Consider the following 57,223-nt stretch of genomic DNA (forward strand, 5'->3'; position numbering starts at 1 on the left):
TGAACGTTCGATCCGGCGCACAATGCGCCGTCGTACAGTCCACATTGCCTCCCCAACAGGATGCTTCCAAGGATCGGCCCGGCTCATTACCACGGGGCGAGTACTGTCGATCCGGAAAATGCCTTGTCGTGCGGCTCTGCTAGCATCAGGCCATCAACTTCTTGCCAACGCGGCCGATATCTACCCCATGCAGGGGCTGGTCAGGACAGTGCCGCAACGACCAATGGGTATCCTGGGGAACCAACATGCAACGTATCAACAACCTGCCGATATGGGTCCGCCTGGTGGGGGCCATGTGGCTCATCCTGGTGCTGGCCTGGGGCGGCATGACCGTTTGGACAGTACAGGAGCAGCGAAAAACGGCGCTCCATCAGGCGGAGACCTTCGCGGAAACGATCCATGAGATCACCATGGCCGGCCTGACCACGCTGATGATCACCGGCACCATCAACCGCCGCGCCGAATTTCTGGATCAGATCATCGAACTCCAGAACGTCAGTGACCTACGCGTCCTGCGAGGAGACAATGTCTCCCGACAATATGGTCCCGGCACTGAACATGAAAGGCCTCAGGACGCCGTTGAGCGATCCGTGCTTGAAACCGGCGAACCCTACATGAGCCTGTCGGAGGACCGGTCCGCCCTGCGGGCCGTGATGCCCGTCTTCAACTCTCGCCAGTATCTGGGCAAGAACTGCACCCTGTGCCATGCCGTGGCCCCGGAGGGCGCGGTGCTGGGCGGTGTGAGCCTGCAAATCAGTCTTGCGGACGTGAATACCGCTTCGCGCCGGTTCGGCTTCAACTTTCTTGCCGTCGCCACCCTGATCAGCGTGCCGGTACTGCTGTTCCTGTTCCTGTTTACCCGCCGTTTTGTCACGAATCCCCTGAAGGAAATGACCCGTGGGCTCAAGGGCATCGCCGAGGGCGACGGTGACCTTTCCCACCGCCTGCCCATCCACGGCAAGGATGAGATCGGCCAGGCCTCTGTGGCCTTCAACGCCATGATGGATAACTTCCGCGACCTGATCAGCCGTGTGCTGCAGTCCACCAGCCAGTTGGCCAGGGCCGCCGGCGATCTGGCCTCGGTCACCGAACGCACCAATGACGGCGTCTCCCGCCAGCGTAGCGAGATCGACCAACTGGCCACCGCCATGAACGAGATGAACAGCACCGCTCATGAGGTGGCGCGCAACGCCCAGCAGAGTTCGGATTCCACCCGGCAGGCGGAAGAAGCCGCGCAGGAAGGCAAGCAGATTGTCTCCGGCACCATGAGGCGCATCGAACAGTTAGCCAAGGAGGTCCAGAAGGCGGCCGATGTCATCCGTGAACTGGACAACGGCAGTGAAGAGATCGGCAAGGTGCTGGACGTGATCCGGGGCATTGCCGAACAAACCAACCTGCTGGCCCTCAATGCCGCCATCGAGGCGGCCCGTGCCGGTGAGGCCGGTCGCGGCTTTGCCGTGGTGGCTGACGAGGTACGCTCCCTGGCCAACCGCACCCAGAGCTCGACCCAGGAAATTCAGGCCATGATCGAGCGCCTGCAGCAGGCCAGTCGCCGGGCGGTGACGGCCATGGACGAGAGCCGACAGTCAGCCCAGGCCAGCCGCGACAGTGCCGCACAGGCGGACACCTCACTGGACGCCATCACCCAGGCGGTCACCACCATCAGTGATGTGAATGCCCAGGTGGCCAGTGCGGCCGAGGAACAAAGCGCCGTGGCCGAGGAGATGAACCGCAATGTAACCAGCATCTCCGATGCAGCCGAGCAGAATGCCCAAGGCGCGGGAGAAACCACCCTCGCTTCCGAGCAGCTGGCACGACTGGCGGACGAGCTCCAGGAACTGGTCGGACGGTTCAAGGTCTGAAAACAGCACAGGGCGGACCCATGGGTCCGCCCTGCAGGCAGAGGGCTCAAGTCCGGCCCCACACAAAGTAAAGGGCCGTCACCACTCACACCGGGGCATCCTCCGAGATCTCCAGGATGGACGACACGATGTCATTCATCGTCACCAGTCCCACCAGGGTGTTGTCCCTGAGCACGACGATCCGGCGAATCCCCTGATTCACCATCAGCTTGGCCACATGCTTGACCTCCAGCACCTCCGGCACGCTGATCACCGGCTTGGAGCAGACGTCGTAGACATTGATCAGGTCGATGTCCCCCTCTTCCGCCACGATGGTACGCAGGATGGTGGTGTAGGTGATGATGCCGTAGGCATCGTGCTCATAGCGCTTATCCACCACCAAGGACTTGACCTTGTGCCTGCGCATCTCGCGCATGGCCTCGCGAACGGTGGCGAGAGAGGAAATCATCGCCACGTCCTTCACCATGATATCTTTGACCAGCATGAATTACCTCAGGCTCACAGCTCGTCCTTGAGACGATCTTCGAACTGTTCGATCTGGCGCATGTCGATGCCCGCAATATGCTCCAGAGGGACGGTGAATACTACGCCGTGGCTATGGGACTTCAAATCCAGCTCATCCCGCAGGGCCTTCATCACCGCCAGGGATAGCTTCTTTTCCAGCACCATCAGCAAGACCGACTGGCTGCCCTCGTAGGTCAGACCGAAGAAGGTCTTCTTCTCCTTGGCACCGATCCCCCGGGCATCCACGATGGTGACTCCACCGGCCCCCGCCTGCTTGGCGACATCGATGGCCTTCTCTTCCAGACTATCGGCCAGAATGGCCACCAGAACGGCAAACTTCATGACTGCGCTTCCCTCCACCGGGTGGTGAGTTCAACAGCGATAGCATAGAGCATCACGCTGATGATCGGAAATATGGACGCAAAGGCGATCAGGCCGAAGCCATCGATCAGGACGTTACGCCCCTCGATATGGGTGGCCAGACCAATCCCCAGCGCGGTCACCAGCGGCACCGTCACTTCCGAGGTGGTCACACCACCCAGATCATAGGCCAGCGCCACGATGTATTTTGGGGCCAACCAGGTCAGCAGGATGACCAGGGCATAGCCACCCATGATGTAATGGTGGATGGAATCCCCGGCGATGATCCGGTGCACCCCCACGGTAATCCCCACTGCCACACCGATGGCCACCAGGATGCGGATGGTATTGCCGTTGAGACGTCCCTTGCCCGCCTCCTCCGCCTTCTGACCGATGGCGATCAGGGCCGGCTCCGCCATGGTGGTGGCAAAACCGATGGTGAAGGCAAACAGGTAGATGAAAAAGATCCGATCCAGGGCAATGAGCTGCTCGGCCATGCTCTGACCGATGGGAAACAACCCCAGTTTGAGCCCCACCACGAAGGCGTAAAGCCCGAAGATCACCAGCACGAAACCACCGAAGACCTTATGAACGTGAGCAATGTGCTTGCGAATCACCAGGTACTGGAAGATCAGCACCACGGCGATGATGGGCAGCACGTCACGGAACATGACCAACAGATCCTTGAGCATGCCCAGCAGTACGCTGCCGGCCACCGGTGCCGCCACCTCGTCCAACGTAGCGGTATCCGCCATGGGCGCCACGGCCCCGTTGAGCAGATCAGGGTCGGCAAAGCTGAACACCAGAATGCCGTAGATCTGGACCACGATCATGGGCACCATCACCGCCAGGGCCACCAGGCCGAAACCGTGGGTCAGGGCATTGCGGCCACGCAGGGACACAGCCAGACCGATCCCCAGAGCCGCGATCAGAGGCACGGTGACGATGTTGGTGGTCACCCCACCGGAATCGTAGGCCAGGCCGACGATCTCTTCCGGCGCGAAGAAGGTCACGGCGACCACCAGCAGATAGCCGATGATCATGTACCAGTGCAGGCTGTGGCCCAAAACAATCCGTACCACGCCGAGGGCCACCACAAAGCCCACCGAGGTGGCCACCAGGACCCGGAGCGTGAAGGCCTGGATCCGTCCCTCGCTGATGAATTCAGCCTGGGAGGCCACGGCAATCAGGGCCGGCTCGGCGATCACGGCGGCAAAGCCCAGACAGAACCCGAACACCATGAGCCAGAGTAGCGAACCCTTCTTGGCAAACTCGTTGGAGAGATTCTTGCCGATGGGAAAGATGCCCATCTCCAGCCCCTGCAGGAACAGGGCCACCCCCACCACCACGATGAGCAGCCCCATGATCATGGAGCCGAGCCCCTCGGGGACCTGCTGCATGACCGCGAACTGGAAAAACCCCACCACCAGAATGATCGGCAACAGATTCCGGAAGGAATGGGTGAGTAGTCGGTAGAATTCCTTGAGCTGGTTCAAGAGCGCTTATACTGGTTGTGATGAGATCAGAGGACGCCTTGGCCGTCATTCTCCCAGGGGTGCCCCGGCATTAGCCGTCACTTGCGCAGGGGCGCTCTGGCCGTCACTCCCCCAGGGGTGCCCCGGCATTAGCCGTCACTTGCGCAGGGGTGCTCCGGCCGTCACTCCCGCGAAAGCGGGAGTCCAGGGTTTTCAGTCCGTAACTGGATTCCCGCTTTCGCGGGAATGACGTGTTAAGACCCGGGAATGACGCGTTAAGACCCGGCAACGACGTGCCAAGACCCGGCAATGACTTTTATTCAGGCTCGGGAAGGCTGTTAAGGCCTGGAAATATCTGGTTAAGACTCAGCAATAATCTGTTCGGAATGCCCCTAGCATACTGCAATCCGGACAATCTGTGATGCTATTAGAACACCGCCGCGCCACTCCGTTATCTCCTCATGCAATCGGGCATTTGCGGTATGCTTGCCCCCTGACCGGAGCATCCAGGATCAAACGGCGACCATGTCCCTTAATCTGCCCCACGAAATCATTCGCGAATCCGTCAAGCTAGCCCTGATCGAAGACATCGGTACCGGTGATCTCACGGCCGAATTGATCCCTGCCCGAACCCACTCCCGGGCATATGTCGTCTGTAAGGAACAGGCCATCGTCTGCGGGCAGGCCTGGTTCAACGAGACCTTCAGGCAACTGGACCCGGCAGTGGAGATCACCTGGCATTGCCGGGAAGGCGCGGCGGTGGAACCCGACACCCGGCTGTGCAGTCTGAGCGGACCGGCCCGGCCCATTCTCACGGGCGAACGCACGGCGCTGAATTTCCTGCAGACCCTGTCGGCCACGGCCACCCGGACCCGTCGCTATGTGGATGCCGTGGACGGAACCCCAGCCAATATCCTCGACACCCGCAAGACCTTGCCCGGCCTGCGCCTGGCACAGAAATACGCCGTCAGCTGCGGCGGCGGCATGAACCATCGCCTGGGCCTCTACGATGCCATTCTGATCAAGGAGAATCACATCATGGCCGCCGGCTCCATCGCCCGGGCCGTGACCCAGGCCCGCGCCCAGCCGGGTAACGTACAGGTGGAAGTGGAGACGGAAACCCTGGACGAGGTCCGTCAGGCTCTGGAGGCGGGCGCCGATGTAATCATGCTGGATGAGTTCAATCTGGAAGGCATGCGGGAAGCCGTGGCCCTGGTGGCCGGGCGCTGCAAGCTGGAAGCCTCCGGTGGCGTGGACCTCTCCAGGATTCGTGAAATCGCCAAGACCGGCGTGAATTTCATCTCCGTGGGTGCCCTGACCAAGCATATCCAGGCAGTGGATCTGTCCCTGCGGCTGGAGGCCTGATCTAGCCCACCCGGGCCTTGGCCATCTGCCAGAGGGCTTCCAGGGCCTCCAGGGATTCATCCTCCATGCGGCGGTCTTCCCGGGCCAGGATCTCTTCCATAAAGCGGAAACGGCGCTCGAACTTGGCATTGGTGCGCCGCAGGGCCGCCTCCGGATCCACTTTCAGGTGCCGGGCCAAATTGGACACGGCAAACAGGACATCCCCCAGCTCATCCTCCAGGCGGGCATGGGGCGCACCGGCACCCATCTCCGCCCTGACTTCGTCCAGTTCCTCATGGATCTTGTCCAGGATGGGGGCGGCATCGGCCCAGTCAAACCCCACCCGGGCGGCACGTTTCTGGATCTTGGCCGCCCGGACCAGGGCCGGGAGCGTCAGCGCGATGCCGTCCAGGATGCCCGGCACCGGCTCATTCCCGCTGCGGTCGCCCACCCCTGCCCCCTGACGGTCGGCCCGTTCCCGGGCCTTCTCCGTCTCCCAGGCCGCGTGCTGGGCGTCTTCCGAATCAAACCGGACACCGGCAAAGACATGGGGATGACGACGAATGAGCTTCTCCGCCAGGGTGCGGGCCACGTCGTCGAAATCGAAGCGCCCCTCCTCTTCCGCCATCCGGGCATGGAACACCACCTGCAGCAGCAGATCCCCCAGTTCCGAGCGCAGCTCATCAAAGTCGCGCCGAGCAACGGCATCGGCCACTTCATAGGCCTCTTCCAGGGTGTGGGGCACGATACTGTCGTAGGTCTGCTTCAGATCCCAGGCACAGCCACGCTCCGGATCCCGGAGCCGTGCCATGATCTTGAGGACTTCGTCCAATGCGGCGGAAGATGAGGGTTTCATGACTAGAAATTAAAACGGATGCCGAAATGGATGTTGTCATCCAGCTTGTAGTTTTTCTTGCTGTCCAGATCCGTCGCGATCCGGCGATAGCCGATGAAGCCGGCGGCTCCCGGGGTCACTTCCAGTTCATAGCGGAGGGCGATATCCCACAGATCATCCGCGTCGCCGAAGCTGGTGACGGGCGGGGCGTAATAAGCCTCCAGAGCGAAATACATGGGGGTGTTGGCCGGAATCGTATACCTCACCTCGCCCCCCAGACCCAAAGACTGGAATGTCTCATCCGGCTCATCAACAAATCCCAGATACAGCTTGCCGCCCACGCCGAAGGTCAGCGGCTGTTCTCCGGCGGGCACGCCCCGCACATTCATGCCGGTGGTCAGCATGTAATCACTGTCGTCATTGAAAAAGAGACCGAAAAACAGATCGGCGCCGCCGAATCCAATGGCGCTGGAGTCGGTGATGAAGTTGAACTGAGCCGTTTCCTTGCTCAGGTAGATGTCCAGGGTATGGGCCGAGGCCACGGGGGCCATCCCCATCAGACAGGCCGCCGCCAGCAGTTTTACGCGCATAGAGATGTTCCAGTGAGTGTTTTAAAAAGTCAGGACGGATCTGAAAATCTTCACGTCGATATCAGCCCTTGGGCTGTTCATCCCGGGTCTTGCTCAGCCCCGGGGGAGACATCAGTGTCTGGGTCTTGTGGTCGTAACGCCCCTTGAGTTCGTCCTTGATGGTACCCGACCACATGGGCACACCGATGAAATAACCGGCACGCCCGATCAGATGCGCCGCCACCGGCCCGGTGAGCACCAGGAACACGATGATGGCGGCGGCCTTGGCCGCCACCGTCACATCGCCGAAGAATTCCAATCCCACGGCGATCATCAAAAGTCCTCCGCCCAGGGCGCCGGCCTTGGTGGTGGCATGCAGCCGGATGGGCAGATCCGGCATGCGCAAAAGGCCCAGCGCCGCCACGAACATGAAGCCGACCCCGGCGAGCAGGAACAGGCTGATCAGGATCTCCACCAGAAGCTCAGTCATCATCGCGGCTGCCTCCCTTGGCAATCAGGCGGGCAAAGCCCACCGCGGCCAGAAACGCGGTCAAGGCCAGCACCATGGCCACGTCCAGGAAGGCCGTCACCCCGCTGGACAGGGTATAGACCGCGATGAAACCCACGGTCAGGGTCGCCAGCATCTCCAGGGCCACCACCCGATCCGGCAGGCTGGGACCCAGCACCAAACGGAAAAAAATCAGTACCAGGGAAATCCCCAGCACCACGTAGGCAATGAAAATGGAGAACTCAAGCATGGTTGCCCCCGCTGCAGATACTTGAACGCCTGTCACGCCCCGGGCGGCTCATCGCAGCACCTCCAGGGCCCGATATTCCATGTAGCGGATACTCTCGATGACCGCCTCTTCATTTTCCAGATACATCACATGGATATACAGCACCTTACGGTCACTGGACACGTCCAGGCTCAGGGTACCCGGGGTCAGGGAGATGAGATTGGCGACCACGGTGATCTCCGCATCCGTCTTTGCCTCCAGCGGAAACGCGATCACGCCCGGCTTCATGTAGTACGTCGGCGTGAGTACATCATAAGCCACCTTGAGATTGGAGAGGATCAATTCCTTGATGAAAAAGCCGATGAAGCGGATCGCCTTGGGGATCTTGCCGGTATAGGCGGCAAAACCGGGCTGATCCCGCAGGGCCGAGGCCAGGATCAGATAACCCAGCACCAGACCGATGAACAGGTTGGTACCCGTGAAGCTGCCGGTCAGGCCCATCCAGACCAGGGCCAGCAGGATATTCGAGGCCAACGGACCGATCATTATCGTTCCCCCAGGACTGCATCAATATACAGGCTCGGATTGAGCAGCTGATGGGCTGCCGCATCCGCGATCCGGTAGACGGGCTCCGCCCCCAGACCGATGAATACCGTCAGCGCCGCCATCCCGCCGATGGTCAGGTAGAGCACGCCGGAACCGGCGCTGCCGTGGGCCGGGCGGTCGGCATATTCCTCAGGCTGGGCCTTCCAGAACACCTCGGCCCAGATCTTGATCATGGAGTACAGGGTCAGCAGCCCGACCAACAGGGCTACACCCACGATCCACCAGGCCTCGGCCTCCACACCGGCGCGGATGAGGATGAACTTGGCGAAGAATCCGGACAATGGCGGTATCCCGGCCAGAGACAATGCCGGTATCAGGAACAGGATGGCCAGCATCGGATGGGAGCGATACATGCCGCCCAGCTCCTTGAGCTCGTAGGTCCCCTTGAGCCGGTACACCAGACCGCTGACCAGGAACAGATTCGCCTTCACGATGATGTGGTGCATGATGTAGAACACCCCGCCGACGATGGCCAGGGGCGTGAACAGCGCCAGTCCCATGATCATGTAACCGATCTGGCTGATGATGTGGAACGACAGGATGCGCCGGAACTCATACTGGGCCGCCGCCCCCAGCACCCCGGTGAGCATGGTCGCGGCGGCCACCCACAGCAGGATCTCGTGGGTGTAATCCACGTCCTGGGTGAACATGAGGGTGAACACCCGGAACAGGGCATAGACCCCCACCTTGGTCAGCAGGGCCGCGAACAGGGCCGAGACCGCCACCTGCGGCGTGTGATACGAGGCCGGCAGCCAGAAGAAGAAGGGGAAGGCACCGGCCTTGATGCCGAAGGACACCAGGAACAGCATGGCAATGACGGTGATGATGCCCGGATCTTCCGCGTAACTGAGTTTGTCGGCAATATCCGCCATGTTCAGGGTGCCCGTCAGGCCATAGAGCAGACCGATGGCGGACAGCAGCATGGCCGAGGAGACCAGGTTCAGGGTCACGTACTTGATGGCACCTTCCATCTGTGCCCGCTCTCCCCCCAGGATCAACAGAGCGAAGGAAGCCACCAGCATCACTTCGAACCACACGTAGAGGTTGAAGATATCGCCGGTGAGAAAGGCCCCGTTCACCCCCGCCAGCAGCAGATGCAGCAGCGGATAGTAGCCAAAGGCCTCATGGCGCCGGCTCATGGACGTCAGGGAGTAGACCGCCGTGGCAAAACCGCTGATGCCCGCCAGGACCACCATGATGGCGCCGAGCAGGTCCGACACCAGCACGATGCCGAAGGGGGCCTGCCAGTTGCCCATGTGCATCACCAGGATGCCGTCCTGCCAGGTGGCGGCCAGCAACCACAGGGCGGACAGCAGCATGAGCCCGGTCCCGGCCACGGTGGTCACGCGCTGGGCAAGACGCCAGCGCCAGAGGATCAGCGTCAGGGCGCCGAAGAACAGGGGAATGATGACCGGCAACGCGACTTCTAACCTCATGTGTCGGTATCCTTCATCTGGTCCATGTCGTCAGCCTTCACCACCTCGTAGGCACGGTGGATCAGCACCACCGCAAAGGCCAGCACCCCGAAACCGATCACGATGGCGGTCAGGATCAGGGCCTGGGCCAGGGGATCGGCCACCGCACCCGCCGGCTGCATGGCCCCTTCAGGCACCAGGGGCGGCGCGCCGCGCAACAGGCCGGCCTGGGTGAACAGCAGCAGGTTGGCGGCGTTGGACAGCAGCACCAGTCCGATCACCAGCTTGACGATGGAGCGGCGCAGCATCATGTAGATGGCGGCAGCGAACAGGCCACCGACCGTGAACGCCATCAGGGTTTCCATGGGCGATCTCCCGTGAAGCACCTGCCCGGCGCCGCACTCTTCAGTGCAGACCGCAGGCTCCGGCGTTCCAGACTCGTCTTGTGGGTCCGGCGTTTCGAGAACATGTGATTACCGCTTTGAATGCGTGAATGGTATGGAGCACCGGGACAGCGATCAGTCTTCCGCCTCGGCCAGGGACAGCAGGATCAGCAGTACCGCGCCGATCACCACCAGATATACCCCGACATCGAACAGCAACGGGGTCCCCACCTTGAGTTCACCCAGCACCGGCAGGGTCAGTTCAAGCCACTGGGAGGTAAAAAAAGGCTGCCCCACGAAGACGGCCGGCACCCCGGAGATCACCCCGAACAGCAGACCCCAGCCCAACAGATCCCTGGGTTCGAAGCGCAACACCCGCTTGGCGCTGCGGATATCCAGAGCGAACATGTACAGGGCAACGGCGGAGGCCGCCACCAACCCGGCAATGAAGCCGCCCCCCGGCTCGTTATGGCCGCGCAGCAGCAGGAACACGGAGAAGATCAGCAGCAGCGGCAGCAGAAAATGGGCCGCCGTGCGCAGGATCAGCGACTGCAGGGCGAATTGTGAGTTCATTTCCGGTCCTCCGCGCGGAACTTGATCATGGCGTAGACACCTACCGCGGCCAGGGCCAGCACCACGATCTCACCCAGGGTATCCAGCGCCCGGAAATCCACCAGAATGACGTTGACGATATTGCGGCCATAGCCGGAGGGCTGGCTTTCCTGAATGAAATACTCGGAAATGCTGTCCGCATACCGGGTGGTGCTGGCGGCCAACTTGAGCACGGCCATCATGGCCCCTACGGCCAGGGCAATGACGGCATCCCGGATCCTCAACACCATGGGTGTCAGACCCAGGAAACCCGGCAGGCGGAACAGGACCAGCACCAGCATGATGACGGTCAGCGTCTCCACCAGCACCTGGGTGATGCCCACGTCCGCGGCGCTGAACAGCACATAGATCAGGGCCACGCAGAAACCCACCGCGCCCAGGGAGACCACCGCGCCCAGGCGGGAGCGGGTGGTCACCGACACCAGGGCCGCCATCAGCAGCACCGCGACGATGAAGGCCTCGTGCACCAGGATGCCGGACAGGTCCAGATCAATGTGCACATGGGTACGGGTGAACAGGGTCACCATGACCAGGCCTACGGTAGAGATCAGGATGGTGAGCAGGTAGTAGCGCAGATAGCCGTTTTGCAGCACCCGGGTCTGCCACTCGGACAGCCACACCATGCCGGCCATGGCCTTCTCGTAGGCGGCCTCGGGGCCGTAGCGATCGACCACCGCCATGAACCCGGTGAACCGGCGGAACCGTTCCCAGTTGAGATAGAGCAGCAGGCCCAGCGCCAGACTCACCCCGCTCAGCAACAAGGGCAGGTTGAAACCGTGCCAAAGCGACAGGTAGGGCGATACCGGCGCACCATACACCGCCGCCGCCGCCCAGGCGATCAGGCCCTGGTCCACCAGCCCGGCGCCCAGTCCGAACAGCAGCCCCAGGGAGGCCAGAATCACGGGACCCGCCAGCAGGGCCGGCGGCGCCTCGTGGGCCGGTGTCTTGGGCGTGTCGACCCGGGGACCATACCAGGGCCGGATGCCGACGATGGCCGCCACCGCCACCACCATGACGGCGGAGACCACAGCAAAGACACTGAGCAGTCCCGCCAGAGCCGGTGCCTCCAGCACCGCCTCGAACAGCAACTCCTTGGCCACGAAACCAAACATGGGCAATACCCCCGCCAGGGACAGGGCCGCCAGACCGGCAAAGACCGTGGTCACCGGCAGCGCACGGCGCAACCCCCCGGTCTGCAGGAAATCCTTGCAGCCCGCCTCATGGTCCAGGATACCCGCCACCAAGAACAGCGCACCCTTGTAGAGGGAGTGGGCCAGCAGGAAGGCCATCGCCGCCAGCATGGCGGTCTCGGTACCCACACCGATGAGCATGGTGAGGGTGCCCAGGGCCATGACCGTGGAATAGGCCAGCACCTGCTTGACGCCGGTGGAACGCACCGACAGGAACACCCCGACGAACATGGTCACGGCCCCGAACAGGCCCAGCAACAGCATCCAGTCCTCGGTGCTCCCCAGGGACGGGTTCAGACGGGCCATCAGATACACCCCGGCCTTGACCATGGTGGCAGAGTGCAGGTAGGCGGAGACGGGGGTCGGCGCCGCCATGGCGTTGGGCAGCCAGAAATGGAAGGGATACTGGGCCGACTTGGTGAAGCACCCCAGCAGCACCAGCAGCAGGATGGCCAGGTACCAGTCGTGCTCGCGGAAGATGTCGCCGGAGGTGAGCAGCTCGTGCAGTTCATAGCTGCCCCCCACCAAGGCCATCATGATCAGGCCGGTGAGCAGGGCCAGCCCGCCGGCCACGGTGACGAACAGGCCCTGCAGAGCCGACTTGCGGGCCTTGGCGTCCTCATGGTTGTAGCCGATGAGCAGATAGGACGTGATGCTGGTGAGCTCCCAGAACACGAACAGGGAGATCAGGTTACTGGACAGCACCAGTCCCAGCATGGAGGCCATGAAGGCAAGGATCAGGACGTAGAAGCGCCCCAGGTCCCGATGGCCCTCCAGATAGCGGCCCGCGTAGGCCACCACGAAGAAACCGATCCCCGAGATCAGCAGGGCAAAGAGCAGGCTGAGGCCGTCGACGAGGAAGGTGAGCTGGATGCCGAGACTGGGAATCCAGTCGTATTCCAGAATGATCCGCCCGCCGTCGGTCTCGCCCAGGGCGGGCAGGAAAGAGGCAAAGTAGATGAATAGCACCGCCGGCAGAGCGGCCAGCGCCCAGCCACTGTGGCGACCCAGGCCCCGATGCACCCAGGGCGCAACCGCGGCAATCAGAAATCCGGACAGGACGGCAAGCAACATGGGTTGTTTGATGGGCGATTCAGCAAGGCCCGGCGCCGTCTTCGGCCCCGATATCCCCTGCCCCGCGTCAAGGATCGACCGCGGATGCCTCCCTCCTCCAAGTTGAACGTGGATGGATAGAACACCGCCCCCAAAATCGGGCAGGCGAAAGTCTTGCGGCACACGCGTCCGTGCATCCGCTCTCAGGCACGTTTTATGCTAACCAAATTTGCTTTTTATTTGCAAACCCCAGCCTGCCCCCCATTGTGGCAAGCCGGGGGAGGCACATCCGGGCTCAGTCGATCCAGCCACTCTGCCGGCGCCGCCAGCGAATGCGGGTCAGGATGATCCCCAACAGCAGGCTACCGACGGACACACCGGCCCCCACCAGGAACCAGTCCCGGCGCACATTCTCCTGCAAGGCCCGGTTCTGATCCTGGAGCGCGCCAACCCTGGACTGTTCCTGAGACAGCGCTTGCGCCAGGGCCTCGTTGCGGCGGGCGGTCTCCAGAGGTTCGGCCGCCACCTCGCGCAGGGTTTCCAGTTCCCGCTCCAACTCGGCCACCCGTCCGGCCAGACCATCGGCCCGCTGGGTTTCGCTATCCCGCTCAGCCGTCAGACTACGAATCCGGTCTCCCTGTTCCCCACGATTTTCGTCCAGCTGTTGTATGCGACGCTCGGCCTGGACCAAACGTTCCCTGGCATGGGGGCGATTCATGAGGAAACGGCTCTCGATCCAGCCCTCGGTCCCGTTGGCCGTACGGACCAGGGTATAGCCGTCGTCATCCACCTGCAGTACGGTCACCTCGGTGCCACTGGTGAGAAACTGCAAAATTCGATGCTGCAGCGTCTTGCCGGTGCGGATATGGGCACTGAGCTCGTCGGAGATATAGGCCGTGCCCTGGGCCTGGACCAGACCGGGCCAGGCGGTGGCCAGCAGCAGGATGACCAGGATCAGGGACGGCAGGGGTACCAGGGGGCGTTTCACGAAAGATGTCCTTTGCTTGTCGGTCATGGATCAGGCGCGCCTATTCTAAGCGGACCCCCGGCAAAACCGGGGACGGCAGGGCTGCTACTTGTGCCGAAGATCACAAAAACACGGCCGATCCGCCCCCCGCACAGGGTGACGGAAGAAGGCCACTCCCCTACTCTATCAGCCTTGCAGGCCTGCAGACTGAGCGCCTGTCCCGGGATTACGTCACAGCCAACCACCGGAAGCAAATCCCATGTCAGAGAAAGACCCGGCACACCTGAGTCCACAGGAAGCCCATGAGCTGCTCAAGAAAAACCCCAGAGCCCTGCTGATCGACATACGCTCCAGCATGGAGTTCCTGTTTGTCGGGCACCCGGTCGGGGCCGTGCACATCCCCTGGATGGATGAACCGGACTGGACCCTGAACCCAAGGTTCGTGCCCGAGGTGCGCAAGTTGCTGCTGGGCAGTGTCGGCACCGAGTCAACCCGCGAAACCTGCGCGCCGATCATCCTCATCTGCCGCAGCGGCAAGCGCTCCCTGGACGCAGGGCGGCTACTGACCAGGGAAGGTATCCCCAACGTGTACCACATCGGCGAAGGCTTTGAAGGGGAACTGGATGACCGGCACCACCGCTCCAGCCTGGGCGGCTGGCGTTTCCATGGGCTGCCCTGGGAGCAGTGCTGACCCGCTCTCGTTCCGTGCGGGGGTCCGGGACATCACGCTTTCGTGGATGCCCTGGACCGCTGCCATCGCCGCACGCGATGCTCCAGCCGCAGGGGCAGGAACAGGATCAGATCGTAAAGCCGAGGCAGGAACCGGGACAGCAGCCGCATCATGCGGGCGAGATGAAAGCTCAGGAATGCCAGTAACTGCAGCACCACCACAGCCCACCAGCCCACCAGCACCCCCATGGCCTGCATGAACAGCTGCAGCGGCAGTGCGGTCAGCGCCAGCAGCAGGGTCATCAGCCCGCCCAGGGATAGCAGTGTCAGCAGTGAAAGCCATTCCAGCGACACCGGCACCAGGTCCGGTTCTCCCTCCAGAAGCCGACCCAGCGCGTCCTCATGCACGATGAACAGCTCGCGGGATGCAGCCAGCGATCCGGACAGCCAGACCAGCAGCCCCAGCAGCAGGATCCCGCCCCACATCAGACGTCTTCTCCCCGCTGCGTCCCAACTGGCCACCATGGGTAGCAGGGAGGTCACCCCCCTGGACTCCAGAATCATGGCGCCGACCACCACCGGCATCAGCAGGAACAACAGGGTTGCCAGCGCCGACAGGCCGAACCCGTCGCCCTCCGGGGGATACCAGCCCAATATCTCCGTGACGGGCATGAGCAGCAGGTTGAAATTCATAAACCCCGTCAGCAGGAGCAGTCCAAGCAACAAGAGGCTCACCGCCAATTGACCCACCGATGCCAGGGTGAGGGCGGGCGGGGGCATGCTCCGGTCCTTGAGACGCTGATACTGGGACAGCGTCACGTCCAGGTGTCGCGCCTGGTCCCGCACCGCAACCACGCCTTTTTCCAGGTCGGACAGCCGGTCACCCAGGGCTCGCCACTCCGGTAACAGGCCGCGCAATATCTTCAGGCGCTCCCGGTTGCCGTGGCGATATTCATCCAGGGTATCCCGACCCGCGCGGGCCAGGGTATCGTGGATCTCCTGCAGCACGGTGTTCACACGAGGGTCGGTTTTCGCGGGGGCCTCGCCCAGGGCCTGGGCGGTCCGTATCCAGACGGGCTCTTCGGGAACCTGATCCCGGGTCTGCCGGTAATCCTCCTCCAGCCTTTCGATCTGCTCGGCAATACGCCGCTGCAGGATGGCATATCCGCCCAGATCCCGGTTCAAACGGTGATGGATACCCCGGCACTCCCGGTCCACCCTCAGGTGCAGGCGTTGCAGCGCCACACCGCGCAGATACGACTGATGACGATGACGCACCTTGCGGCCCGCAAACCTCAGCCCATGGGCGGCGGCACGAAACTGCCATTCCAACAGGCGAAAGGCCTGTCTCAGCGCAGGGCGCAGCCAGGGGCGGCTCAAGTAAAGGAGCAGGATCCCGATAATCATCCAGATCAGGATGGACACACCCAGGTTATCCGCCCACAGGCCCCAGAGATCTTCACTGCTCATTCATCAACTCCCGGTTTTCGGTACACGTGGTCGGCGGGCGGCTTAAAGTTTTCCGGCGGACGGCCGACAAATCTATTGAGGCCATCCTGTTCCAGGCTACCCCGTTCTACAGTACCTGGACTGATGGGCTCAAATTCCATGACAAGAAAAGGTCTGATCCGGGCTTGAAATGGGGCCCAGCGGCTGCACTACCGCACGAATATGCCGAAAGACAATCGGATCATGCAATCCAATAGAGACTGACCCATGGACCGAAGCCAACTGGAACTGAAAATAGGCGCCCAGCTCAGCCCCTACCGGGAGATGCCGGATATGACGGCCGGGGCTGCCGTGCTGGGCTTTCTCCCCGCGTTCATGGACATACAAACGCACGAGACGCACCTGTCCATCAACGATGATGGTTCGCTGGCGGTCATCCACCTGCTGGATGGACTACCGGATCACTGGGTGATCGAACGGGATGAGCAGGGTCGCATCACCGCGCTCAAGGACGGGATTGTCGCCGGCTTCATGCGCCAGGGTCGGTTCTTCACACGCTCGGAACTGGCACGGCTTCGCTGGGACGCCTGAAACCGGATTTCCCCTTGTGCCCGAGGGCGTAATCCGGTCCAATAGGCGGCTCCTTATCGCCAGACACCCGACCCATGCGAAAGAACAGTTACGAGCGCGAAGAACTTCTGCAGTGCGGCCACGGAGAGATGTTCGGCCCCGGCAACGCCCAACTACCGGTCCCGAACATGCTGATGATGGACCGCGTCAACCATATCAGCGACGAAGGCGGCGCCTTCGGCAAGGGTGAGATGCGTGCCGAACTGGATATCACTCCCGATCTCTGGTTCTTCGACTGTCATTTCCCGGGTGACCCGGTCATGCCCGGCTGTCTGGGCCTGGATGCCATGTGGCAGCTGGTGGGCTTCTACCTGGCCTGGATCGGCAATCCCGGTCGCGGCCGCGCCCTGGGCGTGGGTGAAGTGAAGTTCACCGGTCAGGTCCTGCCCAGCGCCCAAAAAGTCACCTATCAGGTGGACGTCAAGCGCGTCATCACCCGCAAGCTGGTGCTGGGTATCGCCGACGGTCAGGTGCTGGTGGATGATCGCCTGATCTACACCGCCAAGGACCTGCGGGTCGGCCTGTTCACCTCCACCGACGGTTTCTGACGCCACTTTCCTCCCGTTTGACCTGTGAGCCCTGATCGACGACGATCAGGGCTCACGCACATCCGGGGGATGACCGTGGGCCAGGAGATCGACCACACGCACTTCAAGGCCGGCGATTTCGCCCGCTTCCGGGCCTATTTGGAGGCTGAAACCCGGCTGGCCCACGACCTGTTCCAACAAGGTCGTTTCGATCACGGCGATCCACTGGCAGGATTCGAGATCGAAGCCTGGCTGCTGGACCGGCATGAAGGACCCGCGCCGCTCAATGAGGCCTTCCTGCAGCAATTCGACGACCCCATGGCCACCCCCGAGCTGGCCGCCTTCAACATTGAAGTCAACACCCGCCCCCACCCCCTGATCGGTCGCGCCCTCACCCGGATCCACCGGGAGATGTCGGCCACCTGGCAGCAAGCCCGTCAGGCCGCGGCCGCCGTCGGCGCGCGCGTCCTGATGACCGGCATCCTGCCCACCCTGCGCCCGGAACATCTGCGCTTGGGCAACATGTCATCCATGAAACGCTACCGGGCCCTGAATCGGGAGGTCTTCCGCTCCCGGCAGGGACGGCCGGTGCGGCTGGACATCGCCGGCCGGGAGCATCTTCTGCACCTGCACCGGGATGTCATGCTGGAAGCCGCCACCACCTCGTTCCAGATCCATCTGCAGACGCCACCGGATACGGCCCACCAAGTCTATAATGCAGCCATCATCGCTTCGGCTCCCATGGTGGCCGCCGGCGCCAATGCCCCCTTCCTGTTCGGCAAGGACCTGTGGGACGAGACCCGGATTCCCGTCTTTGAGCAGGCCGTGGAGATCGGCGGCTACGAGGACGCGGCCCGGGGCCCCCTGCGCCGGGTCAGCTTCGGCTCCGGCTATGCCCGGGAATCCATCCTGGAATGCTTCGACGAAAACCAGGCGCACTTCCCGGTCCTGCTGCCCATGTGCAGTGACACCCCGCCGGAGCAGTTCGCCCACCTACGCCTGCACAACGGCACCATCTGGCGCTGGAACCGTCCATTGATCGGGTTTGACGATGAGGGCCGGCCCCACCTCCGGATCGAACACCGGGTCCTGCCGGCCGGCCCGACCCTCACCGACAGCGTGGCCAACACCGCCTTCTTCTACGGGCTGGTGGAGGACCTGATCACCGAGCCCGGCGGACCCGAAACCCTGATTCCCTTCGCCGCCGCCAAGGACAACTTCTACCAGGCGGCCCGCCTGGGCCTGGGTGCCGTCCTGCAGTGGCGCGACGGGCAGCGCATCGGCACACGGGACCTGATTCTGGACGAGCTGCTGCCCCGGGCCCGTCATGGCCTGCAGCGCCTGGGACTGGCCCGGGCGGACAGCCATCACTACCTGGAGATCCTGGCCGAGCGGGTGCGGACGGGCCGCAACGGCGCCCGGTGGCAGCGGGACTTCGTTGCCCGGCACGGGCGGGACATGATCGCGCTGACCCGGGCCTGCCGCCGACACCAGGCCACCGATGCGCCTGTGCATCAATGGGATCTTCAACTCGTCGCCGCAGAGGACTCAGAATCATGCTGAGACAGCAGGAAGGATTGCCCGCAGGCTTTCTGGATACCCCGGCCGAGGCCCTGCATCGCATCGTCCCGGAACCGACCCTGTTTCATCTGCCGGGACGCCGTTCGCCCGCCCTGTTCGTCTCCATCCTGCTGCACGGCAACGAACCGGTCGGCCTGCACGCCATCCAGCAGATGCTCGGTACACTGCCGACGAGCGAACTGCCCAGGGGCCTGAGCCTGTTCGTAGGTAATGTGGCGGCCGCCCGGGACGGTGTACGCCGTCTGGAAGGACAGGCGGACTTCAACCGCATCTGGCCGGGCACGGAGGCACCGGACGGCCCCGAATCCCGGCTTGCCGCCGAAGTGCTGGAAACCATGAGGTCACGGGGCGTCTTTGCCAGCGTGGACATCCACAACAACACCGGCCTGAACCCCCACTATGCCTGCATCAACCGGCTCGACCATCGCTACCTGCGTCTGGCCACCCTGTTCAGCCGTACGGTGGTGTATTTCATCCGCCCCCGGGGGGTGCAGTCCATGGCCTTTGCCGAGCTGTGTCCGGCGGTGACCCTGGAATGCGGCAAACCCGCCGACCGGCATGGTGTGGATCATGCGGCGGACTATATCCGCGCCTGTCTGAACCTGGCGGAACTGCCGGATACCCCGGTCCCCGCCCACGATCTGGACCTGTTCCATACCGTCGCCCAGGTAAAGATCCCCCCCGAGGTACGGATCAGTTTCAAGGACCCGGAGACGGACCTGCTGTTTGCCCCGGACCTGGATCACATGAACTTCCGGGAACTGCCCGCAGGTACGGTACTGGGCACGGTCAATGGGGGCCGCTCGCTGCCGGTCACGGCCCATGACGAGCAGGGAGCGGAGGTCTCGCCCCACTATTTCGTCGTGGAACACGAACGCCTGGTGCTCAGGCGCCCCATGATGCCCTCCATGCTCACCCTGGATGAACGGGTGATCCGCCAGGACTGCCTGTGCTATCTCATGGAGCGGATGGACGGACAGCCGGAAAACTCACACCCGGCGTCCGAGTGACCGGCCAAAACGGGTGATGGAGACGGCATCTTTCAGCAGGGACAAGGTCAAAGGTTCATGGCCCGCCCCTGAGCCGCCCCTGAGCCGCGCTTGAGCCGCCCCCCGGGCAAGGCCGGGTTGTATGACCAAATCTTTCCGAGGGACCCACCATGTCCGGACACAAGCCCCCCATCGCCTGGTCCACGGCGACCTTCTTTCTCCTCACCAACCTTGCCGCCGTCACCCTCGTCCCCTGGTGGGGACTGACCCAAGGCTACAGCGTTGCGGCCTGGGCGGCCTTTTTCGTGCTCTTCGCCCTGGGCGGTCTGAGCATTACCGTCGGCTACCATCGGCTGTGGGCGCACCGGACCTTCAAGGGACGCTGGCCCCTGCGTCTCGTGCTGGCCATCTTCGGCGGCATGACGCTGCAAAACAGCATCTACAACTGGGTTGCCCGCCACCGCATCCACCATCGCTTCGTGGATGACATGCAGCGGGACCCCCACTCCATCAAAGTCGGTTTCTGGCATGCCCACATGGGCTGGATGATGCGCGAGTGGCCCGCCACCCAGGCGGACTACAGCCAGGCCCGCGATCTTGAAAATGATCCCATCGTCATGTGGCAGCACAAATATTACTGGCCACTGGCCTGGACCACGAATCTGGGGATTCCCCTCGCCCTGGGTTTTCTCACCGGCGACCTGGTGGGCATGGTGCTGCTTGCCGGGGTGCTGCGCCTGGTGATCAGCCATCACTTCACGTTTTTCATCAACTCCCTGGCCCACAAATGGGGCCGGCAGCCTTACAGCGAGGATAACACCGCGGTGGATAACGCCCTGGTCGCCCTGCTGACCTGGGGCGAGGGCTATCACAACTACCACCACGCCTTCCAGAACGACTACCGCAACGGCGTGCGCTGGTGGCACTACGACCCCTCCAAATGGATCATCAACCTGTGTGCCTGGACGGGCCTGGCCCATGGCCGGCGAAGCATCCCGCAGTTCAAGATCCAGCGCGCCCGTCTTGACCTGCAATTCCGCAAGCTTCAGGAACGGCTGAACAAGGAAGGCGTTGCGCCCACCTGGCGGGAGGTGCTGGATCGGGAATACCAACAGTTCAAAGACACGGTGCAACAGTGGCAACAGCTTCAGTTGCGTCGGGTCCAGGCGGGCACGGCGGCCATGCGCGACCGCTGGGTCAGCACCGAGCTGCGAACCTCGTTCAAGGAACTGGAGTACCGGCTGAAGATGCAGCGGCGGCGCCTGCGGGCACTGAGCGCCATCGCCGGGGGACCCACATAGGGCACGCCCGGCCCGAATGGGCGCGGGACTCAGGAAGGGGTTTCGCCGACCGGCACCGTGATCTGTTCCACGAACACATCCATCCGCGACGGCAGCACCAGCGGACCGAACTGATTGAACACGGGGACGTCCGCCGCATCCCGCCCATAGCCCAGGCGAACCCGGCCGGGATCCGGCTTTGCCCGGGTAGGGTCAAAGGAATACCACTGTCCCCCCACAAAGGCCTCGAACCAGGCATGCAGATCCATGGGCTCCAGCCGATGCAGGTAGCCCACCACATAACGGGCGGGGATGCTCAGGCTCCGACACAGGGCGATGCCGACATGGCTGAAATCCCGGCAGACGCCGTTACGCCGATTAATGGCCTCCAGTGCGGAAATCGGCGCCGGATCGGAGTCAGTGAGGTAGCCCAGGTGCGCATGGGTCCAGCGGGTGATCGCCTCGACCTGATCATAGCCGGGAATGCAGCCCGCCACGATCTCGCCGGCCAGACGGCCCAACCGGTCCGAGTCGCAGTAACGACTGGGCGTCAGGTACATCAGGGCCTGATCCGGCAGGTCCTGGATCAGGACGAAGGGCGCGCCGGGCGCCTGCTCCAGGGTGGCCGGCACCTGCACATCGGAACGCACTTCCACCTTGAAGTGACCGGGCGGTGCCGTCAGGCGCTGCCACAGGTTACCGTACATGTCGGTGTACTCGATGATCGGCATGCCGGGAAAGACGGCATAACGATCCTGCGCCACCCATTGATGGGCATCACTGCGCGGCCTGAGCAGGAGCAGCATGGGACTTTCCACCTGAAAACTCATTTCCAGGGTACAACCGACTCGCAACCACATGGACCGTCCTCGCTAGATTTGAGTGACCCATGCGCCTCAGCCCAGGTCCACCTCGACTTGATGTGTCCGACGGTCATCGACGAGGGGAATCCTGCCCCATCCGGCCTCGAACGCGGCGGCATCCGGGATCTCGGTCCCGTCAAGGGACACCCGGATGACCCGCCGGGACGCCCCGGTCGTACCGCTCACCTTGATATGGTATAGGGTTTCACGATACCGGTAGTGGATGGTATACGCATTCCAGTCATCGGGGATGCACGGCGCGATGCGCAGATGATCCCCCCGCAGTTGCAGACCCAGCAGGGTTTCCAGGGTCAGCCGATACATCCAGCCTGCCGCCCCGGTATACCAGGTCCAGCCGCCGCGGCCCGTGTGGGGCGGCGCGCCATAGACGTCCGCGCTCATGACATACGGCTCAACCTTGTAACGCGCCACCGCCGCGGGCGTGTCGCCGTGATTGACGGGATTGAGCAGGGCGTAGCATTCCCAGGCCCGCCGCCTGTCGCCCATCCGGGCGAAGGCCATCGTGGTCCAGATCGCGGCATGGGTATACTGACCGCCGTTCTCACGCACCCCCGGCACATAGCCCTTGATGTACCCGGGCTCCAGGGCCGACCGGTCAAAGGGCGGGTCGAGCAGACGGATCAGGCCGTCATCCCGACTCACCAGGTGTCGGTCCACCGCATCCATCGCCTCGCGGGCGCGCCGGGGATCCCCGGCGCCGGAGAGGATCGCCCAGCTCTGGCTGATGGCGTCGATGCGGCATTCGTCATTGATGGCGGACCCCAAAGGTGTACCGTCGTCGAACCAGGCCCGCCGATACCAGGCGCCGTCCCAGGCGCTCGCTTCGATATGACCCCGCAGCTGCTCGGCCTGGTCATGGCAGAACTCGGCAAACTCGCCGTCATCCCGACCCCGGGCAAGATCGGCAAACTGCTGCAGGACGTCGAACAGGAACCAGGCCAGCCAGACACTTTCGCCCCGACCCTCATGGCCCACCCGGTTCATACCGTCGTTCCAGTCCCCGCAGCCCATCAGCGGCAACTGATGCACACCGAAACGCAGGCCATGCCTGAGGGCGCGGACACAGTGCTCATAGAGACCGGCGACTTCCGGGGAGCGTTGCGGCTGGTTGTAGTAAGCCTCTTCGTCGGGATTGAGCTCGCGGCCCTCCAGGAAATGGACCGGCTCGTCCAGGACACCGGTGTCGCCGGTGGCGGCCACGTAATGGCAGGTCACATAGGGCAGCCAGAGATAGTCATCGGAAAAATGGGTACGTACACCCTGGCCGCCGGGGGGGTGCCACCAGTGCTGCACGTCACCCTTGAGGAACTGGCGCCCGGCGCAGCGGATCAACTGCACCCGGGCCAGTTCGGGGGTGGTATGGATCAGGGCCATGACATCCTGCAACTGGTCACGGAAGCCGTAGGCGCCGCCGGACTGATAGTAGCCACTGCGCGCCCACAGCCGGCTGGACAGGGTCTGATAGACCAGCCAACCGTTGGCCAGCACATTCAGCGCCAGATCGGGTGTCTCCACCTGGACCGCGCCCAAGGTGTGATTCCAGTACTCCCACACCCCTTCCAGGGCCTGGTGCGCCCCCGCCCGACCACCGAATCGGTGGATGAACTCGCCGACCTCGTCCACGCTCGTCGCCGCGCCGAACAGGAACACGACTTCGGCGGACTGTCCCGCCTCCAACTCCACCCGGCCCTGCACCGCCGCGCAAGGATCCAGGCCGGCGCCGGTTCGGCCTGACAAGCGCTTGCGGCGCATGGCCGCCGGCTTGGCCATGGAACCGTTGCGGCCGATGAACTCGGTCCGCCCACCGCTGATCGAGCGATCCCGTTCGCTCACATGGGCGAACACCAGCCGATGGGCACACTCGCGCCCGTAGGCATTGCGAGCCAGCAAGGCCCCGGTGTGGGGTTCCGTTTCGGTGACGATATGCATCAGATTGGCATGCCGCCACTCGCCGAGCACCAACTCCCAATAGCCTGTCAGAGACAGTCGGCGTGTGCGCCGGGAATGATTATGCAACTTGATCACCACACACTTGACCGGCGCATCCAGGGCGACATAGGTGGTCAATTCCGAGTCGATCCCCGACTCCCGGTACTCGAATACGCTGTAGCCGAAGCCATGCCGACAGACATAGCCGTTGCGCCCCCGGGCCGGCAACGGCGTCGGTGACCAGAAGGCCCCCGTTTCCTCATCCCGGATGTAGAAGGCCTCGCCGCCGGTGTCGGACAGCGGATCATTGTGCCAGTGGGTCAGCCGGAACTCGTGGGCATTGTCCACCCAGGTATAGGCACTGCCCGCCTCACTCACCACCGTACCGATGTGCGGACCGGCAATCACGTTCACCCAGGGAGCCGGTGTCTGCTGCCCCGGCGCCAGGGTGATCACGTATTCCCGTCCGTCCGGCGTGAAGCCACCCAGACCATTGTTGAAAATAAGTTTCCGCGGCACCGGGTTCGACGGCGGCTCGGTCATCACCGGGTGCACCGGCTCCAGCCGATCCGACCGGCGACCCGCGGAGATGCGGCGCTCCACCGGCTCGATCAGTGTGTCCGCCGTATCGCTGAAAATGATGCGCGCCACCGTCTGCAACAATACCCGCTCATCCTCCGACAGTTCCTCGGCACGCCGCAGGAAGACCCCGCCCGGCTTGTCCAGCATCTGCGCCTCGGGGCCTGAGTGGATCAGCCCCATGATCCGGTCGTGCAGGACCGCCCGGTAACCCGAAAAGTCCTCATTCAGGATCACCAGGTCGGCGATCAGCCCCTTCATGCGCCAATAGGCGTGGGCCTGCAGCACCTGCTTGACCCGATCGATGCGATGGATATCACCAATATGCAGGAGGACGATGGGCAGATCCCCGGAGATGGCAAAGCGCCACAGACCCGACTGCCCCAGTTGATTGCGGGCGATGACCCCCGGTGCAGCACGACGCAGTGCGTTACCGAAGACCACCGAGTTGGCCAGACGACCGTAGACCTGAGCATCCACCTCGGTGGCGTTGAGCACACGCAACACCTCCTGACTCTGGAACCAGGCCATCTCGAAGGCACGTTCAACGAAATGGCGATCACAATATTTCTCCAGCAACACCAGTGCCGCCTCCCGGGTATCGGCCACGCCGGAGATGATCTGGACGCTCGCCGACTCATCGGGCACCAGAGTCACCGTGCGACGAATGGCAACGATGGGATCGAGCACTGCGCCCGCCGTGTCGGACAGACGCCGGATCGGCGGTGAGGCATCCATCACCACCGGGTTGACGGTCGTGCGACCGCGACCCACGAAGCGGACACGATCGGTTTCAAAGGACGGCGCATCGATCACGGCCCCCGGCGCGGCCATCAGGTGAAACATCCAGGGCACCTGCTCGTCCGGCGTACGCCGTCGCCGCGTACACAGGATGGCCTGCTGCTGAGACAGAATCTCGGTCTGCACGAACAGATTGCTGAAGGCTCGATGGGCCAGGTCGGCGGCCAACGGTGCCAACACCACCTCTGCATAACTGGTCAGTTCGATATGACGCCGCCGGGAAGATTGATTGGTGAGGGTCACGCGCCGGATCTCCACATCATCCTCGGGGGAGACGCAGATCTCGGTGTGGGCATCGATGGCCTGATCCTGTCGCCGGTATTCCGCGCGGGCCTGCACGAAGATGGCCTCATAGTGATCCGCACGGCGCAGCGTCGGCTGATGGGCGCAGGACCAATACTGCCCGCCATCACGGTCGCGCAGGTAGATGAACGTGCCCCAGGCATCGGTGGTGGCGTCCTCGCGCCAGCGGGTCACGGCCAGCCCATGCCGGCGACTGTAACCGCCGCCGGCATGGGTGGCCATGACATGGTAACGACCATTGGACAGCAGATGCACCTCGGGTATCTGCGTGGTGGTTTCCCTGAATACCCGCATGATGCTGCCGAACTCTGCATCCGGCGGCTGAGCGGAGGCACTCACCTCGGCGGCATGGGGATGCAAGGTGGCCCCCTGTCGCGGAACACGCTCCTGCAGCAGCAACTCCGTCGCCCGCACCTCCGGGTCGGCCATGAATCGACGCTGCATGGGCTGATCCAGCAGCACATGGGCAAAGGCCAGCAGGCTCATGCCCTGATGATGGGCCATGAAGCTGCGCACGATGAACCAGGGCTTGCCCCGCGGTACCCGGGACGGGGTGTAATCCACCGCCTCGAAGAAGCCGTAGGTACCGAGAAAGCCCGTCTGGGCCAGCCGTTCCAGGTTGCGGCAGGCCTCCCCGGGCAGCACCGTCAGCGCCAGCGCCGTGGCATAGGGGGCGATCACCAAATCCTCCCCCAATCCCCGCTTGAATCCCAACCCGGGCACGCCGAAGGCCCGGTACTGGTAGACCTGGTTCATGTCGGTGACGTTGTAGCAGGATTCGGAAATCCCCCAGGGCACCGCCCGCTGCCGGCCATACTCGATCTGGCGCGACACGGCCGCCTTGCAGGTCTGCGCCAGCAGGGTGTTGCCGAAGCTGGGCATGATCAGTTGCGGCATCAGGTACTCGAACATCGAGCCGCTCCAGGAAATCAGGCTGACATCGCCCCCGTGGCTGGTCAGCAGACGCCCCAGGGCAAACCAGTGTTTCTGGGGCAACTGTCCCTGGGCAATCAGCAGGAAGCTGGCCAGGCGCGCCTCCGACGCCAGCAGGTCATAGCAGGCCGGATCGCGGCGCCGCTCGCCCACGTCATAGCCGATGGCCAGCAACCCCGACGTGGCATCGTAGAGAAATTCAAAATCCATGATCGCCAGATCTCGGCAACGCCGGATCAGGTCATCGATGGTGTCGAGCCGCGCCCGGGATGGGTCCTCCGCCGCCACGGATCCGTCCGCCGGCAACAAACGAATCCATTCATCCCGCAGGGCAGCCACCTGCCGGTCAAAGGCCTGTACCCAATAGGCCGATGTCGCGTCACTGGCGGGCGTGCCCGCCGCCGCCCATGCGGCCGCCGCTCCCCCGGCCTGCTGAATCTCCTCCAGGGCCTGGATGAGGTCGGTGATGGACAGGTCGGCGTCCCGCATGCCCTGGACCCGGCGTTCCAGTGCAATCAGGGGGGGCGGTGGTGATAAGGGCCGCTGTTCAGACAGCACCCCCAGGGTGTCCAGCAGTCCCTGCAACGCCCGGGGTGACGGCACCGGCTGATGTTTCAGTTCGGCCAGCCCGGCCTGAAGGGTCAGCAGGGCACCCGCCAGATTGCCGCTGTCCACCGAAGAGACGTATCTCGGCTGCAGGGGCTCAAGGGTACGGGTGTCGTACCAGTTGTAGAAATGTCCCCGGTAGCGTTCCAGACGCTCCATGGTCGACACGGTGCGGTCGATACGTGCCAGGCATTCGCCGGTGGTCACATAGCCGAAGTCATGGGCGGCCAGATCCGACAGCAACGCCATGCCGATATTGGTGGGCGAGGTGCGTGAAGCCACCATCGGTGCGGGGGTTTCCTGGAAATTATCCGGCGGCAGCCAGTGGTCCTCCGGCCCGACAAAATCGGCAAAGTAACGCCAGGTCCTACGGGCCGCACGACGCAGGAAGACCTCCTGTGCCGCACTCAGACGCGGCATGCGGTCACTCGGCGGTCGACTGATCCACCAACCGATGCCGGGCGATATCAGCCACAGCAACAGAAATGGGGCGGCAAACATCCCCTGCGTGGCCCAGGCATCTCCGGATGTCCAGACCAGGGCGACTCCCGTCGACAGCGCCAGGACCGGCGCGAGCCACATCTCCCGCAAAAAGTCGGTGGGTGTCCGGCAGGCATTGCGGCGGGCATAGCTGGGCAGGTACCAGAGCAGCAGCCCCCGCCGGGTAAACAGCATCCGCCCCCAGGAGCAGGCTATGGCCCCCAGGCAGATCCGGGCGTCGTAAGGCAGGAACACCAGGCTCAGTAAGGCCTGGGTCAATGGCCGTACCGCGGCCCTGCCGGTCAGAGTCAGGTGTACCCGGCGATCCCGATCCTGCGGCCTGCGCCACAGATCAATCGCGGCGGGCAGCACGGCGGGCACGGCCACCAGCGCCGGCATCAGCAGGCTCCAGAACCACACCGGGCCAGCGCCCAGCAGCCAGCCCCCCAGCAACAGGACCAGCAAGGCCGGGGGCACCAGGCTGCGGCGCAGGTTGTCGAACAACTTCCAGCGGGAGAGGGCTGACAAGGGGTTAGGTACCCGCAACGGCGGGCGCTCCCGGGAGGCCGGCACGCGGGGCAGCAGCCAGCCGACCAGTTGCCAATCTCCCCTTATCCAGCGGTGGCGACGGCTGGCCTCCGCGGTATACGTGGCCGGATGCGCCTCAAGCAGATCCACATCCGTCACCAGCGCCGACCGGGCGTAGCCCCCTTCCAGCAGATCGTGACTCAGGATCAGGTTTTCCGGCAGGCGACCATCAATGGCCCGGCGAAAGGCGTCCACATCGTAGATGCCCTTGCCGACGAAGGATCCTTCGCCAAACAGATCCTGGTACACATCGGAGACCTCCCGTGTGTAGGGGTCCATGCCCGGCTCACCCGCGAATAATCCGGAAAAGCGTGACTGGTGGGCACTGCTCAGGCTGATGGAAGTACGGGGTTGCAGGATGCCGTGACCTTCGACGATGCGCCCCCGGTCCGGATCAAAAACCGGACGGTTGAGTGGATGCGCCAGGTTACCCGCCAATTGACGCGCCGCATCCCGCGGCAGCTGGGTATCGGTGTCCAGGGTAATGACGAAACGGATGGTGGTCAGCAGACGGGTATCCCCGACGATCTCCGAGAAGGCGGTGGTCCCCTCCCCTCTGAGGCGGGCGTTGAACTGCTCCAGCTTGCCTCGCTTGCGCTCGTAGCCCATCCACACCCGTTCGAACGGATTCCACACCCGAGGCCGATGAAACAGATAAAAGATGCCGGGTCGATCTTCCCGATACTTGAGATTGAGTCGTTCCACCGCCGTGCGTGCCTGCTCAAGCAGGGCCGCGTCCCGAGGCAGCGCTTCCTGGGGGGCATCCGGAAAATCCGTCAACAAGGCAAAGAACAGATTGGGGTCCCGATTACCCAGATAGCGGATCTCCAGCGCCTCCAGCAGGTGATCGATATCCTCGGGGCCGGTCAGCAGCGTAGGCACGACCACCATGGTGCGCCGATCCTCCGGAATCCCGCTGGAAAAATCCATCCGTGGCAGGGCCTTGGGCGACAAGAGCAACGTGACCAACAGATTGACCAGTGAGACGGCCGGCGCCGAGACGGCAATCAGTAACGGCAGTGCCAGATACCAGGTCCAGGCGGTATCCGGATTGAATCCGTCCAGAAGCAGCAGCACGCCCCCTGCCGCAAGCAGCGTGAGCAAAGTCACCGTCCCCAGATACAAGGGTAGGCAGGCCGGTCGACAACGGCGTCCGAGCCGGGATGTCCAGGGCATCCGGCAGCCCACCACCCGCTCCAGCGCCGGTCGTCCCCGGTCGATCAGGTAGTACCCTACATGGGCACTGCGATCCTCCCCTCCCCGTTGAGCCGCCGCGGCCCGGGCCAGATCGACCGCCGCCCGGGCCACGTCCTGCTCGGGGCAAGCCGCCGTCCGGGCCACATCTTCCACAACGTGCCGGTAACGGTCGCGGGTAGCGAAGTCCTGGCCGGCATGCATACCCACGGGATCATCCCGCAGAATCCGCTCGACCACACTCAGGGACTCGACATAATCCTTCCAGTCCATGCTGCCGATAAAACGCAGGCTGCCGATGCTGTTGGCCATGGAAATCTGGTTGGCCGCGGCCGTGCGTCCGGCCACTTCCGACAATTGCTCGGCCGTCACGCCCTGTTCCAGCAGCTTGTGCTCCACCCAGGTACGGATAAAGGCCAGGGCCGGACCCTGGGCCTGGAGTACGGCGTAAAATGCTTCCACGAACGGGGCCGTCAGCGGCACATCCGCCCGGGCGAATTCGGCCAGCAATTGGATAAGTTGTTTGGGTTCCTGCTCGGCCGTCACCAGCATGCGATCCGCCCAGGCGAGGGCCGCGTCCCGTTCCCGGCGACGCTGGGCGATACTCACCCCGACCCGGCGCAGGTTTTCCAGCAGGGCCAGCTGCAGCATGATCGGAAAGGCCCACAATTCGCCGATCTTGAGAGGTGCAACGGATTGATAGGCGGCGATGAACTGGGTGGCATTGTCGCCATCCACACGGCCGTCCATATGGGAAATCAGCGCCAGTGCCAGGTCATGGATGCGGGGGAAACCGGCCGATGTACCGTCGGCCAGTTGCGGCAACTGCCGGCTGTATCCGCGCGGCAGATGCCGGCGTACCTGGCTGATTTGCTGTTCGATCAGGTAGAAGTTATCCAGCAGCCAGGCCTCTGCCGGTGTGACCCGTTGACCCGGCGAAGCGGCCGCCGTGACCACATCGTAGGCCGCCAGCAGGCGCTGCGCATTGTCCGCCAGCCTGGGCAACAGCCGGTCGGGACCGGGACGGGAAGAGAGGTGATGTCGCTGTGCCAGCGCAGCCCCGTGGCGCTTGAGCTGTTCAAGACTGAACAGCTCCGCGCGCAGTAACTCGCCGTCGCCGGTATCGATGGATGGATGCCGCCGCCCCCTCGGCCACAGGCGGCCGCTCACTTGACACGCATGTCGTTCTTCACATCCCTCACACCGCCAACGCCCCGAGCCACCTCCACCGCCCGGTTGACCTCGGCCCTTGAACTCACAAACCCGCTGAGTTGGACCACGCCGTCATAGGTCTCGACACTGATTTCGTTCACCCGCAGATCGGGGTCATTGAGTATCGCCGCCTTAACCTTGGTGGTAATCACAGCATCGTCGATGTACTCCCCGGCCGACTGCTGCTTGGAGGGGGCCGCACAGCTCACCGCAGCCACCAGCGCGAAGGCCATAAAAAATGCGGAGCAATACCTTAACCATGGATTCATGATGACAACTCCAGAAGATGGATGAAAACAGGATCCGCACCTGTCAGGTGTTCATCGGTGCGCTACCGCACACAGGGCGGGGTCCGGTGCAACCGGGGGCCGGAGGTGGAACCTCCGCCCCCGGCTTCAAGCATCCGCCGACCCGGACGGATCCGCGCTAGTCTTTCTTCAGATCTTCCTTCAAATCACCGTAATCGGCCTGGACCTTGCCCGCGGCCTTCTGGATTTTCCCTTCACCTTCCAACTTCTCATTCCCGACCACCCGGCCGGTGACTTCCTTGACCTTGCCCGTTGCTTCCTTGGCCCGACCCTTAACCTGATCTTTGTTCATGACGCACCCTCCTGCGAACATTCAGTGGACTCACTCACCAAGGCCGAAGCGGCTCTTGTATTTTCTGTACCTTACAAAACCCTACTATGAGGCGCCGGATCATCCATCAGGATCATTCAGTCGCCATGGCCCAGATTAAACACACAACCGTCTGCATTCTGTTCGCTGGCGAACAGACACGAACCCGCGACGACCTCACAGGAACCTGAAAATCGGGAGAGCGTCTCCAAAAAAAACGGCAGGGACCATGATCGCCCCTGCCGCCCGAGCCCGCTTCAAATGAAGTGTGAGAGGACTCAGATTGCCGCTGCCTTGATTATCAGTACCGACTACTGCCTGCCGGCCTTGCCTTCCCGGCCTCGTGCTCGTATTCCGGGGCCGCCCTCAAGGTATCTTTGGTCGAAGTGACGCTGAAGTCATACCCATCGCCATCCTCGTTCAAGCTGTGCTCGACCGAGTCCCAGGAAACGGCCACTTCCTTTTTGCCCACGCCCAAGAAGCCGCCCACCTCGACGATCACGGCCAGGATCCGGCCGTTCTCATCGAACAGCAGATCGCTGACGGAGCCGATGGTCTCGTTATCCGTGCGCGACATCAGGTCGCTGCCGATCAACTCATCCGCACGAAACGAATTTGCGGGCTGGCTCGAAAGGTAGGTTCCATGGGTCGCCGATGGCGTTTGGGCCATGGACGGGGCTTGGGCCAATGCGGAGCCGATGCCGAGTGTGAATACAGGAAATATCACTGCGCAGGCTGCGAGTGCGTGCAGTTTCTTCATGGTCTCTCTCCTTCAGGTTCCGACCGGCGAAATCGCCAATCGGGATTCTCAAGCTAGGGCCTTGGACGGTCGGTGTCTGTTGGATACCGCACCTGGATCGTAATCACCTTCATGGACGCCCCATCCGTGCCGGCGACACTGTCGGCATAGGATCCCGTCGATCAGTCACGGGCGTCCCGGCCCGCATCCTGAATGCGATCTCCCGCCCTTTCGAGGGAATCGCCCGCTCTATCGACGGCGTCATCGACATTTTCGCCGGCCCTCTGGGCCGGTCCCCTATCGCAGCCGGATAACGGGACGAGCAGCAGCCCCAGAATCAACGCGGTGCCTGTCACTGTTGGCAATTTCATCATCATCTCTCTCCTGGTTGCGGCAACTTCCAGACTCGGAAGCCAGCCTTTTCACCAGTGTCGAGGCTATGGCGGTCCGAACCCTAGGTCTGTCTGCTATCGAACACAGCCCGATGGCGGGATATCCGGCCACGCCCCGTTTCGTACGCCAGCGCACCGACCCCGTCACCGGCACCGGCGAGACTCGTCCCAAGCTAGGTGCTGCCGAGTACCGGTGATGTCCTTAAGGAGGACGCACATGAATCAGATCCCCATCAGATCCACCCCGAACCGGGTCGTTACATCCTTGCGTCCGGCAGCTGCCTTAGCGGGGTTACTCACGCTGGCTGCCTGCGCATCCACCCCGCCGGCCCCCACCCACGCCCTGCAGGCCGCCGAGACCGCCATCACGAACGCCGAACAGGCACGTGTCGCGGATTATGCGTCCATCGAACTGAATGAGGCCCGTGAGAACCTCGCGGCAGCCCGCAAAGCCGTCCAGGACGAGGACATGATCCGGGCCGAGCGCCTTGCCGAACGGTCCCGCGTGAATGCGGAACTCGCATCCGCCAAAGCCAGGCTGGCAAAGGCCAAGGCGATCAACGAAGAGATGGAAACGAGCATCGACGTCCTGCAGCAGGAAATGCAACGCGGAACGGGAGAACGCCCATGAAAACGCTGAATACCACGCTTTCCCGGGTGGGCGCGGTCACCGCCGCCGGCCTGCTCCTTGCGGCGTGCGCGGCGCCGATGACCGTGCCGCCGGGTGCCGACAGCGCCCGCGCCAAGCTGATGCAACTGCAGGCGGATCCGCAACTGGCCGGCCGGGCGCCGGTGGAACTCAGGGATGCGGAGCTCGCGGTACGGGCGGCCGAGAAACCCCAGGCGGACGGAGAACTGGCCAGACACCAAGTGCTGATCGCCGATCGCAAGGTCGACATCGCCAAGGCCTGGGCGCAAACACGCCTGCTGGAGGATCAGCGCGCGGCGCTGAGCGATCAGGGCGCCACCGCGCGTCTGGATTCCCGTACCCGCGAGGTGGACCAAGCGCGGCGTGAGACCGCCGAACTGCAGCGACAGATCGAAGCGATGAACGCCAAGCCTACGGACCGGGGACTGGTCCTGACCTTGGGTGACGTACTCTTTGCAACGGGTCGTTCCGAACTGCGGGGCGGCGCGGTGCGCAACCTCGACCAGCTCGCTGTGTTCCTCCGGGAGCATCCGGAGCGCACCGCCATCATCGAGGGCCACACCGACAGCGTGGGCAGCGCCAGTGCGAACATGCGTCTATCGGAACAGCGTGCCGATTCGGTGAAGCGTTACCTGGTCCGCCAGGGCGTGGACGCCAACCGCCTGCACGCAGCCGGCCGAGGCCAGGACTATCCGGTCGCCGAGAACAACACCGCCTCGGGCCGTCAACAGAACCGTCGCGTCGAGATCATCATCCCCGACGCCGCAGGCCGTGACAGGTGAATGACCGGGTTCGCGCAGTCGGGCGCCGGACACCGCGGCTCATGCCGGCTTATCCCCCGTGGTTGCTTGAAATCGTGATGACCACGATGGGGAATCAGGGCCGACGATGGAAATCCGAGCTCTACAGGACATGCTACGTGTGTCAGCGCACAGAACCCCAGTTCGGCCTCACCCCACCATGCAGTTTCACGCTTATCTGCAAAGGATATTAGCCATGGCATCTGTCGAATCCACACACACGGGGCGAGGCCCCGCATATGGGGCGGATAACCCGCTCCCCTATAACGCACGTAACGAATCGCAGTCTTCCGGCGTTTCCTGGCCCGCGGTAGCCGCAGGGGCGTTTGTCGCCGCAGCGCTTGCACTGAGCTTTGTGGTCCTAGGCACCGGCCTGGGATTCTCGTTCGTCTCGCCGTGGCCCGGAGAAGGGGTATCGGCCAGGGGCATCGGCATCGCCGGTATCATCTGGCTGATCCTCATGCACATCATCGCAGGGGCAATGGGCGGCTACGTCGCCGGCAGGCTGCGCACCAGATGGACCAATCTGAGTGACGATGAGGTTTTCTTTCGGGATACCGCACACGGCCTCCTGGTATGGGCGGTGAGCCTGGTGATCACGGCGGCGCTTCTCGTCGCGGTCTCCATGTCGGTTATCAACAGCACAGCCCAGGCCGGCGCTACCGCTGCCGGGGCGGCGGTTACAGCCGGTGGCGCTGCCGTGACGGCGGGTGTCGATGGCCGGTCGGAAGGAGGCGCCGGCGGCCCGATCGGCTATTTCGCGGATGCATTGTTTCGTCAAGACCGTGCAGGGGCGACTCCCGATTTCAGCGGACTTGGCGCCACCAGCTCGGACGGGATCGGGGCCGGGGTCCGCGCCGAAGCAGTACGCATTCTCGCCCAGGGCAGGGAGGGGATGCCGGATGCCGACAGGGCGTATCTGGCGCGACTGATCTCGCAGAATACCGGCATCACTCAGTCCCAGGCGGAAAGCCGGATCAACGAAGTACAGGCACGGATGGCGGAAATGGAAATGCAGGCGAGGGAGGCCGCCGACACGGCGCGGAAGGTGATGGTGCATTTTTATCTGTGGATGTTCCTGGGCCTGCTGCTCGGGGCTTTCAGTGCCAGCTTTGCCGCCACGATCGGCGGTCGGCAACGCGATAACGTCCAGCACATGTGACGCCGACGAATTTCCGGCAATCAGCGAGGTAGATCAAGATGCGATACATACTGCTTTGGCTTCTGGGTATCCCCATTCCCATCATCATCCTGCTGGCCATCATACTTTAACGTGAAAGAACCCAGGTTCAGCCACAGACACGCCCTTCTCCCCTTAAGGGAGAAGGGCCGGGGATCAGGGGCTTGGTACACAGAATAGATAGACAGTACGTCACCGCACAGACGGTAGTTGCTTAGGTCGTTAACCTGGCCTTGTCAATCCCGACAAATGTAAATGTAACCGATAGCGAGAAGATCATGGATAACTCCCACATCATGCAATCCAAACCCCCGGGAAACCCCGAAAACGGGCAAGGCAAGAACGAACCCATCGAGCGCATAACCGCCGGTGCCCACGAAACAGTGGACAGGATCGCCGATGCCGGCCATCACGCGGCGGATGCCGTCAGCGAGAAAGGTACACAACTGAAGGAAGCACAAGAGGAATGGTTGAAGGATCTCCGGGAGTACGTCAATGAACACCCGGTACAGTCGGTGGGTATCGCGGTCGCCGGCGGCTTTTTGTTGAGCCGCCTGTTGAGCGGTCGCTAGGTCGGCCGCCTTCATGGACACACCCTCCACCTCTCCCGGCACCCCGGAACATCGTTCCGGGGTGCTTCAGGATGTCCGTTCCTTGGCCCATGAATTGCGCGGCCTGTTCCATGCCCATGTGGGTCTCGCCGCGCTGGAGACGCGCCAAGCCGGCGAAAGCCTTGTTTGGATGATTACCCTGGGCGTGATGGTCGGCGGTTTGCTGCTCAGCGCGTGGCTGGGCCTCCTGGCCGTGGCCGTGCTGACGCTGATCCAATACGAATACGGTGTCATGACCAGTCCCGGTGCGGCACTACTACTGGCGGTGGGCGCTAATCTGCTGCTGGCGCTGATCCTTTACTGGGCGATCCGCCGCCGACGCACTCATCTGCAGTTCCCGGCCACAGTGAACAGCCTGACACCCGACACAGAGAAGTCATCATGAACCCTGACGCACCTCCCTCCGAATCGCTGGCGGCACGCATCAAAGATGCCGAACGGCATCTGCTTGAGCGCCGGCGATCGGTCGGCGTGCATGGCAACATGCTGGGCCGGCGTATCCATGAACGGATAACTTCCCCGGCGGTGTTGAGCTCGGCCGTGGGGCTGGGCTTTCTGCTCGGCAGTCGTCGCACCCAAGACCCGGAGTCCGATCATTCATGGTTGCGGATGGCGGTGGGTTCGGTGCCTTGGATGAACCCCTTGCTGGCTGTCGTCAAGTCCGGCCCGCCGACGCAGGTACCCTCCTCCCCCCCCCTGGAATAACGCCCTCCTTGCAATCCCCGGCTCTATCGCCGATGATGCCATCCAGATGGATGGTATGGGGATGGCAAATGCCTGGCAAGACACTGGATGCCCGCCGCAAGGGGGGCGATAGCGAAAAGATCACAATCAACCTGGGATATGTGGATCTGGGCCAGGTCGACCTGCTGGTGCAGGAAGGGTTCTACTCCAACCGCACCGATTTCATCCGTACCGCGATCCGCAATCAGCTCGACCGTCACGACGAGGCGGTACGGCAGTCCATCATCAGGCACCAGCTCGAACTCGGGCTGCGCCACTATCACCGGGCCGAACTCGAGGCGGCAGTCGCCGCCCGTCAGGTGCTGCACATCCAGGTGCTCGGGCTTGCGATCATTGACGCCGATGTCTCCCCGGAACTTGCACGGGCAGCCATCGGATCGCTGCACGTACTCGGGGCGCTGCATGCCGGTCCCGCCGTGAAGGCCGCCTTGGCGGATCGGATCCACTGATTTCGCACACCTCCTCCCGTTACCGGTCGGCGTTATGCCGGCACACCATTGGAATTGCCGCATGAATGCATCGAACGCCCAGGTCATGGCCGAGGCGACCCGCCTCACCCGCGCGGGTCGGCTGGAGGAAGCGACGGCACTGCTGCTGCGCGCCCAAGGCCGGCCGCACCCCGGCAACGAAGACCGGATGGCGGAGCGCCCAAGGCATTTCGACCGGGGATATCCCGGTTCCAGCCCGCTGCCGGAGGCGTTACGCGGCTTCCTGGAGCGCGAGGCGCCGGGGACGGGCGGGCTCGACGGTCTCGTCGCACGGGCAAAGGTGGTGGTCCCGAACGGGGCGCGCTTCGAGTCCCACCATTTTGCCGACACGGCCGGTAGCCGCACCTATAAGCTTTACATTCCCGCCGGCTACCAGGGCGAACCGCTGCCGCTGGTAGTGATGCTCCACGGCTGCACCCAGTCGGCCGATGACTTTGCGGCGGGCACGCGGATGAACGAGTTGGCAGAGGCGTCGCGCTTTCTGGTCGCCTACCCCGAGCAGCCGGCCTCGGCGAACCCGTCACGCTGCTGGAACTGGTTCAATGCCGACGATCAGCAAAGGGATCGCGGCGAGCCGTCGCTGATCGCCGGCATCACCCGGCAGATCGTGCGCGACTTCGGCATCTTGCCCGGCTGCGTCTACGTGGCCGGATTGTCCGCCGGAGGGGCGGCGGCGGCGGTGATGGGGGCGACCTATCCGGAATTGTACGCGGCGATCGGCGTACATTCCGGGCTGGCCTACGGCGCCGCGCAGGATATGCCGTCGGCGTTTGCAGCGATGCGCGGCGGCGCGCCCACGGCGACGCGGGGCGGGGCCACCGCCCCCGCATTGCCGACCATCGTCTTCCACGGCGACCGCGACACCACCGTCAGCCCGGTCAATGGCGAACAGATCATCGCCCAGGCGATGGCGGCAGCCAGACTCACCACCCGCACCGAACAGGGTCACGGGCCGGATGGGATGGGCTACACCCGCACCACGTATAGTGATACCGGTACGCACACGGTACTGGAGCATTGGGTCTTGCACGGTGCCGGTCATGCCTGGTCCGGCGGCAGCACGGAGGGCTCCTACGCCGATCCGCGCGGCCCCGACGCCAGCCGCGAGATGCTGCGTTTCTTCCTGCAGCACCGGGTGATCGAGGGGTAGGCGGGTGGTTCCTGTTCACGCGGGGCCATCTTTTGGAGCGGATGACCGTTCAGCGGCCTCGCGGGCCTCCTGGAGTCCCGCGACACCAACGAGACTGGACTCATCGCCCCCCTCGCCCAACAGGACGACGCTGATCGAGCCGTCAGTCTCCAGGACGACCGCGTGCACCTTGTCCAACGAATTAACCCTGGCCGCGCGCACCGCCGCCCGTATTTCACCCTCGGTCACCCGCTCTTGCTGCAGGGCCGCGGGCAGGAACTCGCCCCGGTAAAGCAGCATCGCCGGGTCCCCCGTTACCATGCGCCGCAACCACCGCACCCGGACGCTGGACCACGTCACGGCGAACTGCAGGCCGATGAGCAGGAGGAAGGCCAACGCCCCTTGGGCCAGGGCAACCTCGGTACCCATCATGACGGTCGCCAGGAGCGAGCCGAGGGCGACGGTCACAATGAGGTCGAAGGCGTTCAATTTGGCGAGTGTGCGCTTCCCCGAGATACGAAGGAACACAACGAGCGCAACGTAGGCCAGCACCCCGACAAACAGGGTGTGGAACAGACTGTCCCATCCGCCATAGAGCATATCTTTTATCCCGCTTAGAGAACGGTGGCACCGATGGGTGAATTCTCATGCCGCCGCCCTGAGCGGTCTGTTCAGTAACGCACTGTCCGAACTGGCCTACGGGGGCGACCATTACTGACACCATGCTCGGTGGCGGATCACCGCGCATGCGCGTCGAACGCCCCTCATGATCCCGCCTTCTCTTATTGTGAGCCCAACCAATGCAGCCCAGCATGCGATTAGCGGACTTTATTCGCGCAGAAATAGAGCCGATCCTGCAGGACTGGGAGGCCTTTGCCAAAACCATCCTTCATGCCGATCTCACGGACAAGACCGAGCTGCGCGACCACGCCAGGGGCATGCTTCTGGTGATTGCCGATGATATCGACTCCCATCAGAATGAGGCCGAACAGGCCGCCAAATCGAAAGGCGATGCGCCGGAGGACGGGGATCATTCATGGGCCGACGTCCACGGTGGCGAACGACACACCATCGGCTTCAGCGTGATGGAGACGGCGTCCGAATTTCGGGCCCTGCGTGCAAGCGTGGTATCACGCTGGACCAAGGCTTACCCAACGGTTTCCGGGCAACAGCTTGAAGACCTGACCCGATTCCATGAAGCCATAGACCAGGCCGTCTCCGAATCGCTGGAGCACTATGCGGCCGCCAAGGAGATGGAGACCCGACTGTTCGGCGCCATCCTGGTCGCATCCCCTGAACCGATCTTTGTGCTGGACCTCAAGGGCAGATTTACCTATGTCAACCCGGCGACTGCCAAGCTTCTCACCCTCAAGCGTGAGGCGATCATTGGAAAATCTCACGTTGACCTCGGCCTTTCATTCGCCTCGGACTTCCAGCACAACCTGGAAAAGGTGGGCGCCGACCGGTCCATCTACCGAGGCAAGTTCACCCACACGTTTGCCTCGGGCCAGGGTGAAAGATTCGAGTATCTGCTCGCACCGGTACAGGATGCGGATAAACAACTCGAAGCGATTGTCTGCATCTTCCGTGACGTGACCGAACGGGCGCTCGCCGAGGAACAAATATGGCACAACGCCCACTATGATCTTCTCACCGGGCTGCCGAATCGGCGTCTTTTCCTGGATCGGCTGGAGCAGGAGGTCAAACACGCAAAGCGCAGCAATCTGCCGATGGCCCTACTGTTCCTGGATCTTGACGGCTTCAAGGCAGTCAATGACTTGCTCGGACATGAGGCGGGGGACCGTCTATTGTCTGGCGTGGCGGAACGCCTGACCGATTGTGTCCGGGAGGCGGATACGGTGGCCCGTCTGGGCGGCGATGAATTTACCGTGATTCTCACCGGTGCCAAGCAGCGCAAGGACATTCAGCTGGTGGCCCGAACGATCATTGATGCGCTCGCCATGCCCTTCCCCATCGCACAACCCCCCGTGCAGATTTCCGTCAGCATCGGGATCTCGTGCTACCCCCAGGACGCATCCTCGCCCGCCGCCCTGATGGAAGCCGCAGATCGGGCCATGTACCAGGCCAAGAAATCCGGTGCTAACCGGATGTGGTTTCACGATACACCCGAAAACACAGACGGATATCCTTGCTGAGCAATGCCTTCGCGGCCCAGTGGCCAGGCCGCCGACAGGCGGGCTGAGTCATTGGGCATACGGGTCGCTTTCACGGGAGAAATGGCGATGGCTGGCCATCGCATCGATGAAGGCCGACGCGACCCCGGCGGCATCGGCGCCGTCCGCCAGCAGGATGCCCTCGTCATCATCCATGACCGGCCCGACACCGGCCAGTTCCAGCAGATCCCGGCCGGCACCCAAGGCGAGTATCGTTTTGCAGTGACGGAACGTATTTTTTATGAACTCCATCGTATGCCCGTTGCCTGCCAGCGCCTGGACCGCATCGATTCCATCAGGCAGCACCAGCGCATCGAACAGGACGGCGGGAGAATTTTCCATCGATTTGTTGGCTTCTATGTGCTCGCCGGAATCACCGACGAACAGGCCCACCCGTGGCCCCACAAAATGCACCACTGCACCCGCATCGGCCAGCGCACCATACAGGCTCACCAGCGAGGCATGGTGGGCGCCATCTTCGACCAACACGGCAATCTGACGCGTGCGGATACCGCACTCGCCCGGTAACGCCATCAGTGACAACGCCGGAGATACGGTCACCTCCGGCACCTTTGGATCGGCGATGGCCTTCGGCATGGCATCGGGCACCGCCATACCCAAACCGCCCGCGACCTGGGCAGCCAGGGCCGGTGAGACGTTCACCAGGGAGGACAGCATCCGTTCACGGATGGCGAGGACGCCGACCTTGCTCAGCTCAAAGCGGAAGGCGGCCGCAATATGCGCTTTTTCGACAGCCGTCTGACTCTCGTAGAATAGCGTGGCCTGGGCATAGTGCTCGGCAAACTTCTCCGGCTTGCCGCGGACCTTGTCTTCGGTAATGACCTCGGGGAAGGACATGAATCCGGCAGTTCCGGCCTGAAAGGGGCAGCCCCCCGCCAATGAATTGGGCTCGTACGCCACGCGCCCCCGATGCAGGGCCTGGCGGTGCATGCCATCGCGTTGATTATTCTGCACGGGGGCAAGCGGTGTATTGATCGGGATCTCGTGGAAATTGGGGCCGCCGAGTCGCGTGATCTGCGTATCCGCATAGGAATGGATTCGACCGGCAAGCAAGGGATCATTGGAGAAATCGATGCCCGGGATGATGTGCGCCGCGCAGAAGGCGACCTGCTCGGTCTCCGCAAAGAAGTTGTCGGGGTTGCGGTTGAGCACCATGCGTCCGACGGGCAGGAGCGGCACCAGCGCCTCCGGGACGATCTTGGTGGAGTCGAGCACATCGAAGCTGAAGCCCTCGGCCTGTTCCTCGGTGAATATCTGCAGCCCCAGCTCCCATTCCGGGAATTCCCCCGACTCGATGGCTTCCCACAAATCACGCCGATGAAAGTCGGCATCAGCGCCTGCAATCTTCACGGCCTCGTCCCAGACGAGTGAATGGGTTCCCTGCCGAGGCGTCCAGTGAAACTTGCAGAAGACGGATTGGCCCTGATCATTGACCAGACGAAAGGTGTGCACGCCAAAGCCCTGCATCATCCGATAGCTGCGTGGTATGGCCCGATCCGACATCGCCCACATCAACATATGGGTGGACTCCGGCATCAGGGAGACGAAGTCCCAGAACGTGTCATGGGCGGACCCCGCTTGAGGCATGCCGTGGTGTGGCTCCGGCTTGAGGGCGTGGACCAGATCGGGAAACTTCATGGCATCCTGAATGAAGAACACCGGGATGTTGTTGCCCACCAGGTCCCAGTTGCCTTCGTCGGTATAGAACTTCACGGCGAAGCCACGGGCATCGCGCGCCGTGTCCTTCGAGCCCCGCTCCCCGGCCACCGTGGAAAAGCGCACGAACACGGGCGTGATCTTGCCCTTCTTGGCGAACGGCGCCGCGCGGGTGTACTGGGTCAGGGCGTCGTAGGCCTCGAAGAAGCCGTGGGCTCCCGAACCGCGTGCATGGACGATGCGCTCGGGGATGCGCTCATGATCGAAATGGGTGATCTTTTCCCGAAGAATGAAATCTTCGAGTAACGATGGCCCACGCAATCCGGCTTTCAACGTGTTCTGATTATCGCCGATGCGAACCCCTTGATTGGTGGTCAACGGCTGATCGCCGGCATCGACCCTGACCCGGTCGAGCGAAGCGACGGTCGCGTTCGTTCCGAGCCTTGCCGCGCCGCCGGTTTTCGCAGTCCGGGTTTCCTCGGTTGACGTACTTGCGGTCAACGCAGCGGAGTCCGGCTCCACAGTCACGCCGGCCGCTGGTGTGACGGCGTTGTCGTAACCGTATTCGAGCTCTTTGATGCTGTTGTGGGGCATCTCAGCGACAAGGTCATCACTTGCAGCGGCTTGCTCGGCGACGACGTCGTTGGTTCCGAGTATGACGTTGGCGCCCTGGGCTGCCATATCGGATGTGTCGCCTTTGCTTTTCCGCGACGACCGAGCCGATTTTTTATTCGTAGCCATGCTTCTTCTCCGCAGAGAGGGGGAATGCAGGCAGTCGAGATGCCGCTCGGACCGCCGACGCGTGATGGATTCTCAGGCCGCCCACGTAAGTCGTCTGTGCGATAACAAACGCACGCGCTGCGCCTGACCCGAAGCCATACAACCCCGCCGTGTGCTCAGTGTGATAACGCACGGACGCGCCCCTCGTCGCCCCTTAAACTGGGCGGAAAGCCACCGCATCACCTTCAGGCGCTCCCGCGTTCTCCCACGGGCGGCCGGAACGGCATGGATGAGGAGCCGAAAATCTATGCTCTGGATTGTGGGGATCACGGTACTGGCCACCAGTCTGGTGCTGGTGTTGTTGCAGAACTTCAAGACACCCGAGCAGGTGGTCGAGCGCAAAGTCGAACATCGCCATGCCGTCTGCGATCCGCAGTTTCGGCGCGAGATGTCCGTCCTGCTGGGTCCGGCGATAGTGCAAGGCAATCAGGTGACCGCGCTACAAAACGGCAACGAGATTTTTCCGGCGATGCTGCCCGCCATTCGCTCGGCGCAGAGATCGATCACTTTCGAGACCTTCATCTACTGGTCAGGTGAGATTGCTGAAGAGTTCTCGCAAGCACTTTCTGAACGCGCCCGCACGGGTGTGCCCGTCAGCGTCATCATCGATTGGGTCGGCAGCAACAAGATGGATCAGTCGTTGCTGGATGCCATGGAGGCCGCCGGTGTGCGGTTGCATCGATATCGGCCACTGCACTGGTACAACTTCGGCCGCATGAACAACCGCACCCATCGCAAGCTGCTGGTGGTCGACGGCCGCATCGGGTTCACCGGCGGGGTGGGCATCGCGGATCAGTGGACTGGCGACGGTGGCGATCCCGAGCACTGGCGAGACACCCACTTCCGGATTGAAGGACCCGTCGTGGCACAGTTGCAAGCGGCCTTCAACAACAATTGGATCAAGACCACCGGCCAGGTGCTCAATGGCCCGAGCTACTTTCCGGCCCTGGAAGAAGAGGGTGGGATGGACGCACACATGTTCGTCGCCTCCCCATCCGGCGGGAGCGAGAGCATGCATCTGATGTATCTGCTTGCCATCGCGGCGGCCGAGGCGACGATCGACCTGGCCGCATCCTACTTTGTACCCGACACGCTGTTGATCCAGGCCTTGATCGCTGCCCGTGGTCGCGGCGTTCGCGTTCGCATCCTGTTGCCGGGGCCTTACCTGGATGCGATCACGGTCAGGATCGCCTCCAGGGCGGACTGGGGCGTACTTCTGCACGCGGGTGCCGAGATCCACGTCTATCAGCCGACCATGCTGCATACCAAGCTACTGGTCATCGATGCCGAGTTCGTTTCGGTGGGTTCCACCAATTTCGACATGCGTTCAATTCGGCTCAATGATGAAGCGAGTCTGAATGTATACAGCAGCGATTTCGCCACTCAGATGACGACCATATTCGAGAAGGACCTGCTGGCGGCTGAGCCGTATTCCCTTGCCCGCTGGAAGAGCCGTCCGTTTCGCGAAAAGTTCTCCGAAAAAATTCTGCTACCCATTAGATCGCAGCTTTGATTGGGGGACGGATCCAACGCCGGCAACGATGTCGGGGGGTGTTTTTAAGTTAGGCAACGCACAGACCCGGCCTCAAGCTTCCATTACCGTGGGAGCCTCACCCTGCATCTACATGAGTTTGAGTTCATGATAAGAGGCAGAACCCAAAACCGAACCATCATCCGGAGATCGGCTCATGAGCAAGCATCAGGGAAATGATAGTACGAACAAGGAGAAGGGAAAGACCAAGGAGGTTACCGGAAAAGTAACTCACGAAGAAAGCACGGAGAAAAAAGGTAAAACCGAAAAACACGGCGGCAAGCATGGGACTGTGTTGGGAGAGGTCAATAGCGACGCCAAAAAGGAAAAGAAATGAACCATATATGGATGGCCGTGCCGATGACGCCATGTGTCATGGTGAAAAAAAGTAAAGGAGATGGAAATGGCAAATAATAAAGTTCTGGCTCTGGTGTTGCTTGTTGTGGGTTTGATCCTGCTTTTCTTTGCGTATCAGTCATCCCAAAGCCTGGGCGATCAGGTGACGGAGGCGGTGACCGGCCGCTTCACTGAGTCCACCATCTGGTTCCTGATCCTTGGTGCGGCTTCTGCGGTGGCGGGTGTGGGAATGCTGGTGTTCGGAAAATCCGCACGCAACTATTGATACAGCCATCGAATACCCTTCGGGCTGAACCGCCTGCTTAACGTGAAAGAACCCAGGTTCAGCCACAGACACTCCCTTCTCCCCTTGGGGGAGAAGGGCCGGGAATGAGGGTGCATCGCCATCAAGATGCATGAAAGTTAGGTAACCACTGCGGTTCATTCAAGGGACTCAAACCATGCGCGCTCTATACACCATAAACGGGGTCCGGACGTGGCTGATGGCAGGCATGCTCGGCGCCCTCACCATGACGGTTATCGGGGGCTGTGATAGCCGCGACACGATTCTCGGGACCGATGGCAATGTCACCGGAGCACCTACGATCATCGCCACAAGCCCTGAGGACGGCGCGATCAGTGTGCCGACCGACGCCGTTGTCACGGCCACCTTCAGTGAGCCCATGGCACCCTTGACCGGCAGCGCCGGCTTCGTGTTGAGCTGTGACGCACCGTGTGCGAACCCCACCGGCGACACCACCCTTGATGGCGCGGGCACCACGGCGAGCTTCACGCCGGCCGCGGCACTCGAGGTGGCGACCCTCTACACGGCGACCATTACCGGCGCGAGCAGTCAGGCCTCAGGACGGGCACTGGCGGAACCTGTGACCTGGCGCTTCAGGACAGCAGGCCCTCCGCCCACGCTGACGGCCGTCACTCCGCTTGCCAATGCCACCGGTGTGGCGACCAATACCACGGCAATCTCGGCACAATTCACTCAGCCGGTGGACGCGCTGGCAGCCGGCGATTTCACGCTCACCTGCGAGTCACCCTGCACCGACGCCAACGGCGTGGTCGGCATGAATGGGACGGGAACCATTGCGACGTTCACCGTGACCGATCCGGCCGGACTGGAGCCGTCGGTGCTCTACACGGGCACGATCGTCAGCGCCACCAGCAGTTCCACCGGCCAGCCACTGCCGGCACCCTTCGTCTGGAGCTTCACCACCGGCTCGACGCCCGATTCAACGCGGCCGCAGGTGACCCTCACGGTGCCGGAAACATCGGACCCGGGTCCGACGACCGAGGTGCCGCCCAACACGGCCATCACCGCAACATTCAGCGAAGACATGGATCCGGCCACGATCAGCGACGACGGCTTCACGCTGACCTGTGAAGCTCCCTGCGTCACACCCGCACCCTCGGGCCGGGTTTCCTACGTGGTCGGCTCACGGACCGCCGTCTTCACGCCGGATAACCCCCTCGAAGCCGAAACGACCTATACGGCAACCATCACCGGCACCGCGACGGACCTTGCGGGCAACCCCCTGAGTGGTAACCAGGGTCCAATCGTCGATGGCAGTGATTACGCCTGGACCTTCACCACTGAAACGGCGCCGGCCATCGCAGAGCCCGTTATCGTGCAGTCCACCGCCCCCCTGAACGGGGGCACGATCGCCGTATGTCCGTTGGCCGGCATCAGTGCCGTCTTCGACGTGCCCTCCGGTCTGCGCCTGGATCCGGCTTCGGTCAACGGCCTGACGTTTCGGGTGGTCGAAGATGCCGCACCATCGAATACGGTGGCGGCGGAATCGGTGGTCGTCGACGTGGACACCGGTACGATCGTCACCTTCACACCCCAGGCCCTGCTGACGGACGGCGCCACCTACCGCGCCACCCTCACGGGCGGACCCGATGGCGTGACCGACCTCGCAGTCCCGCCCAACGCGTTGCTGGAGGACTTCGCCTGGACCTTCACAGCGGTGGCCCCGATCGGGAGCTGTGTGGAACCGGCCATACTCCGGTCCGCAGCACCGTTCGGCTCCTTTGGCGGCTCGGCAGGCATCACCAACCAGGGCCTCCTGACCGTCATCAATGGCGATATCGGTACCACGGCCGTCTCCACGGCGGTGACCGGGTTCGTCTCCGAGCCCGACTGCACCTATACCGTCACCACCCTCAACCAGGGCCAGGTGAACGGCCGCATCTTCGCGTCGCCCCCGCCTCCGACCGTGGCCTGCCCGCAGGATGGAACAGTGGAAACCCAGGCGATCGCAGATCAGGCCCGGCTCGATGCCGAAGCGGCGTTTATCGCACTGTCACCGGCGAACCTGCCGGGCGGACAGGATCCGGGGAACGACAATCTGGGTAACCTGACCCTGACGCCGGGCGTTTACACCGCCCAGAGCGGCGCCTTCAGGATTCAGGGCGGAGACCTCACGCTGGACGGACAAGGCAATCAGAATGCTGTCTGGATTTTCCAGATGGCCACCACGCTGACGGTCGGGGGGCCCGGCGCCGATTTCCCTCAGAGCGTCACCCTCACGAACGGTGCCCAGGCCAAGAACGTCTACTGGCAAGTGGGTAGCGCGGCCACGATCAACGCGGCAGGAGGCGGCACCATGAAAGGGACCATCATTGCCGCAGACGGAGTCAGCTTCTCCACCGCGGACAATGTCGACATCGTGACGCTGGACGGCCGGGCAATGTCCCTGGGTGGGTCCGTGACGATGGTGAACACGATCATCAACGTGCCGGCCCCGTAATGGACGTCACGCACACCCGTTCCTGGTGGAGGCACCCATGAAACTGCACACGCTCAAGTGGACATTCACGACCCTGGCCCTGGCGGGGCTTACCCTCCCCGCCGCGGCGGCCGATCCATCCCCTTGGTATTTTGGCGCGGGTCTTGGCCAGTCGCGCGCCGACATTGCCCGGAGCGATATCAGGGCCGATCTGCTCACGTCGGGATTCACCACATCGCGGTTCACCGACGACGAATCCGACGTTGGTTACAAGCTCTTCGCAGGCTACCAATTTCACCCCTATCTTGCCCTTGAAGCCGGCTATTTCGATCTTGGCCAGTTCGATTACAGGGCGACCACGGTACCGGCGGGTACCCAGTCGGGCAAGCTTGAGTTCCGGGGAGTGAATGTCGATCTGGTGGGCATGCTGCCCTTCTCCGAACGCGCGGCGGTGTTCGCCCGCGTCGGCGTTCATCGCGGTAAGGCCAAAGTCGCCTTTGCCGGTACCGGTGCGGTGGGCGTGCTGGACCCCGACGCCAGCGAAACCGATACCAATTACAAATTCGGCATCGGCTTCCAGTACACCGTCACCGATAACCTGGCCTTGCGTCTCGAGGCGGAACGATATCGGATCGACGACGCGGTAGGTAACGATAGCGATCTCGACCTGTTTTCGGCCGGGTTAGTCTTTCGTTTCGGGGGCACGAGGATCCTTGGGACGCGCTAAGCAGCGCTCCTGCTCACCACGGGTGGCGGCGGCCTCAATGGAGCAGGCCGCCGCGGTCTTGTGCTGGTGATGAAACGGCTCGGTGGTGGCTGGTTTTTTTACGACCTATCGGTACGACTTATGGGCAAAGGGCAGGACTAGCGTGAGTCCTTCTTGATATCCTCCTTCACATCGCCGTAGCCTGCCTGCACCTTACCCGTACCCTTCTGGATTTTCCCTTTACCTTCCAGCTCCTCATTACCGACCGCCCGGCCGGTGACTTCCTTGACCTTGCCTGTTGCTTCCTTGGCCCGACCTTTAACCTGATCTTTGTTCATGACACTCTCCTGCGGATATTCTCTTGACTCAGTCGCCAAGGCCATAGTGGCTTCTGACGTTCTTCGCCCAGGTGGCATCCGCCATGTCCGGCCAGTCATCCTTGTCAAAACCGGGAGCGGCCTTGAACTGCTCCACGTCCACATCCAGGATGAAGTTCTTCGCCCGAGTATCCAATGACAGGGCGTCCCAGGGCACGGCGTACAGCTTGTCGCCTATACCGAGAAAGCCACCTGCGGAAATGACGGCGTAGTTGATGCTGCCGCTGGTGGTATTCATCATGAAATCCTTGATACTACCCAGCTTTTCATCCGCTCTAGTCACAACTTCGGTACCGATCAGCGTATGGGTGCTCAGCAGAAGCTCATCGGTGAGCGCGTCCTGAGCGTACGTGGCGCTGCTTGCGCCGCCATGCGTTCTGATATTCATACTTTCTACTCCTGACAATGGCAGTGTAAGGCGCCGAACCATCCCTCAGGATCATTCAGTCGCCATGGCCCAGAGTAAACAAACATCTCTCCGGGATCTGTTCGCTGGCGAACGGAGCCAAAGCCGTTTTCAGTCAATTACTCAGCTTGTCCCGGTTCCAGCGTTTCGGCAGCTGCACCCGGGGAGCGCGTCGTCGCCTGGGTGCAACGCTCCGGGGCATCAATCGAGGTGGCATTGGGAAACATGTTCAGAAATGGGATGCGCAGGCTATATCCCTTGATGATGACGGGGACCTCCGGGCATTGCTCCTTGATCCTGCCGGCAAGGGCCTGCAGGTCCGCCGAGTCGAATTTAAAATACGGCGGCAAAAAACCGGCATCCTCGTTGCGAAAGATCAGGGTCTTGGAGGTTCCCGCATAGACCGTCTCGATGCGGTACTGGATGGCCTGTCCATCGCCGGTGGTACCGGAAATCTGCACCTCCCAGGAATTCGATCCCCAGAGGAACCAGATAACGAACAAAACTGTGCTCAAAAGGACAATCAGGACAAGGGAGACCTTACTCTTCATGGGGCGCTCGGATCGAATGGATACGCTGACGGGTTGCGGTAACTTCCAGACCTGAAAGACGGCCTGTTCTCCGAAACGACACTACGGTGGCCCCATCTCCCTGTCTGTGTGCTACCGAACACAGCCCACGGTCGGGATGAAGCCCCGCCCGGGGTTACACGATGCCTGGCCGACACCCGGCTTCTCTGTGCGGCGCCGCACCGACGCGACATCCCGCCGCGCATACCGTGATAGGCGAATCACCGGGTTCATGCAGTCCGGCACCGGACCCGTCCATACAAAGGAGAAGCTCATGAATCAGATCATCTATATCGTCGGCCTTATCGTGATCGTCCTGTTCATCCTGGGGTACTTCGGCCTTCGGTAAGGTCAACGGTCGTCGGCGCCGGTCAGTGCAAGCCCCCCATGGGCGGTGAGCATCCGGCGCGGCGACAGCCCCGGACGAGGAAATTTGAAGGGCATTCCCGTTCACCCAGCGGTGCGATCGGACGGATTTCAGGACAGAGTTCACACTTGTTCCTGCAAGGATCCGGCTATACTGGTCGTGAGAAAGCAAACATGACCGGTGAAAGGAACTTCCCTCATGCAGGCCGTGCCGAACCCCAAGCTCAACCAACTTCTCGCCATGCTGCCGGATCATGACTACCGGCGCCTGCTCCCCGGCCTTGAACTCGTCACGCTCCCGCTGGGGCAGGTCATCTATGAGCCCGGCATCCCGATGGACTATGTCTACTTCCCTATCGACGCCATCGTCTCCCTGCTCTACGTCATGGAGGACGGTGCCTCAGCCGAAATCGCGGTGGTAGGCAAAGACGGCGTGGTCGGGGTCGCGCTGTTCATGGGGGGAGAGACCACCCCCAGCCAGGCGGTGGTGCAAAGTGCCGGGCAGGCCTACCGGCTCAGCGCCCGACGCCTCAAGGACGCCTTTCGTCGCGTGGGCGGGCGTCGCCAGGGGGTACTGCACGATCTGCTGCTGCGCTACGCCCAGGCATTGCTCACCCAGATGGCCCAGACCGCGGTCTGCAACCGCCACCACACCCTGGACCAGCAGTTGTGCCGCTGGCTGCTCCTGTCCCTGGACCGACTGCCCTCCAACCACCTCGTCATGACCCAGGAACTGATCGCCAACATGCTCGGCGTCAGACGCGAAGGGGTCACGGAAGCCGCCGGCAAGCTGCAACGGGCGGGGCTCATTCAATACCATCGCGGCCACATCACGATCCTCGACCGTGCGGGCCTGGAAGCGCGCAGTTGCGAATGCTACGCGGTGGTCAAACGCGAGTGTGATCGACTGGTATTCAAAGGGGCGCCCGCCAGACGCGGCAACCCGGAAGGTCGTCCCAGCACCGCCAGGGACGGCACCCGTTGACGCCCCCCCCTTCTCGCCCTTAGGACTGTTCTGAATCCGTCAGAGGTATTCTGAATCCCTCAGGGGTACTCTGAGTACTCTGAATCCCTCAGGAGTACTCTCGACCCGTTATTCCCGCGCAGGCGGGAATCCAGTCACGGACTGCCCCCTGGACTCCCGCCTTCGCGGGAGTGACGGTAACGGGATTGCTGCGGGAGTGACGGTAACGGCCCCCGGGGGGGCGCCCACAAAAACGGCGCCCACACCGGCCCGGGGCAATCGGTACGCTGGCGCACAGAACAGGCATGCTCACCGAAGGCAACATGGGACTCCAATCCCTGCGCGGAGTATCCGACCATGAGCCTGACAACCATTTTATTGATCGTCTTGATCCTGATCCTCATCGGCGTCATCCCGGTCTGGCCGCATGCCAGGACCTGGGGCTACGGTCCCAGTGGTGTGGTCGGAGCCATCGTGGTGGTACTGCTGATACTGGTACTGGTGGGACGCTGATGCGCCGGGGCCTGTCGCTGTCAGTGCCCTGGAAGCCGTTCACGGCAGATGGCTGAAGCCACCGCCGGGACAGGCTGGCAGCCTGTTCCGGCATCACCACGGGGCCTGGTGGAGGTATCAGCGGTCCACCTTCTCCAGCACCTGAGTCACCACATCACCCCGCCGGTAATAGGGTGGCGGCCGGCGCATCTCCCCCATCATGCGATCCCGCTCCCGGGCGCTGTCGAACCACCGGAACTGCTCCCAATGCGCGCCCAGTAGATGGTCGGCGGACAGGGTGTCCCCTTCGGGCAGGGTGACGCGGATGCCGTATCTCTTCATCAGGCTCACTCCAAAACCAGTGGAACGACAGTATCCACACAAGGGGGTGCCCGCTCAAGGTGATCATTCAGCGCCCCGTTCCTACCCCGTTGGTTCCATCTCGACCAGTATCCGGTCGACGGGCAGGGGTTTGCCGAACAGGTATCCCTGGGCATAGTCACATTCCGCCTCACGCAACAGCTCGTGTTGCTGATGGGTTTCCACGCCCTCCGCCACCACCTTCAGCCCCAGTCGGTGGGCCATATTGATGATGCTGTGGACGATGGTACGGTCGGCCATGTCATGGGGCATGTTGTGCACGAAACTCCGGTCGATCTTGAGCAGATCGAAGGGATAGCGCTGCAGATGGGGTATCCCGGCTCTTTTGATGCCGAACTGACTCAGGGCGATTTTCAGACCGCTGGCATGCACCTCATTGATCCAGGCATCTACCCGACCATCCTCATCCTGAAGCAGTTGCTCGGTCACTTCGATAATGACGCAGTCGGGCGATATCCCCGACTGTGACAGTTGCTGCTTCCAGATATCAACGGAGACCCCTTCGACGCCGTCAGGGGACGATTCGTTGATGGCGATTTTGAGCGGTAATTCCTGTTCGCCACGGCGGGCGTTCAGCTGCTCCAGGGCGCTCAAGGACTGCTTAAAGACCCATTCATCAATCCGCCCCAGCAGGCCGGCGGCCTCCGCCAGGGCCAGGAACTGATCCGGGTTGAGCTGTCCACGCCGGGGGTGTTCCCAGCGCAGCAGGGCTTCGAACATGACGACCAACCGAGTATCCAGTGCCACAATAGGCTGGAAGCACAGGCTGAACTGGCCGTGCTCGATGGCATCGGGCAGCTCTCTGATCAGCGCTTCGCGTTCCTGCAGGGTGGCGTCCAGCTGCAGCGAAAAATGTGTCATCCGCTGCCCACCGGTCTCCTTGGCTGCGTACATGGCCCGATCGGCACACTTGATGAGACCGGCGGGATCCGTGGCATCCCCGGGACAGAAGGCCGTGCCGATACTGGCTGAGAGTGCGACACGGGTGCCCGCCACCTCGAAGGGCTGGTCCAGGGCCTTGAGGATCTTTGCACCCACTTCATCCACACCACTGCCGCTCTCCAGCCCGCCCATGATCACCGTAAACTCATCACCACTGAGTCGTGCCGTGGTATCACTGGTGCGCACGCACCGACTGATGCGACGGGCTGCCTCCTTCAGCACGGCATCTCCGGCATCGTGTCCCAGTCGGTCGTTGATCTCCTTGAATTTGTCCAGATCGATGAACAACAGGGCCAGGAGCCGACCCCGCCGCTGGGCCTGACGGATGCCGTGGCGCAGTCGATCCAGAAACAGCAGGCGATTAGGCAGTTCGGTGAGCGGATCATAGTTGGCCTGGCGCCAGATGGCCTCTTCGGCCCGGCGCTGTTCGGTGATGTCCCTGAACACGCTGATATACCGCATCGGGAAACCGCGGTCGTCCCGCAGCAGATGCATGGAGACCCAGGCCATGTACTGCTCCCCCGACGGGCGGCGGTGCAGGATTTCTCCCTGCCAGTGACCGGTGGTGTGGAGATTCCGACGCAGTTGTTCTTCAAAAGCAGGGGACTCACGGTGGGCACGGATCAGTTCGATACTTCGATCCAGGGCCTCGTCGGCGCTAAAGCCGGTCAGGCGGGTAAAGGCGGGATTGACGAGGATGATGCGCTGCCCGGCATTGGCAACCATGACTGCTTCGTCCAGGGTCTCATAGACCGAGGCGGCGACCATCAATGCTTGGCGGGACTCCGCCAGATCGGTGATGTCCACGGCCGCCAGCAGGCAGAGATCCGAACCCACCTGACCGGCGCAGGCCTCCACCCGCAGGATGCGCGAGATACCGGTGAGGGTCGTGACCGGCAGTTCCGCATGTTCCGAGGCCTGACCGGCAAACACCTTATAGATCAGATCCGCCAGCCGAGGGCGGTCCTCCTCATTCACAAAGCCGGTCAGGTGCCGCCCCGCGAGCTCGCTTCGAGTGGTGCCCAGCAGCCTGGCTCCCGCCAGGTTGGTGCGATGCAGTATCCCCAATGAATCCAGGTTGAAATAGGCCATGGGGGCATGGTCGTAGAGCTGCGTGAACAAGTCCCTCGCCGCCTCCGCCTCAATGCGGGCCTGCTGCAAGGTCTCGTTCTGCATCTCCAGTTCCAGTTGATGCACCTGCAACTCGTGCAGCAAGGCCAAGGCGTTGGACTCCGCGGCCGGATCAGCGGCATCGGATACCCGTTCCCGCAGCTTCTCCTCCGCCCGCCGTCTCAGTCTGCGGGCCTCATCATCCTCGTCTTGCCCGCTCATTGCCTGACTCCCTGCCGGATTCTTCCGGCGTCGATTGAAGACTGCGTAAACGATTTTCCAGGGCTTTGGCCTTGGTGATGTCCGTGAATGTGACGACCACGCCGTCGATGACGTCATCCAGGGTGCGATAGGGCATGATCTTGACCTGATACCAGCGCTCGTCCCGGGTGGGAATCTCCTCTATGGAGTGGGAGAGGGATTGCAGGACTTCCAGGGCATCATGCTGCAGGTCCGGGTATTCCAGTTCGGTGACGATATCACTCAGGGGACGTCCGACATCGGTGGCAATGAGCTTGAAGATCCGCCGTGCCGGAGCGGTGAAGCGTCGAATACGCAGGTCCTTGGTCAGAAAGACCGTGGCGATGTCGGTACTGTCGAGCAGGTTTTTCATGTCGCCGTTGGCCAGGGTGAGTTCTTCCACCTTGGACTGGAGCTCCACATTCACCGTCTGCAATTCTTCATTGAGTGATTGCATCTCTTCCTTGGAGGTGGTCAGTTCCTCGTTGGTGGACTGGAGTTCCTCGTTGGCCGAGCGAAGCTCCTCCTGGGAAGTCTGCATGTATTCCCGGGTCATGCGCAGCTCTTCCCGGGTCTGCTGCAGCGCCAGCTCCATTTCCTGAATGCGGGTATTCTTGCGTTCCTTCGGGTCCCGCGGCTCCGGCAAGGGGGCCGGCTGGGGCGACACGACCTGAAACACGATCATCAACATGCCGCTCAGGACCTGAGGCTCCTCGATGGGATAGACCGTCAGATCGATGAGTTGCATGCGCTCAGCACTGCCGACGCCGATGCCCGGTTGGCTGAAAACCTTTTTTTCCCTCATGGCCCGGGGCAGCAGTAAGGCCAGTTCCTGTCGCAACCCATCCCGAGCCATCACATGGATGTTCCAGTTGGCCCGTCCGGTGGCCGGCTCCAGATAGTCACCCGTGCGACCGAAGATGTAAAGGATGTCGCCGTCCGCGTTCACCAGCAGCGCAGGCGGTGCAAACTCCCTGAGCAGCACCTGTTCCGCCAGGGATTGCAGGCTGCCGGTGGGGGCCCCGCCGGCCCATTGGGCCAGGGTCTCTACCTCCGGTTCAGGCGGGCGGGCATGAAAATCCAGGTCGGCCACCCGGACGCGGGCCTCGGCGCGACGAAACAGATGGGCGCGGGCATCCAGCGCGGTGAACAATTCGTTGCCCCCACCGACACTTTCCGCATTGCCCAGGAAAAGAACGCCGCCCGGCAACAAGCTGTAGTGGAACAGCGGCAGCAGCTTATGCTGGAGCGTCGTATTCAGATAGATAAGCAGATTGCGGCAGATGACCAGGTTCAGCTTGGTGAAGGGCGGGTCCATGATGAGATTCTGGGTGGCAAAAACCACCGTCTCCCGAACGGCGCGATTGACGCGATAGCCGCCGGCCTCTTCCTGAAAGAAATGCTGCAGGCGTACCGGCGAGACATCGGCGACGATACTGGCTGGATATAGCCCCTGACGCGCCCGGTCGATGGCATGTTCGCTGAGATCGGTGGCAAAGATCTGCAGGGTGACGCGACCAACGGGCGCACTTTCTTCCAGCACCTCCCGGAAGGCGATGGCCAGCGAATAGGCCTCCTCACCGGTGGAGCAGCCGGCCACCCAGGCCCGCAGGACGCACCCCCGGGATGGCGCGGACCGGATCAGGGGGGCGAGCACCTGTTTTTGCAGACTCTCCCAGGCCATCGGATCGCGAAAGAAGCTGGTCACGCCGATCAGCAACTCCTTGAACAGCAGATCCAGTTCCTGGGGATTGTCGCGCAGGAAGCGAACGTAGTTGGAGAGCCTGTCCAGCTGGTGCAGGCTCATGCGCCGCTCGATACGGCGATACAAGGTATTGGTTTTGTAATCGGCAAAGTCATGGCCGGTACGGGCCCGCAGCAATACCACGATCTTTTCCAGGGCATGGCGCTGATCCATGTCCCCGGTGCCGGTCCGCCGGGTCCCGATCTGTTGTTTGCGAACCAGATAGTCGCGGATCCGCTCGCCCATGCCGTGAACCGGCATCACCATGTCGGCCAGGCCGGCATCAATGACGCTGCGCGGCATGTCCGGGTATTGAGCCTCTTCGGGAATCTGGGCCAGCGTCAGTCCCGCATGCTCCTTGAGGGCACGCATGCCCAGGGTGCCGTCGCAGCCGGTACCCGACAAAATCACGCCGACACCGTGCTCCCCCTGATCCGCCGCCAGTGAGCGAAGGAAGAAGTCGATGGGCAGCCGGGTCCCGCGACGGCCGGCGGGCTCCAGCAGGTACAACACGCCCTTGAGTACCGAAAGATCCTTGCCGGGGGGGATGACGTGAATTCGATTCGGTACCACCGTCATGCCGTCTTCCACCTGTACCACCGGCAGCGGTGTCACCTTCTGTAGCAGCTCTGTGAGCATGCCCTTGCGGGTGGGGTCCAGATGCTGGACCACCACGACGGCGAATCCCGGTTGTTCAGGCAACCCCCGCAGCAGCCCCTCCAAGGCTTCCAATCCCCCGGCCGAGGCACCGACACCGACGATGGGAGGGGGCGTATGCGTGGCGGCCAGGGCTTCACGGGGCGGCCCCTGCAGCGTACTGTCCACCGGGGAGCCTGAGTCATGAGGCGGCAAGGGATTCTCGGGTGAAGTCACGGGGAGGGAGTCCTGTCGATATCGAAGGGCATGCCTCCGGACGGCCCGCCCCCGTCCTGCAGATTGAACACCCCCGACTCCGATCCGGCCCGGCGAGCCTGGGTGGCGGTGAGCTTGCTGGATGCGGCCATGGGTTCCTCCCTGGTGGACTGCGGGGATACCCGGGCGGGGCTGCTGTCCCCTGCCCTCTGATATGTCCCTGCATCTATCCCCGCAGCATACTAGGCCAGCGTGGGGATAGATGGAACCATGGACACAAAAAAACCGCGTCATACGCGGTTTTTTTGATTCACCGGACACGGCCGGAAATCTGGATGGTGGCTACGGGTGGATTTGAACCACCGACCCCCGCATTATGAGTGCGATGCTCTGACCAGCTGAGCTACGTAGCCTTGAAAGCGCGCTATTTTGCGCGGATCCAGGATCGTTGTCAAGCGCCCCCCTTGCCGTCACTCCCGCACAGACGGGAGTCCAGGGTCTTTGGCCTGCACTGGATTCCCGCCTGCGCGGGAATGACGGGCTCTGACGCTCTCCTGACCTTCCTGTGCCTCTTGCTCAAGAGACCTTGAACAGGCTCTTAGACGTTAATCACACGTTTAAACATTAAACCGGAAGTGCACCACATCCCCTTCCTTCATGGTGTATTCCTTGCCCTCCAGGCGCCACTTGCCGGCATCCTTGGCGCCCTGCTCGCCCTTGCAGTTCACAAAGTCGTCATAGCCGATGACTTCGGCGCGGATGAAGCCCTTCTCGAAGTCCGTGTGGATGGCGCCGGCCGCCCTGGGTGCGGTGGCACCGCGCTTGACGGTCCAGGCACGGACTTCCTTGACACCGGCGGTGAAGAAGGTCTGCAGGCCCAGCAGTTCGTAGGCGGCCCGGATCACCCGGTCCAGTCCGGCCTCTTCCAGCCCCATC

The 57,223-nt window shown here is 62.7% G+C and carries 54 protein-coding genes and 1 tRNA gene (1 of these 55 cut by a window edge); 24 read left to right on the top strand and 31 right to left on the bottom strand.

What is annotated here, in order from left to right; all coding sequences use genetic code 11:
• The first annotated feature begins 245 nt into the window (after positions 1-245).
• Positions 246-1,862, top strand: a complete 1,617-nt coding sequence (locus LQ956_RS00780) for a methyl-accepting chemotaxis protein (protein ID WP_238621976.1) — start codon at positions 246-248, stop codon at positions 1,860-1,862.
• Positions 1,863-1,947: 85 nt separating this feature from the next.
• Here LQ956_RS00780 and LQ956_RS00785 read toward each other — a convergent pair whose 3' ends face one another.
• Genes LQ956_RS00785 through LQ956_RS00795 form a run of 3 tightly spaced genes read right to left on the bottom strand, consistent with a single transcriptional unit; the run spans position 1,948 to position 4,222 of the window.
• Positions 1,948-2,346 (bottom strand): CBS domain-containing protein, encoded by a 399-nt coding sequence (locus LQ956_RS00785; protein ID WP_238621977.1) that lies wholly within the window; start codon positions 2,344-2,346, stop codon positions 1,948-1,950.
• Positions 2,347-2,360: 14 nt separating this feature from the next.
• A complete protein-coding gene (locus LQ956_RS00790) occupies positions 2,361-2,708 on the bottom strand; it encodes a P-II family nitrogen regulator (RefSeq protein ID WP_238621978.1) in 348 nt (115 codons plus the stop codon).
• Complete coding sequence (locus LQ956_RS00795) at positions 2,705-4,222, bottom strand: DUF1538 domain-containing protein (RefSeq protein WP_238621979.1); 1,518 nt, start codon at positions 4,220-4,222, stop codon at positions 2,705-2,707. The genes LQ956_RS00790 and LQ956_RS00795 overlap by 4 nt, the downstream gene beginning before the upstream one ends.
• A 504-nt stretch (positions 4,223-4,726) precedes the next feature.
• Between LQ956_RS00795 and nadC the strand changes: the two genes are divergently transcribed.
• Positions 4,727-5,566 carry a carboxylating nicotinate-nucleotide diphosphorylase gene (nadC, locus tag LQ956_RS00800; protein ID WP_238629160.1) on the top strand — a complete coding sequence of 280 codons (840 nt, stop codon included), beginning with the start codon at positions 4,727-4,729 and terminating at the stop codon, positions 5,564-5,566.
• A gap of 1 nt (position 5,567) precedes the next feature.
• On the opposite strand, the gene mazG is transcribed toward nadC, so the two are convergent.
• The 10 genes from mazG to LQ956_RS00850 all read right to left on the bottom strand — a co-directional run bounded on the left by mazG (position 5,568) and on the right by LQ956_RS00850 (position 13,933).
• Positions 5,568-6,401 carry a nucleoside triphosphate pyrophosphohydrolase gene (gene mazG, locus LQ956_RS00805; RefSeq protein WP_238629161.1) on the bottom strand — a complete coding sequence of 278 codons (834 nt, stop codon included), beginning with the start codon at positions 6,399-6,401 and terminating at the stop codon, positions 5,568-5,570.
• Positions 6,402-6,403: 2 nt separating this feature from the next.
• The gene (locus LQ956_RS00810) at positions 6,404-6,970 is read right to left on the bottom strand and encodes a YfaZ family outer membrane protein (RefSeq protein ID WP_238629162.1); all 567 of its coding nucleotides are present in this window, start codon (positions 6,968-6,970) and stop codon (positions 6,404-6,406) included.
• A 61-nt stretch (positions 6,971-7,031) separates the two neighbouring features.
• On the bottom strand, positions 7,032-7,427 hold the full coding sequence (mnhG, locus tag LQ956_RS00815) for a monovalent cation/H(+) antiporter subunit G (RefSeq protein ID WP_430733385.1): 396 nt from the start codon (positions 7,425-7,427) through the stop codon (positions 7,032-7,034).
• Positions 7,428-7,431: 4 nt separating this feature from the next.
• Complete coding sequence (locus LQ956_RS00820) at positions 7,432-7,707, bottom strand: cation:proton antiporter (RefSeq protein WP_238622555.1); 276 nt, start codon at positions 7,705-7,707, stop codon at positions 7,432-7,434.
• A gap of 48 nt (positions 7,708-7,755) precedes the next feature.
• Positions 7,756-8,232, bottom strand: a complete 477-nt coding sequence (locus LQ956_RS00825) for a Na+/H+ antiporter subunit E (protein ID WP_238622554.1) — start codon at positions 8,230-8,232, stop codon at positions 7,756-7,758.
• Positions 8,232-9,728, bottom strand: coding sequence for a Na+/H+ antiporter subunit D (locus LQ956_RS00830; RefSeq protein WP_238622553.1), 1,497 nt, complete (start codon positions 9,726-9,728; stop codon positions 8,232-8,234). The genes LQ956_RS00825 and LQ956_RS00830 overlap by 1 nt, the downstream gene beginning before the upstream one ends.
• Complete coding sequence (locus LQ956_RS00835) at positions 9,725-10,072, bottom strand: Na+/H+ antiporter subunit C (protein ID WP_238622552.1); 348 nt, start codon at positions 10,070-10,072, stop codon at positions 9,725-9,727. The genes LQ956_RS00830 and LQ956_RS00835 overlap by 4 nt, the downstream gene beginning before the upstream one ends.
• 153 nt (positions 10,073-10,225) lie before the next feature.
• Positions 10,226-10,663: a Na+/H+ antiporter subunit B gene (locus LQ956_RS00840; RefSeq protein WP_238622551.1), complete on the bottom strand. Its 438-nt coding sequence runs from the start codon at positions 10,661-10,663 to the stop codon at positions 10,226-10,228.
• Positions 10,660-12,966, bottom strand: a complete 2,307-nt coding sequence (locus LQ956_RS00845) for a putative monovalent cation/H+ antiporter subunit A (RefSeq protein ID WP_238629164.1) — start codon at positions 12,964-12,966, stop codon at positions 10,660-10,662. Before LQ956_RS00845 ends, LQ956_RS00840 begins: the two co-directional genes overlap by 4 nt.
• Before the next feature lie 274 nt (positions 12,967-13,240).
• Positions 13,241-13,933: a TIGR04211 family SH3 domain-containing protein gene (locus LQ956_RS00850; protein ID WP_238622549.1), complete on the bottom strand. Its 693-nt coding sequence runs from the start codon at positions 13,931-13,933 to the stop codon at positions 13,241-13,243.
• Between the two features lie 238 nt (positions 13,934-14,171).
• Between LQ956_RS00850 and LQ956_RS00855 the strand changes: the two genes are divergently transcribed.
• Positions 14,172-14,603 carry a rhodanese-like domain-containing protein gene (locus LQ956_RS00855; RefSeq protein ID WP_238622548.1) on the top strand — a complete coding sequence of 144 codons (432 nt, stop codon included), beginning with the start codon at positions 14,172-14,174 and terminating at the stop codon, positions 14,601-14,603.
• 32 nt (positions 14,604-14,635) lie between these two features.
• On the opposite strand, the gene LQ956_RS00860 is transcribed toward LQ956_RS00855, so the two are convergent.
• Positions 14,636-16,051, bottom strand: a complete 1,416-nt coding sequence (locus tag LQ956_RS00860) for a hypothetical protein (RefSeq protein WP_238629165.1) — start codon at positions 16,049-16,051, stop codon at positions 14,636-14,638.
• A 246-nt stretch (positions 16,052-16,297) separates the two neighbouring features.
• On the opposite strand from LQ956_RS00860, the gene LQ956_RS00865 reads away from it, so the two are divergent.
• From LQ956_RS00865 to LQ956_RS00885, 5 genes are all read left to right on the top strand, one after another.
• Positions 16,298-16,621 carry a hypothetical protein gene (locus LQ956_RS00865; RefSeq protein ID WP_238622546.1) on the top strand — a complete coding sequence of 108 codons (324 nt, stop codon included), beginning with the start codon at positions 16,298-16,300 and terminating at the stop codon, positions 16,619-16,621.
• A gap of 74 nt (positions 16,622-16,695) precedes the next feature.
• Positions 16,696-17,208, top strand: coding sequence for a 3-hydroxyacyl-[acyl-carrier-protein] dehydratase FabA (gene fabA, locus LQ956_RS00870; RefSeq protein ID WP_238622545.1), 513 nt, complete (start codon positions 16,696-16,698; stop codon positions 17,206-17,208).
• A gap of 75 nt (positions 17,209-17,283) precedes the next feature.
• The gene (locus tag LQ956_RS00875) at positions 17,284-18,750 is read left to right on the top strand and encodes a glutamate-cysteine ligase family protein (protein ID WP_238622560.1); all 1,467 of its coding nucleotides are present in this window, start codon (positions 17,284-17,286) and stop codon (positions 18,748-18,750) included.
• Positions 18,744-19,778: a M14 family metallopeptidase gene (locus LQ956_RS00880; protein ID WP_238629166.1), complete on the top strand. Its 1,035-nt coding sequence runs from the start codon at positions 18,744-18,746 to the stop codon at positions 19,776-19,778. Before LQ956_RS00875 ends, LQ956_RS00880 begins: the two co-directional genes overlap by 7 nt.
• Before the next feature lie 149 nt (positions 19,779-19,927).
• Positions 19,928-21,058 carry an acyl-CoA desaturase gene (locus LQ956_RS00885; RefSeq protein WP_238629167.1) on the top strand — a complete coding sequence of 377 codons (1,131 nt, stop codon included), beginning with the start codon at positions 19,928-19,930 and terminating at the stop codon, positions 21,056-21,058.
• 29 nt (positions 21,059-21,087) lie between these two features.
• Here the strand turns inward: LQ956_RS00885 and LQ956_RS00890 are convergent, their stop codons facing one another.
• The 6 genes from LQ956_RS00890 to LQ956_RS15075 form a co-directional block, all read right to left on the bottom strand.
• Positions 21,088-21,897, bottom strand: a complete 810-nt coding sequence (locus tag LQ956_RS00890; protein ID WP_238622542.1) for a transglutaminase domain-containing protein — start codon at positions 21,895-21,897, stop codon at positions 21,088-21,090.
• A 36-nt stretch (positions 21,898-21,933) separates the two neighbouring features.
• Entirely contained in the window at positions 21,934-30,462 is an 8,529-nt protein-coding gene (locus tag LQ956_RS00895) for a glycoside hydrolase family 94 protein (protein WP_347402208.1), read from the bottom strand.
• Positions 30,463-30,500: 38 nt separating this feature from the next.
• On the bottom strand, positions 30,501-30,815 hold the full coding sequence (locus LQ956_RS00900; RefSeq protein ID WP_238622540.1) for a BON domain-containing protein: 315 nt from the start codon (positions 30,813-30,815) through the stop codon (positions 30,501-30,503).
• Positions 30,816-30,972: 157 nt separating this feature from the next.
• On the bottom strand, positions 30,973-31,146 hold the full coding sequence (locus LQ956_RS00905; RefSeq protein ID WP_238622539.1) for a CsbD family protein: 174 nt from the start codon (positions 31,144-31,146) through the stop codon (positions 30,973-30,975).
• A gap of 319 nt (positions 31,147-31,465) precedes the next feature.
• Positions 31,466-31,924 (bottom strand): PRC-barrel domain-containing protein, encoded by a 459-nt coding sequence (locus LQ956_RS00910; RefSeq protein ID WP_238629170.1) that lies wholly within the window; start codon positions 31,922-31,924, stop codon positions 31,466-31,468.
• A 161-nt stretch (positions 31,925-32,085) separates the two neighbouring features.
• Positions 32,086-32,277 (bottom strand): hypothetical protein, encoded by a 192-nt coding sequence (locus tag LQ956_RS15075; protein ID WP_430733386.1) that lies wholly within the window; start codon positions 32,275-32,277, stop codon positions 32,086-32,088.
• A gap of 235 nt (positions 32,278-32,512) precedes the next feature.
• On the opposite strand from LQ956_RS15075, the gene LQ956_RS00915 reads away from it, so the two are divergent.
• From LQ956_RS00915 to LQ956_RS00950, 8 genes are all read left to right on the top strand, one after another.
• The gene (locus tag LQ956_RS00915; protein WP_238623417.1) at positions 32,513-32,926 is read left to right on the top strand and encodes a DUF4398 domain-containing protein; all 414 of its coding nucleotides are present in this window, start codon (positions 32,513-32,515) and stop codon (positions 32,924-32,926) included.
• Positions 32,923-33,726 (top strand): OmpA family protein, encoded by an 804-nt coding sequence (locus LQ956_RS00920; protein WP_238629172.1) that lies wholly within the window; start codon positions 32,923-32,925, stop codon positions 33,724-33,726. Before LQ956_RS00915 ends, LQ956_RS00920 begins: the two co-directional genes overlap by 4 nt.
• Positions 33,727-33,940: 214 nt before the next feature.
• On the top strand, positions 33,941-34,906 hold the full coding sequence (locus LQ956_RS00925; RefSeq protein ID WP_238629173.1) for a hypothetical protein: 966 nt from the start codon (positions 33,941-33,943) through the stop codon (positions 34,904-34,906).
• A 314-nt stretch (positions 34,907-35,220) separates the two neighbouring features.
• On the top strand, positions 35,221-35,496 hold the full coding sequence (locus LQ956_RS00930; RefSeq protein ID WP_238623414.1) for an ElaB/YgaM/YqjD family protein: 276 nt from the start codon (positions 35,221-35,223) through the stop codon (positions 35,494-35,496).
• Between the two features lie 13 nt (positions 35,497-35,509).
• Positions 35,510-35,920, top strand: a complete 411-nt coding sequence (locus tag LQ956_RS00935) for a phage holin family protein (RefSeq protein ID WP_238623413.1) — start codon at positions 35,510-35,512, stop codon at positions 35,918-35,920.
• The gene (locus tag LQ956_RS00940) at positions 35,917-36,240 is read left to right on the top strand and encodes a hypothetical protein (RefSeq protein ID WP_238623412.1); all 324 of its coding nucleotides are present in this window, start codon (positions 35,917-35,919) and stop codon (positions 36,238-36,240) included. The genes LQ956_RS00935 and LQ956_RS00940 overlap by 4 nt, the downstream gene beginning before the upstream one ends.
• Positions 36,241-36,308: 68 nt before the next feature.
• A complete protein-coding gene (locus tag LQ956_RS00945) occupies positions 36,309-36,728 on the top strand; it encodes a CopG family transcriptional regulator (protein ID WP_238623411.1) in 420 nt (139 codons plus the stop codon).
• Positions 36,729-36,789: 61 nt separating this feature from the next.
• A complete protein-coding gene (locus LQ956_RS00950; RefSeq protein WP_238629175.1) occupies positions 36,790-37,917 on the top strand; it encodes an extracellular catalytic domain type 1 short-chain-length polyhydroxyalkanoate depolymerase in 1,128 nt (375 codons plus the stop codon).
• Between the two features lie 15 nt (positions 37,918-37,932).
• Here the strand turns inward: LQ956_RS00950 and LQ956_RS00955 are convergent, their stop codons facing one another.
• Entirely contained in the window at positions 37,933-38,496 is a 564-nt protein-coding gene (locus tag LQ956_RS00955; protein ID WP_238623409.1) for a DUF421 domain-containing protein, read from the bottom strand.
• Positions 38,497-38,696: 200 nt separating this feature from the next.
• Between LQ956_RS00955 and LQ956_RS00960 the strand changes: the two genes are divergently transcribed.
• Positions 38,697-40,052 carry a diguanylate cyclase domain-containing protein gene (locus LQ956_RS00960; RefSeq protein ID WP_238629180.1) on the top strand — a complete coding sequence of 452 codons (1,356 nt, stop codon included), beginning with the start codon at positions 38,697-38,699 and terminating at the stop codon, positions 40,050-40,052.
• 48 nt (positions 40,053-40,100) lie between these two features.
• Here LQ956_RS00960 and LQ956_RS00965 read toward each other — a convergent pair whose 3' ends face one another.
• Complete coding sequence (locus LQ956_RS00965; RefSeq protein ID WP_238621305.1) at positions 40,101-42,488, bottom strand: catalase; 2,388 nt, start codon at positions 42,486-42,488, stop codon at positions 40,101-40,103.
• Positions 42,489-42,774: 286 nt separating this feature from the next.
• On the opposite strand from LQ956_RS00965, the gene LQ956_RS00970 reads away from it, so the two are divergent.
• The 5 genes from LQ956_RS00970 (at position 42,775) to LQ956_RS00990 (ending at position 47,865) form a co-directional block, all read left to right on the top strand.
• Positions 42,775-44,040 carry a phospholipase D-like domain-containing protein gene (locus tag LQ956_RS00970; protein ID WP_238629182.1) on the top strand — a complete coding sequence of 422 codons (1,266 nt, stop codon included), beginning with the start codon at positions 42,775-42,777 and terminating at the stop codon, positions 44,038-44,040.
• 175 nt (positions 44,041-44,215) lie between these two features.
• A complete protein-coding gene (locus LQ956_RS00975; protein ID WP_238621307.1) occupies positions 44,216-44,395 on the top strand; it encodes a CsbD family protein in 180 nt (59 codons plus the stop codon).
• 66 nt (positions 44,396-44,461) lie between these two features.
• Positions 44,462-44,680 (top strand): DUF3185 family protein, encoded by a 219-nt coding sequence (locus LQ956_RS00980; RefSeq protein WP_238621308.1) that lies wholly within the window; start codon positions 44,462-44,464, stop codon positions 44,678-44,680.
• Between the two features lie 217 nt (positions 44,681-44,897).
• Positions 44,898-47,159 carry an Ig-like domain-containing protein gene (locus LQ956_RS00985; protein WP_238629184.1) on the top strand — a complete coding sequence of 754 codons (2,262 nt, stop codon included), beginning with the start codon at positions 44,898-44,900 and terminating at the stop codon, positions 47,157-47,159.
• Positions 47,160-47,196: 37 nt separating this feature from the next.
• The gene (locus LQ956_RS00990; protein WP_238621310.1) at positions 47,197-47,865 is read left to right on the top strand and encodes an outer membrane beta-barrel protein; all 669 of its coding nucleotides are present in this window, start codon (positions 47,197-47,199) and stop codon (positions 47,863-47,865) included.
• 137 nt (positions 47,866-48,002) lie between these two features.
• Here the strand turns inward: LQ956_RS00990 and LQ956_RS00995 are convergent, their stop codons facing one another.
• From LQ956_RS00995 to LQ956_RS01005, 3 genes are all read right to left on the bottom strand, one after another.
• Entirely contained in the window at positions 48,003-48,182 is a 180-nt protein-coding gene (locus LQ956_RS00995) for a CsbD family protein (RefSeq protein WP_238621311.1), read from the bottom strand.
• Positions 48,183-48,210: 28 nt separating this feature from the next.
• Entirely contained in the window at positions 48,211-48,609 is a 399-nt protein-coding gene (locus LQ956_RS01000) for a PRC-barrel domain-containing protein (RefSeq protein WP_238621312.1), read from the bottom strand.
• 137 nt (positions 48,610-48,746) lie between these two features.
• Complete coding sequence (locus LQ956_RS01005) at positions 48,747-49,088, bottom strand: DUF1523 family protein (RefSeq protein ID WP_238629185.1); 342 nt, start codon at positions 49,086-49,088, stop codon at positions 48,747-48,749.
• Positions 49,089-49,761: 673 nt separating this feature from the next.
• Between LQ956_RS01005 and LQ956_RS01010 the strand changes: the two genes are divergently transcribed.
• Positions 49,762-50,547 (top strand): Crp/Fnr family transcriptional regulator, encoded by a 786-nt coding sequence (locus LQ956_RS01010; protein ID WP_238629187.1) that lies wholly within the window; start codon positions 49,762-49,764, stop codon positions 50,545-50,547.
• Positions 50,548-50,883: 336 nt separating this feature from the next.
• On the top strand, positions 50,884-51,039 hold the full coding sequence (locus tag LQ956_RS01015; RefSeq protein ID WP_238621315.1) for a DUF3309 family protein: 156 nt from the start codon (positions 50,884-50,886) through the stop codon (positions 51,037-51,039).
• Between the two features lie 117 nt (positions 51,040-51,156).
• Here LQ956_RS01015 and LQ956_RS01020 read toward each other — a convergent pair whose 3' ends face one another.
• The 6 genes from LQ956_RS01020 to ychF all read right to left on the bottom strand — a co-directional run.
• Positions 51,157-51,360: a hypothetical protein gene (locus LQ956_RS01020; protein WP_238621316.1), complete on the bottom strand. Its 204-nt coding sequence runs from the start codon at positions 51,358-51,360 to the stop codon at positions 51,157-51,159.
• Between the two features lie 81 nt (positions 51,361-51,441).
• Positions 51,442-53,673, bottom strand: a complete 2,232-nt coding sequence (locus LQ956_RS01025; RefSeq protein ID WP_238621317.1) for a putative bifunctional diguanylate cyclase/phosphodiesterase — start codon at positions 53,671-53,673, stop codon at positions 51,442-51,444.
• Positions 53,651-56,308 (bottom strand): chemotaxis protein CheB, encoded by a 2,658-nt coding sequence (locus LQ956_RS01030; protein ID WP_238629188.1) that lies wholly within the window; start codon positions 56,306-56,308, stop codon positions 53,651-53,653. The genes LQ956_RS01025 and LQ956_RS01030 overlap by 23 nt, the downstream gene beginning before the upstream one ends.
• Complete coding sequence (locus LQ956_RS14895; protein ID WP_255721711.1) at positions 56,305-56,439, bottom strand: hypothetical protein; 135 nt, start codon at positions 56,437-56,439, stop codon at positions 56,305-56,307. Before LQ956_RS14895 ends, LQ956_RS01030 begins: the two co-directional genes overlap by 4 nt.
• A gap of 184 nt (positions 56,440-56,623) precedes the next feature.
• Positions 56,624-56,700: transfer RNA gene (locus tag LQ956_RS01035), tRNA-Met, on the bottom strand.
• Positions 56,701-56,904: 204 nt separating this feature from the next.
• On the bottom strand, positions 56,905-57,223 hold the final stretch of the coding sequence (gene ychF, locus LQ956_RS01040; RefSeq protein WP_238621319.1) for a redox-regulated ATPase YchF. The gene runs 773 nt beyond the window's last position; only the last 319 of its 1,092 coding nucleotides appear in the window; its start codon lies off the right edge, out of view — the gene reads right to left on this strand; its stop codon occupies positions 56,905-56,907.

This window comes from Ectothiorhodospira lacustris, from assembly GCF_022227845.1.
Taxonomy (GTDB): Bacteria; Pseudomonadota; Gammaproteobacteria; order Ectothiorhodospirales; family Ectothiorhodospiraceae; genus Ectothiorhodospira; species Ectothiorhodospira lacustris.

Bases quoted from the DNA above. Each gene is read 5' to 3' on its own strand.
- LQ956_RS00780 (WP_238621976.1), top strand. From the start codon at position 246: ATGCAACGTATCAACAACCTGCCGATATGGGTCCGCCTGGTGGGGGCC.
- LQ956_RS00785 (WP_238621977.1), bottom strand. From the start codon at position 2,346: ATGCTGGTCAAAGATATCATGGTGAAGGACGTGGCGATGATTTCCTCT.
- LQ956_RS00790 (WP_238621978.1), bottom strand. From the start codon at position 2,708: ATGAAGTTTGCCGTTCTGGTGGCCATTCTGGCCGATAGTCTGGAAGAG.
- nadC (WP_238629160.1), top strand. From the start codon at position 4,727: ATGTCCCTTAATCTGCCCCACGAAATCATTCGCGAATCCGTCAAGCTA.
- mazG (WP_238629161.1), bottom strand. From the start codon at position 6,401: ATGAAACCCTCATCTTCCGCCGCATTGGACGAAGTCCTCAAGATCATG.
- LQ956_RS00810 (WP_238629162.1), bottom strand. From the start codon at position 6,970: ATGCGCGTAAAACTGCTGGCGGCGGCCTGTCTGATGGGGATGGCCCCC.
- LQ956_RS00820 (WP_238622555.1), bottom strand. From the start codon at position 7,707: ATGCTTGAGTTCTCCATTTTCATTGCCTACGTGGTGCTGGGGATTTCC.
- LQ956_RS00825 (WP_238622554.1), bottom strand. From the start codon at position 8,232: ATGATCGGTCCGTTGGCCTCGAATATCCTGCTGGCCCTGGTCTGGATG.
- LQ956_RS00830 (WP_238622553.1), bottom strand. From the start codon at position 9,728: ATGAGGTTAGAAGTCGCGTTGCCGGTCATCATTCCCCTGTTCTTCGGC.
- LQ956_RS00835 (WP_238622552.1), bottom strand. From the start codon at position 10,072: ATGGAAACCCTGATGGCGTTCACGGTCGGTGGCCTGTTCGCTGCCGCC.
- LQ956_RS00840 (WP_238622551.1), bottom strand. From the start codon at position 10,663: ATGAACTCACAATTCGCCCTGCAGTCGCTGATCCTGCGCACGGCGGCC.
- LQ956_RS00845 (WP_238629164.1), bottom strand. From the start codon at position 12,966: ATGTTGCTTGCCGTCCTGTCCGGATTTCTGATTGCCGCGGTTGCGCCC.
- LQ956_RS00855 (WP_238622548.1), top strand. From the start codon at position 14,172: ATGTCAGAGAAAGACCCGGCACACCTGAGTCCACAGGAAGCCCATGAG.
- LQ956_RS00860 (WP_238629165.1), bottom strand. From the start codon at position 16,051: ATGAGCAGTGAAGATCTCTGGGGCCTGTGGGCGGATAACCTGGGTGTG.
- LQ956_RS00865 (WP_238622546.1), top strand. From the start codon at position 16,298: ATGGACCGAAGCCAACTGGAACTGAAAATAGGCGCCCAGCTCAGCCCC.
- fabA (WP_238622545.1), top strand. From the start codon at position 16,696: ATGCGAAAGAACAGTTACGAGCGCGAAGAACTTCTGCAGTGCGGCCAC.
- LQ956_RS00880 (WP_238629166.1), top strand. From the start codon at position 18,744: ATGCTGAGACAGCAGGAAGGATTGCCCGCAGGCTTTCTGGATACCCCG.
- LQ956_RS00885 (WP_238629167.1), top strand. From the start codon at position 19,928: ATGTCCGGACACAAGCCCCCCATCGCCTGGTCCACGGCGACCTTCTTT.
- LQ956_RS00890 (WP_238622542.1), bottom strand. From the start codon at position 21,897: ATGTGGTTGCGAGTCGGTTGTACCCTGGAAATGAGTTTTCAGGTGGAA.
- LQ956_RS00900 (WP_238622540.1), bottom strand. From the start codon at position 30,815: ATGAATCCATGGTTAAGGTATTGCTCCGCATTTTTTATGGCCTTCGCG.
- LQ956_RS00905 (WP_238622539.1), bottom strand. From the start codon at position 31,146: ATGAACAAAGATCAGGTTAAGGGTCGGGCCAAGGAAGCAACGGGCAAG.
- LQ956_RS00910 (WP_238629170.1), bottom strand. From the start codon at position 31,924: ATGAAGAAACTGCACGCACTCGCAGCCTGCGCAGTGATATTTCCTGTA.
- LQ956_RS15075 (WP_430733386.1), bottom strand. From the start codon at position 32,277: ATGATGAAATTGCCAACAGTGACAGGCACCGCGTTGATTCTGGGGCTG.
- LQ956_RS00915 (WP_238623417.1), top strand. From the start codon at position 32,513: ATGAATCAGATCCCCATCAGATCCACCCCGAACCGGGTCGTTACATCC.
- LQ956_RS00920 (WP_238629172.1), top strand. From the start codon at position 32,923: ATGAAAACGCTGAATACCACGCTTTCCCGGGTGGGCGCGGTCACCGCC.
- LQ956_RS00925 (WP_238629173.1), top strand. From the start codon at position 33,941: ATGGCATCTGTCGAATCCACACACACGGGGCGAGGCCCCGCATATGGG.
- LQ956_RS00930 (WP_238623414.1), top strand. From the start codon at position 35,221: ATGCAATCCAAACCCCCGGGAAACCCCGAAAACGGGCAAGGCAAGAAC.
- LQ956_RS00935 (WP_238623413.1), top strand. From the start codon at position 35,510: ATGGACACACCCTCCACCTCTCCCGGCACCCCGGAACATCGTTCCGGG.
- LQ956_RS00940 (WP_238623412.1), top strand. From the start codon at position 35,917: ATGAACCCTGACGCACCTCCCTCCGAATCGCTGGCGGCACGCATCAAA.
- LQ956_RS00945 (WP_238623411.1), top strand. From the start codon at position 36,309: ATGCCTGGCAAGACACTGGATGCCCGCCGCAAGGGGGGCGATAGCGAA.
- LQ956_RS00950 (WP_238629175.1), top strand. From the start codon at position 36,790: ATGAATGCATCGAACGCCCAGGTCATGGCCGAGGCGACCCGCCTCACC.
- LQ956_RS00955 (WP_238623409.1), bottom strand. From the start codon at position 38,496: ATGCTCTATGGCGGATGGGACAGTCTGTTCCACACCCTGTTTGTCGGG.
- LQ956_RS00960 (WP_238629180.1), top strand. From the start codon at position 38,697: ATGCAGCCCAGCATGCGATTAGCGGACTTTATTCGCGCAGAAATAGAG.
- LQ956_RS00965 (WP_238621305.1), bottom strand. From the start codon at position 42,488: ATGGCTACGAATAAAAAATCGGCTCGGTCGTCGCGGAAAAGCAAAGGC.
- LQ956_RS00970 (WP_238629182.1), top strand. From the start codon at position 42,775: ATGCTCTGGATTGTGGGGATCACGGTACTGGCCACCAGTCTGGTGCTG.
- LQ956_RS00975 (WP_238621307.1), top strand. From the start codon at position 44,216: ATGAGCAAGCATCAGGGAAATGATAGTACGAACAAGGAGAAGGGAAAG.
- LQ956_RS00980 (WP_238621308.1), top strand. From the start codon at position 44,462: ATGGCAAATAATAAAGTTCTGGCTCTGGTGTTGCTTGTTGTGGGTTTG.
- LQ956_RS00985 (WP_238629184.1), top strand. From the start codon at position 44,898: ATGGCAGGCATGCTCGGCGCCCTCACCATGACGGTTATCGGGGGCTGT.
- LQ956_RS00990 (WP_238621310.1), top strand. From the start codon at position 47,197: ATGAAACTGCACACGCTCAAGTGGACATTCACGACCCTGGCCCTGGCG.
- LQ956_RS00995 (WP_238621311.1), bottom strand. From the start codon at position 48,182: ATGAACAAAGATCAGGTTAAAGGTCGGGCCAAGGAAGCAACAGGCAAG.
- LQ956_RS01000 (WP_238621312.1), bottom strand. From the start codon at position 48,609: ATGAATATCAGAACGCATGGCGGCGCAAGCAGCGCCACGTACGCTCAG.
- LQ956_RS01010 (WP_238629187.1), top strand. From the start codon at position 49,762: ATGCAGGCCGTGCCGAACCCCAAGCTCAACCAACTTCTCGCCATGCTG.
- LQ956_RS01015 (WP_238621315.1), top strand. From the start codon at position 50,884: ATGAGCCTGACAACCATTTTATTGATCGTCTTGATCCTGATCCTCATC.
- LQ956_RS01020 (WP_238621316.1), bottom strand. From the start codon at position 51,360: ATGAAGAGATACGGCATCCGCGTCACCCTGCCCGAAGGGGACACCCTG.
- LQ956_RS01025 (WP_238621317.1), bottom strand. From the start codon at position 53,673: ATGAGCGGGCAAGACGAGGATGATGAGGCCCGCAGACTGAGACGGCGG.
- LQ956_RS14895 (WP_255721711.1), bottom strand. From the start codon at position 56,439: ATGGCCGCATCCAGCAAGCTCACCGCCACCCAGGCTCGCCGGGCCGGA.